The sequence below is a fragment of the Kosakonia sp. LAM2021 genome, assembly GCF_016620385.1.
GTDB lineage: Bacteria > Pseudomonadota > Gammaproteobacteria > Enterobacterales > Enterobacteriaceae > Kosakonia > Kosakonia sacchari.
This window is the reverse complement of the sequence record NZ_JAENHT010000003.1, coordinates 343798-401039: the sequence shown is the minus strand read 5'-3', so window position 1 is coordinate 401039 and position 57242 is coordinate 343798. Positions and strand designations below refer to the sequence as shown.

The window sequence follows — 57242 nt, the reverse complement described above, 5'->3', positions numbered from 1 at the left end:
GCGTTGATGGGTGCGCTGGGCATCGGGCTGATTATCTTTGTTGATAGTGCCTGGGTGGCAGGCTTCTCGGTGATTTTGTGGGGGCTTGGTGCCTCGCTCGGTTTCCCGCTGACCATTTCCGCCGCCAGCGATACCGGCCCGGACGCGGCAACCCGCGTCAGCGTGGTCGCCACTACCGGCTACCTGGCGTTTCTCGTCGGCCCGCCGCTGCTCGGTTTTCTCGGCGAGCACTACGGCCTGCGTAGCGCCATGCTGGTGGTGATGGGGCTGGTGTTGATTGCCGCCGTGGTTGCCCACGCGGTCGCCAAACCGGCCCCGGAAACCCAGGCTGAAACCTGCTGATTGCGCGGCGGCGCTGTTGATGAGCGCCGCCCTAACCTTCCAGCGAATTCCCCACCCGTTTATCACGCAGAAACACCACCATTAAACCCAGCCACAGCACACCGTTAGCCAGGTTGAAGAGGCTGAACAAGCCATTGCCGCCGCTCAGCCAGGCGTGTTTACTGATTTCGATACCGACGGTAAAAATAAACATCTGTAACATGCCCATTGCCGCCGAAACGGTGCCTTTACTCATGTCGCTGGCAAACAGGGTCAGACGCACCAGCCCGGCGTTTGCCAGCCCAATACCAAAGGCGTAAAGGCTCAGCCCGGCGGTCATCCATAGATAAGCATGCGAAGAGGTAACAGTCGCGACGGCTGCCAGCAGCAACCCGGCCGCGATTGGCCAGCCGCCCATAATGATCAGCGCGCGCACGGTGCGCCGGGAAGTCAGTCGCGCCAGTACCAGGTTACCGATAATCAACGCGCCAAAAATCGGCACCTGCAACAGGCCATACTCATAGCTGCTCAACTGCTCACCGCTGATGATGATAATCGGCGACTGGGCAATCCACGCCAGCAGTGGCAGGCTGACAAAGCCTGTCGCCAGCGCCCCGGCGACAAAACGCAGGTTCTTCATCACTTCGACATAGTCGCGCCACAAGGCTTTAAAGGAGAGCTTTTCACCAAGCCGCGTGGCGGTCTCCGGCATCGCCCGTTGCAGGCCAAAAAAGGCGAATGCCGCCAGCAACGCGAACAGCACAAACATCCCCTGCCACGGCGCGGCATGTACCCACGCAGCACCCACCAGCGGGCCGAGCAGCGGCGCTATCAGCGCCACGTTCGCCATCAGCGCAGTGATTTTTATGCACACCGCTTCTTCGAAAGATTCCTGGATTGCCGCGTAACCGACCGCGCCAATAAAGCACAAGCTAATGCCCTGCAAAAAACGCAGTAGCGTGAACTGCTCAATGTCCTGTGCCAGCAGTGTTGCCAGGCAAGTAACGATAAACCACACCACGCCGGTTAGCATCACCGGGCGACGGCCAATGCGATCCGACAGCGGCCCCAGCAGCCACTGCAAAAACATGCCGCCCGCCAGGTAAGCGGTCATTGACGTTGGCACCCACTCAATGCCGGCGTTGTACTGCTCCACCACGGCCAGCATGCCGGGCTGGATCATATCGTTGGCGATATAGGTGGAGAATTCGTAAAGCACCAGGCAGAGGGGAAACAGTAGCGCCCGTCGTCCCAGACGTTGGCTCGTTAAGGTATGGTTTTGCATGCAATCTCTTCATCTATGAAAAATCGCGCAGAGTGTAATCAAAGCCGCTATGCAGCGATAGGAAATTCTCTGTCACAGATTAAATAAAGCACATTTCAGTTCGTTTAAGGTTCACTTAAGTGCGCAGCCGTAAGATACGCCCTCAGTGGTTCGCTCCAGGAATCGTCTAACTCTCAGATGAGTAAGACAAAACCCCTTTACCGTTGACCATGCCGCTTTTATGGTGGTCGCTTTCGCGTCAATTTTGCTTATTTCATCAAAGAGTAACAAGCGTATGTTAGAGAGCCTGAATTACACCCTCTTTTACTGGATTAACGCCACGCCAGACTCTCCGCGCTGGCTGATTGCGTTTGCCGATTTTGCCGCCAGCGATTTAATCAGCATTGTGCCGCTGCTGGCGGTTGGCCTCTGGTTATGGGGTCCACGCGAGCAAGTGAATGCGCAACGCCAACTGGTGATTAAAGTCACGCTGGCCATGCTGGTCAGTCTCTGTTGTTCAGCGTTACTGGGGCATTTTTTCCCGCACGATCGCCCCTTTGCCGATCGCGTGGGCTACAACTTCCTGCACCACGCGCCGGACAGTTCTTTCCCGAGCGATCACGGCACGGTGATCTTCACCTTTGCAGTCGCTTTCCTTGCCTGGCACCGTTTGTGGTCGGGCGCGCTGTTGATGGTCATCGGTCTGACCATCGCGTGGTCACGCGTTTATCTTGGAGTGCACTGGCCGCTGGATATGCTGGGCGCGCTGCTGGTTGGCATCGGCGGCTGTTTGTCCGCGCAAATCCTCTGGCAAGGCTTTGGCCCGTCGCTTTACCACAGTGTGCAACAGCTCTATCGCGCCTGTTTCGCCCTGCTGATTCGCCGCGGCTGGGTACGTGACTAAGCCCTGAGGCAAAGGTAATATGAACGCCCTGCTCAATGCAGGGCTTTCTTTTATTCAGGGGAATTATGGAAACAAGACGCGACGAACGGATAGGCCAGCTGCTGGCGGCGCTCAAGCGCAGCGATAAACTGCACCTGAAAGAGGCGGCGACGCTGCTTGGCGTATCTGAAATGACCATTCGCCGCGATCTCAGCGCCAACAGCGCGCCGGTAGTACTGCTGGGCGGTTACATCGTGCTGGAGCCGCGCTCCGCTAGCCATTATCTGTTAAGCGATCAAAAAAATCGTCTGGTTGAAGAAAAGCGCCACGCGGCAAAACTCGCCGCCGGGCTTCTGAAAGCGCATCAGATGGCCTTTTTCGATTGCGGCACCACCACGCCATGGATCATTGAAGCTATTGCGGACGATCTGCCCTTCACCGGCGTCTGTTACTCGCTGAATACCTTTCTGGCATTACAGGAAAAACCGCAGTGTCGCGCCATTCTCAGCGGTGGTGAGTTTCACGCCAGCAACGCCATTTTCAAACCGTTGAACTTCAATGAAACGCTGAATAATCTGCGCCCGGATATTGCCTTTTATTCGGCGGCGGGCGTGCATGCTCAGCAGGGCGCGACCTGTTTTAATCTGGAAGAGTTGCCGGTAAAGCACTGGGCGATGACCAGCGCGCAATACCATGTTCTGGTGGTGGATCACAGCAAATTCGGTAAAGTGCGTTCGGCCTGCATGGGGCCATTAAGTCGCTTTGATGTGCTGGTCAGTGACTGTCGCCCCGACGAGGCGCTGGAGAGCGAAGCAAAAAAACACCAGTTAACATTGCTCTATTGACCGTGCCCGGTCGGGCACGGTCAAGGTTGTATCAGGAGAACCAGCCGCCAAACCACTGGTGGAATTTCAGCAGCACAAAGTCCCACATCCGGCCGATAAACCCGGCCTCTTCCACCGCTTCCATCACGACCAGCGGGCGTTGCTCAATCGTTTTACCGTTCAACTGAAAATCGATGGTGCCCACCACCTGACCTTTGGTCAGCGGCGCCTGCAGTTCCGGCTGCGTTAAGGTGTAACTGGCTTTCAGGTTATTCAGTTGCCCCTTTGGAATGGTGATAGATCCTGCTTCACCCGCGCCAAGTTTCGCTTCGCTCTCATCGCCAAACCACACGCGCTGGCTGACAAATGTCGCGTCCGGTTTGATAGGCGTAACCGTGTCGAAGAAACGGAAACCCCAGGTGAGCAATTTTTCTGACTCATTAAAGCGGATACGGTCCGTTTTCGCCCCCAGCACCACAGAAATCAGACGCATATCACCTTGCGTCGCCGAAGCTACCAGGTTGTAACCCGCGCCATCGGTGGTGCCGGTTTTCATGCCATCCACGTTCATGCCGGTGTTCCACAGCAACCGATTACGGTTCGGCTGGCGGATTTTATTAAAAGTGAACTCTTTTTCTTTATGGATGGCGTACTCATCCGGCACATCATGAATCAGTGCCTTGCCGAGCAGTGCCATATCGCGCGCAGTGCTGAACTGCCCCGGCGCATCCAGGCCGTGCACCGTTTTAAAGGTGGTATTGGTCAGACCGAGTTTTTGCGCATAGCTGTTCATCAGGCTGACGAATGAGTCCTGGCTGCCCGCCACGAAATCTGCGATAGCGATACTGGCATCGTTGCCGGACTGGATAATCACGCCTTTGTTGAGATCGGCCACGGAAACCTGATCGCCGGGTTTCAGGAACATCAGCGAAGAGCCACGCAGCGCCGGGTTGCCGGTCGCCCAGGCGTCTTTGCCGACGGTCACTGTATCAGTGAGATGAATTTTTCCGGCTTTCAACGCCTGGCCAACCACATAGCTGGTCATCAATTTCGTGAGGCTGGCAGGATCGAGCTTCTCGTCAGCGTTGCCTTCTGCCAGCACCTTACCGCTGGCGTAATCCATCAGGATCCACGCCCTCGCATCGACCGGGGGCGCACCCGGCGTTTGTTCCACCGCGTACAACGAAGGGGAGAAAAGCATCAACAGCGCAGAGCCCGCAACCAGGCTGCGAAGGGATAAAGAGAAATGCGTCATAGGGGCCACCCGAGTATCCATTCAAAAACGTCACAACACCGTGCCGCAACAAACGGTGAGTAATAGCGCACAAACGAAACGAAAAAAACCGTCACTGGGTAAAGTTTTTAAAGTTTACGCAATAACCGCGTGTTGCGTGCCGTTTGTGCTGAATATTTATCCCCTGAATAATTCGAGTTGCACCTTGCGCGTTGAGCCGTGCTTGCGCTGGCGCCGAAGGAGCGACGCTTACGAAGGAACCGGTAACAAAACCCGCGCATCTGCAACTTGAAGAATGACGGAGATTGGCACACGATGAATGTCACACCGACACTCATTCACACCACTGAGGTAAAAATGATAACGCTATGGGGCAGAAATAACTCGACTAATGTCAAAAAAGTTCGCTGGCTACTGGAAGAGCTGGAATTACCGTACCAGCATATTCTGGCGGGCAGAGAATTCGGCGTGAACCATGAGCCTGAGTATCTGGCGATGAACCCGAATGGTCTGGTGCCGCTGCTGCGTGATGATGAAACTGATGTGGTTTTGTGGGAATCCAACACCATCGTGCGTTATCTGGCAGCGCAGTATGGCCAGGGCCGTTTGTGGGTGGAATCCCCTGCTGAGCGTGCGCAAGGGGAAAAGTGGATGGACTGGGCGCTGAGCACCCTTTCGCCAAAACATGGCCCACTGTTGCAGGGACTGGTGCGCACCGCGCCGGCACAGCGTGACAACGCCGCGATTGAATCCAATAAAAACGCGCTGGATGGGCTGTTCGCGATGCTCGACGATGTACTGGCAAAACAGCCGTGGCTGTCCGGGGAAGCGTTTGGCTGCGGGGATATCGCCGTCGGCCCGTTTATCTATAACCTTTATAATATCCCCGGATTACGCTGGGCACCGCACGCCAACCTGCAACGCTGGTATGCGCAATTGTGCGAACGTCCCGGCTTCAAAAATGCGGTAATGATCCCGGTGACCTGAACCTTTTTTTGACCGGTGGCGCTGGCATTATCACCTGCGGTTGATGGTGAAATGCGCCCGGCGCCATCCGGTCCTCCCACGCGGCAACCCGCCGGTTTCGCGGCCAGGCGCAGAGACGTTATTCCTCGCCATCCGCAAACAGTGGATCGTCTTCTAAAGGAACCAGGCTACTTTCATCCCACTCGATCTCATCCATTGCGTAGTCAATAACATCGACTTCGCAGCACTCCTCCAGCAGCGCTTCTGCCTCATCAAGAAGTTCGATTGCATCCTGATAAAACGCCATCACGTCAGGTTCGGCCACTTCGTCATTATTTATCGCGTCGAGTTTATGGATAGCAAAATCGATATTCTGCAAACTCTCCTGCAAAAGCGTCACCTCTTCGCCACACTCTATACCGGAAATTACCGCAGCATGATCGTCACTCAACGCGTCATCCCGCTGAGTAAAAGCGTGACCGGCTAAGCCAGATTGTCTGGCGACCGACAGAAATGATTGTGATCTTTTCTTTAAAAAATTAGCCCGTTCTAATGACAGACCCAACTGCTCAGTGGCGACATTATCCATCATACCCATCTCGTAAAGTGATATAAGTTTTTGATTACTGCTAAATAATTATTTTTCACATGGCTTGCATGCGGTACTGAACCGAAACACGCCGAAGCAAAACCGGGACGGTTTCTATATATTGAAAACAAGTGAGAATGGCGTTACTCATTTCTTTAGGAGAGCTGGAGTTTAAATAATCATCCAATGTTATCAACGCACACTCATAGGTAAATAAAAAATCGGTCAACTCTGGCGGATATGGCTGCAGCGTCAGTTCAACGCGAAGCTCATTATACAGAGCCACCAATTTTTTCAGCGCAACGCAGGCATCTGTCTTTTTATTTTCAAATGCATGCTCATTCAATGCAGGTTTGATAATGGCAAGTAGCGATCGATGAACGTTGGTATATTTTGAGTTAAGAAACATGAGTCACCTCTGACATCATAAATTTGCCAGCGTCTACACCCGGCGTTTTCATTGACGATTAAGAGCGATAAAAAAGACACATTTTAAAAAAAGGCGCAGCACTACTGCTGAGAGACAAACACTTATCAAAAACGTAATGTTTGTATCTCAACATATTTTTATAACCAGCGATCATGTCGCCGTGATTACCGTTTAATTAAGACAATAAATTCATTACAACGTATTCAACCTTGCGTTAATTCGGCCGCCGACATCGCTGCCAAAACTATAATATTTTTCCTTCATAATATCGCCTTCACGCACCATCATAAAAACCCGTCGTGATAAATTATTATCTTTGATATTAATATATTTAATACTATTGTGATCGTTACCAAGCGTTGACAGTTTCGGGAAAAAGGAGACATTATCCGAATGCTTTACCATATATCTGATGGTTTCCAGATCGTTTGAAATACTCCGCGCATGGTTGAGTATCTCCTCGCTACCAGGTTCAAGAGTGAGATGTTCTGGCATCGATTTGGTCATAATTAGCTTATGCTTTTTCAACTCATTGAGATCAATCACTTCTTGTTTAGATAGCGGATGGCTGTTGTTTACGCCCAACACAAATTGCTCTTCATAGAGCTGCGCTTCAAGGAAGTTATCATTATCAATAGGCCCAATCAGCAGCCCCAACTGTAATTGCCCTTTTCCTAACATACTCAGCAAATTATCTTCACTGACTTCATGGAGCTTGATCTCATTATCCGGGAATTTTTCTTTGAAGGCGCTGAACAGATCTTCATATATATACGATCCAAGCGTTGGTGTGACACCAATATTGATAACGCCAACCGGTTGAAAACGCAGCCGCTGCGCTAATTCATGCAGGTTATGCACCTCCCGAAGAATATTTTCAATCAGCGGCAACAAATGCAAACCGATCGGCGACAGGCTAAATCCTTTGCCTTTACGGTGCAGTAGTGGAATGCCTAATTCCTCTTCCAGTTTTTTGATTTGGATGCTCAGGGTGGGTTGAGAAACATCGCACTCCTCAGCCGCCTTCTGAAAATTCATATGTTTTATCAACGCGACGAAGTATTCCAAATCTTGCGTTCTCATAAAGCCAACTCTCCCGTGTGCAGACAAAAAACACAAAAACATCACACAACATAAGCCTTTTATATTTCAGCCAGGGTAACAAACACGACCGCGACTGATGCGTGATTTTTCATGCTAAATTTAATTTAAGTGCCATTATCGGCACAACTATTCAGTTATTTGTTATATAAACAACGCTGTATTCTTTCTTATCAGTAATCGAAAATCTGGCGCAAAACTTTAATTGTTAATTCATATCGTCAACCGTTTAATAGGATGCAACGATGCAATAATGTTAGAATTTGCTTTTAGTACCCACATTATGGGCAACATTTAACCTTTTCAGACAAATAACGTTGAAGACAACCACCTATTTAAATATCAGCCTAACAGCATCCTTGCGTCAGGAAAAGCGAATTTACCTGCTTTAAAGTTACAAAAAATAATCTTCCCGCCAAGATTATTCAATAATACTTAATTATAGTTTAGCAATACTAAAATAACTTGGTACGGTTATTCTTATTTATCGACAACCTATCCGGAATTATGATCGGATGTGCCTATAAGTATTATTAGGATAGAATACGCCAGCGGCAATTAAAATATATTTACAACCACTATTAGCTATAAAATCATCGCATTAAATCGTTTCATTTATAAAAATAAACTATTAGTCATTTAAATTTAAAGTTTTATTCCCTGTGGACGATATCCATTTCGCCCAGCGATATTGGGCAATACCGATAGATTAATTCTATATTTCTGGAGAAATGAAATGGCCGTTATTAATACCAACACCTTGTCTTTAATGACCCAAAATAACCTGAGCAAATCTCAGTCTTCTTTAGGTACGTCTATTGAGCGTCTGTCATCCGGCCTGCGTATTAATAGCGCAAAAGATGATGCGGCTGGCCAGGCAATTGCTAACCGTTTCACGTCAAATATTAATGGCCTTTCCGTTGCGGTGCGTAACGCGAATGACGGCATTTCACTGGCACAGACCACCGAAGGGGCACTGAGCGAAGTGAATAATAACCTGCAGCGTATTCGCGACCTGACTGTGCAGGCGCAGAATGGCTCCAACTCCGCATCCGATGTCGACTCCATCCAGGCGGAAGTTAACCAGCGTATGGAAGAGATCAACCGTATTACCACCCAGACCGACTTTAACGGCCTGAAAGTGCTGAATACCGGCTCGGGCGACAGCCAGTATAATTTCCAGGTTGGCGCGAAAGATGGTGAAACCATCAGCATTACCGTGAGTAGCAGCGACGCGTTCAACCTCTACAACACCACCGGTGCAACGGCCGCAACAACAGGCCAGATCGTCAACGGCAGCGCACGTTCTACTGACGCACATGGTTTCGACGTGCTGCAGGGCGTTGTCAGTTCCGGCGGCACCACCGACGGTAATCCGCTGGCCGATCTGGATAAAGCCATCAAAGCCGTGGATACCGAACGCAGCCTGCTCGGTGCTTCCCAGAACCGTTTTGAATCAACGATTTCCAACCTGAACAATACGACGAACAACCTGTCGGCAGCGCGCAGCCGTATTCAGGATTCTGACTACGCGACAGAAGTGTCTAACATGTCCCGTTCGCAGATCCTGCAACAAGCTGGTAGCTCCGTACTGGCGCAGGCTAACCAGGTTCCTCAGACCATGCTGTCCCTGCTGCGTTAAGTAGTGAGAAATCCGCTTACCTCCTTCAGAGCGGATTTCTAAGATGTAATTCCTTGACTAACACCCGCTTTGTCATGAGGGCGGGCTTCATTGAGCATAACGAATTTATTTTTCTTTTTTATCCCGCATATGTTGATGGCATTGCGGGATTTTTTTATTGAAAGGAATGCGTCTTTTATGCGAGATAAACAGCCCAAAAAAGAGTGAATGCAATAATATTGCATTCACCAAAAGAACAATTAGTGGATATCAATAAGCACAACAACGAGGGTGAAGCACTAACAAAATAAATTACAGGCCAAGGCTATTGAGCAACTCGTCAATATCCTCTTGCCCGGCTGGTTGCGAAGCTGAATCAGCGCTGGCTTTGTTGATTGCCGCGCGCCCTTCTCGCGGTACGTTTTCTAACAACACATTCAGGAACTCTTTCTCAATATTTTCCAGCAACGCCATCATGCGCAAAATAATCCGTGCCGTGGTATCCGGGAAATCCTGCGCCATCATAATTTCCCGCAGGTAGGATTTTGTGACTTCGGTGCAATGGGGAACCGAGTCCAGCCAGCCGCGCGTGGCGCGGGCAAGCGCCATCGTTTCATCGAGACTTGCGGCTTCATTATGCTGCTGCCATTGCGCAAGCAACTGGTTAGCTTGCTGGCTCAGTTGCTCCTGAAGAGGTTGTGTCAGTTCGATATAGTTCAGCGTTTTGCCGGAGGCCTGCGCCGTAAGGTCGACAACATATTGCAGCCGGCTGCGTGCATCGGGAATGGAATTAGCCAGTTCAACAATGGTGATATCGTGGCCTAACTCACGCAGGCTACTTCTTAACATGCGGGTGACGTTGCCAATGCGGGAAATCAATTCATAAATATCTGTCGACGCACCCGAAATACCTTGATGATGCATTATTACTTCTCCTTTAACGCATACTCTAAGATATTCAGTTATCGGCAATCGCTGCTGGCACTTAAATAAAAGACGCCACATAGCCAGCCGCTATATAAATAAAAATGGCGGCATTATTTTATTTAAAAACAATTAACAGAAAACACTTATATAAAAACAAAATATAGCTTTTGCCTGTTAACGGCAGAAAGAAAAAAGTCACGACTAATACGCAGAATAAAGAAAGGGGAATAACCCCTTTCTGCTTCAGGAGGCCGGGCTGACTTTCCACAACGCGCCGTCGGATTCATCGGTCAGCACATAGAGATAACCATCCGGTCCAACGCGTACATCGCGAATGCGCTGCCCGCGATCGCCAAGAATACGGCCATCTTCCGTCACCTTGTCGCCCTGCACGCTCATGACGATGAGATCTTTATCTTTCAGCGCGCCGATAAACAGTTTGTTTTTCCACTGCGGGAACACATCGGCATTATAGAAAGCCATGCCGCTGATCGCCGGGGATTTTTTCCAGTAAAAGATCGGTTGCTCGGTGCCGGCGACAATCTCCCCTTTCGCTTCCGGGATTTTCAGCCCGCTATAGTTGATGCCCCAGGTGGCAATTGGCCAGCCGTAATTTTTCCCCTTTTGCGGAATGTTGATCTCATCGCCGCCGCGCGGGCCATGCTCGTTGAGCCACAACGCGTTACTCCACGGGTTCATCGCCATTCCCTGCGGATTGCGAATACCGTAAGACCAGATCTCCGCTCGTGCCCCCGCGTTACCGGCAAACGGGTTATCCTCCGGCACCTTGCCCTGGTCCGTCAGCCGCACCAGTTTGCCCTGCAATTTATCCAGATCCTGCGCCGTCGAACGCTGGTTATTCTCGCCCAGCGCAATCCATAAATAGCCTTTGCCATCAAACACCAGCCGACCGCCAAAATGGTTACCGGTGGAGAGTTTCGGCTGCTGGCGGAACACCGTCTGAAAATCGTCGAGGCGCTTAAAATCCTCGCTAAGACGGCCATACCCCACCGCCGTTCCGGCTTTATCATCCTGCCCCGCTTCGGCGTAGCTCAGCCACACGCGGCGCGACTGGGCAAAATCCGGTGCCAGCGCCACATCCAGCAAGCCCCCCTGACCATGCGCCCAGACGCCGGGAACCCCGGTAATCGGGTCGGAAATCCCCTTATCTTGTTGCCATAAACGCAGTTGCCCGCCGCGCAGGGTAATTAACATGCCCTGATTATCGGGCAGAAAAGCCAGCGCCCAGGGGTGATCGAGTTTGGTTTGTAATACATCGACTTTCACCGCAGCAGGCGCGGCGAACACAGAAACTGAGAGAAACAGGAAAAGCAGCGGGATCTGGCGCATACGGCGCTCCTTTATGCAGTTTTTTATTCTGATAAAGGGTAGACCGCGCAGCGCGGGCAAAAAAGATTTTTACACTCCCTATACACAACCGCATGCACATCGCGATTGTTGCAGTTAAACTAGGGAGCAACGCGGAGGAGGTAGACGCAGAAAGGGGGAGTTTCCTCCCCCTGGTATCAGGCTTCTTCGAGCGGTGAATGCTCGTTCAGATACTGAATGCAGTAATTAAGCACATTCAGGGAACGTTCCAGCTTATCGACATTCACCGAAATGTAGGTGGGACAATCCTGTCGCCCGCTCATCAGACAAACAGCTGCTGAAGAGAGCGCTTCCTCGGCGCGGTATATCGCACTGCGTGAGTCGCGATCCGGCATTTCGTTTAACCGTTCGCCTTTATCGCGGATCTCCAGCGCCAGGGCAAAGAAGCGTTCACGCAGACGATCATTTTCGCTGACCGACATATACCCTTTCGCTTTTCGCATCTGGATATAGGCCGCAAGGTCACTTCGGGCAGCAATCAACTTCGTCAGCAGACGACGCGCAAGTTCATCAACGGTCATATATCTTCCCCCCTTGTCAGCCAGTGTAGGATCATAGTATGGTCGCTTTTTGAACAAAAGCATGCGTCTGGTCAATATTTAATTTTGTCTGCCGGACCTTTACATTTCACTTAAAGTGAGCAGTGACCGCCATTCACGGTAAGTTATCATGCTGTGCGCCCCCCGCAATTCATAAATTTACCAAATGAATCAACTCACTCGCTCAATCTTACCCGTCGCCAGCAGAGCCTGAATACCAGCATCACTTTACTGGATGGCGATTCCCATACTGGCGTATCTTTCGCCGTACTTTGCGCACTGTCTCTTGCTTTATTCATGGCGTTTACTGTGAGTTAACGTGGCGAGTTGCCACTCATCTGCCAGTGGTCAGAAAGCATTTGTCTGGTGTATTGTTTTTAAACGATTAATTACACGAATGGACACCTGCAACATGCTTAAAATTCTTGGTAAAACGACGTCGATAAATGTGCGCAAAGTGCTCTGGACCTGCGAAGAAGCCGGGCTGGATTATGTGCAGGAAGATTACGGCAGCGGTTTTGCCTCCACGGAAACGGAAGAATTCCGCGCCATGAACCCCAACGCGATGGTACCGGTGCTGATAGACGACGGTTTCGTACTGCGGGAGTCCAACTCGATTTGCCGTTATCTGGTGCGTAAAGCCGGGCGTGAGGATTTGCTCCCCGGTGAGCCGCAAGCCTGCGCCAACGTCGAACACTGGATGGACTGGCAGGCCACCGAGTTCAACAACGCCTGGCGTTACGTTTTCCCGGCGCTGGCGCGCAAAAACCCGGCATTTAACGACCCGAAAGCCATCGAAGCAGGCATCAAAGAGTGGAATCACTGCATCGGTATTCTGGAACAGCAGTTGCAGCACACCGGAGCATTCGCCGCAGGCGACACCTTTACGCTGGCGGATGTGGTACTGGGGCTGTCGGTCAACCGCTGGAAAATGACGCCGTTTGACCACCCGCCCGTTCCCGCTATCGACGCGTGGTTTGAACGATTAAACCAGCGCCCGGCATTTTTGCGTCACGGCAATAATGGCATGGTGTAAAGCGGTGCCACCCCAGGCGAAAGTTACCCGTGATTACACTTCGGCGTATCCCGATCCGATTGCGGTCGGCAAAGGCGAGCGCGTGCTGATAAGCCACTGTGATTTGCAGTGGCGTGGCTGGGTGTGGGTGACGTTAGCGTCGGGGAAAAGCGGTTGGGCGCCGCAGCAGCTTTTCGCACCACTCAGCGCGTGTGAAGGAAGTGCGCTTGACGACTACTGTGCTCATGAACTGACCGTGCATGCGGGAGACTCACTTACGCTGATTCACGCCCTTAACGGCTGGTATTACGCGCAGAAAGCGGACGGGGAAAAGGGTTGGCTGCCGCAGGAGTGCGTCACGGAATGGGAAAAATAGTGGAAATCAAATGAAGCGAGAACGCTATAACTTATCGATTGCGGTATTTGTTTTGCTGAGAAAAGAGAACCAGATTTGCATGCTTAAGCGCACCGGAACAGGCTGGATGGACGGGTGCTATAGCTTACCCGCCGGCGGGCTGGAGCAGTACGAAACGCTGGGGGCAGCAGCGGCGCGGGAAGCCAACGAAGAGACAGGCGTTATTATCTCGCCGGATGATCTTCACCTGGCGCATACGCTACACGTCTGGACTGAGAATCGCTCGTGGATGGGGCACTTTTTCAGTTGCACACGCTGGCAGGGCGAACCGTTTATCGCCGAGCCGGAGAAGCATGGCGATTTATGCTGGCACGCCATTGACGATTTACCTGAAAACACGATTGGCTATGTCAAACAGGCGATTGCGCAGATCGCCGCCGGGCAACCCTATTCAGAATACGGATGGTAAAATGCGGCACTCAGCGCCCGATTTTAGCCCGCAGTACGTTGACGCTGAGGGCTAGAAGCCAGGCGATCACCAGCACAATTATCACCAGCATAATGGTGCTCGGCGGATCCATTCCCCATTCGTAGGTATCGGTAATCAGCTGATGCCGCCAGAGCAGATCAAATAACCAGCCCGATGACCATTCCCAGAACTGGTTAACCGGCTTGATGACAGCGCTAATAAAAAAGGCGAGCACCACATACAGCAGCCCCGCCAGAATTTTAATGATTGCCGTGCGCATCGTTTTTCCCTTTCCGGTGTTGCTAAACCAGACGGTTTTACCAGCGCGGGAACGGCATAGCAATGGCAACGCGGCGCTAAATGCATCGCCCAATTTTACCGCGATGGTGTAAGCCCGTTACTTTTCAGTCGGGTTGCTCCTGCTCTTGTAGATATCCGGGCGGGCAATCGTCCATGTGTAATCGGGCCGGTTGATTGGCACATAACCCGCCTGCGCGTACAGCCAGGGCGCAGTGGAAGTAAAGAGAACAATCCGCCGCAGTTTTTCAAAAACCGGGTGCGCATGGCAGCAGGTGATTAACCATTTCCCCAGTTTTTGCCCCTGATACGCTTCCAGCACATACACATCACACAGATACGCGAAGGTGGCGTAATCGGTGACTAAACGGGCAAAACCTATCTGCTCATCACCATGAAAAAGGCCGAAATTAAGGCTATTTTGCACAGAGATCGCCACTGTTTCCCGATCAATCCCCACCGCCCATGTCGATCGCGTCAGATAACGGTGGATAGCAGAAATATCCTGCTTTTCGGCGTCGGTTGTTACCAGGTAATCCTCTTTACGCCATTCCTGAACGTCGAAACTTGCCATAGATCTGCCCTTATCACGTACGGAAAACGTTCAAATTAGCATGAATTTTGTGCGCCGGTGAGCACGAGAAAAGACGAAAACCAGGGGCTTTTTTACCGCGCAAGCGAAGCGCATAGTAATAATTTACACCGTGCAGGGGTAAACCAACGTAGCCTGATGCCGATAACGCAATTGCCCTAACCGTTTCATTTACAAGGAAGATGTCATGAAAACCTATGTGTTCTACTCCAGTGACATTGCCGTGAATGTCTATGAGAAAAAAGCCTTGTCCGCTGAAGAAGTACGCCAGCTTCAAGCTGAAGGCTTTCGCAAAATGCCGTTTGAAACCCAGGCAGAAGACGAAGCGCAGGCCATTGATATCATGCTGGCGCATTTCAAAGAGAATCTGGAAGCGCTTGAAGAGTTCACCAAAGACTGGTGCATTCCCGCCACCATTTTCGCCGCGATTTATGCGTTGAGCTAAGCCGCTGAAGGCCGCATTCGCGGCCTCTTTTACTGTGCTTCGGCAAGTGTCTCGCCGGAAATATCTAACAGTGCCGAGTGCATCGAGGCGTCAAACATCGCGCCGTGCGTCAGGCCGGGATAAAGCCGGTAAGTCGCCGGTATTCCTCTGCTACGCAGGCGTGAAACCGTCTGGCTTAGTGCGTTTAACACGTCTGACGTGGCGTTTTCGTCCCGCGCATTGCTGTCGCCATCGCCTTCCATAAACCACAGTGATTTCTGGCTGCCCTGCGCTTCATTGACCTGCTCAAGTGCGTTGAGCATCACAGCGTTATGACGATCCAACGAAGGCACGGCCGAGTAAAATGTGTGAAAAAAGTCGGACGATAAAAAGCTCTCCAGCACGAACAATCCCCCGTAAGAGTGACCCCACAGCGCCCGCTTTTGCGGGTCGATAGCGAGATCTTTTTCAGCCTGTGGCGCAATGGTGCGCTCCAGTAATGTGCGGAAAAGCGCGCTACCGCCACCGGCTCTGCCGCGCAAATTCTGCGGGCTACTTTGCGTTGCGGGCGTGTAATCATACGCTCTGGCGGTTAAATCAAACGGCAGATCGGTCTGATAGCCAATCGCCACCAGCACGGGCGGATCGCGCAGCGACAGTTTTTGCAACAGCTCATCAGATAACCGGTCCATTACCGCGTTGCCGTCCAGCAGATAGAGCACCGGGTAACCGCTGGCGGGCGGTTTTTTATTCGGGATGGCAGTCCACACTTTGTAGTGACGCTTGCCGTCGGCGGAATCAAAGGTGTTGACGGTGAAATGGTAAAACGCAGAGCCTTTGTCGGCGATATTCGGCCCCAACGGCGTCATGTCCGGGCGGGCATAACCGTTAGCCGCGCAGAGCAACAGCAAAACCGCCGCCAACTGGCGAATCACTGCGCTAAAGGTTGAAAAACCGCCTGCGTTAAACGCGCTTAATCGCAGGAATGTAGAGCTTTTTTTAAATGAACGCATGAACATTATCCTTCCCTGGAGCAAGAAACCAACGGCAGCAAAGTTAATGCGAATCATTATTGATTGCAACCAAAATGGCCTTTCCTGTGGCCTCGTTTGATAAAGGCAACAGGCTGCTTACCTGGCAACAAAAATCATACTTTCGTATGAGAAAAGTTTGCGCCGCTGCGTCTGATAATTCAGCAATCCCCCCGCAATCTGGATCGTTACCATGCGAGCGATACCCTCTCTTCTGCTGCTTATTTTATGTAGCGTAATCAATCAGGTGGATGCTCGCGAAACCAGCACCCTCGGCAATAACAGGCTAGATATTGAGCAATACCAGACGGATGATTTACTCAAAAAACACCCGTTTGATAAGGGAATAAAATCTGCTGAGCATGAATCAATTCTGTTCAATCTGGCCATCCGCGACATGCAGCAGGAGGGTATTAATCAATACCCGACGCGTAACGAAGATAATAAAAATGTCATGGCGAAACTGAAGTTACCGGCAAGCAGCATTGCGGAAAATACGCCAGACTGTGATTCAGCGACGGCTGACTTTTATCGTACCCGCGGCAATAAAGAATCGGCGCAATTAGTCATTACCCGCTGTCAAAAAAAGCTGGAAAAGAATAACTTCGGCACATTTGCGTATGCCGCTAAATTTATTCCTTCGGTTGTTTATCTGCGATCTTCATTAGAAGCGTGTACCGGCTTTTTAATCAACACCACCACCGTTGTTACCGCTGCGCATTGTAATGTTGATACGGCATATTTTAGTAATGGCGAGTCGAGGAAAGTCAGTAAAAAAAATGGCAAAGTGTGTTTTAAAACCGAGGGAAGTTATTGCGATTATGCTGCGTTAACCATTGATAAAATCAACATTGCCTCGCCCCCTCTTCAGTGGCAACAAGCCGATGTTAATGATGAATTATGGATACCAGGCGTGGCTATTTCATCCCTTGAAACCATCCCGGATCGTTATCCGGCCTCTAATATGGCGGCAACTGATAATCAACAAAATAAAAGCTGCAAAGTGGTTTATATCAACGATAACTGTCTTATTCATCTGTGTACGGTGCTTGAGGGTTTTTCCGGGGCACCAATTGTTAATATCACGAAAAGCAAAAAAGAAAATAGCGTGGTAATAAGTGGCATACATATTTCATCAAAACAGACCCTCAGTAAAGAGATGTGCAAATTAGACACCGAAAAATTACTGGCTAATTACGCTGTACCGAAATCAAAACTCCCCTTTTAAGAGGTAATCCCCTATGCCTGTAAAAAGAACACTTCTCTTTATCAGCGCACTCCTGGCAGGGTGTGCAAGTGAGCATGTAAACACTGTGAGTTATAACCCACAGGCAATAAAAGAGGGCGGAATTGAAGAGATGCGCGCGTTTATATCGGGAGATCCCTGCCCAGCTTCGTTAGATGAGGACAGAGGTTCTAATGAAGCCGCCGCGCTATTATTAGCGGTGGCTACGCCGATCCTCAGTGAAACCCTTAAATATGGGTTTTCGCTAATATCTAAAGTTGGCAGCAATATGGCAAAGCCCTATCCGGTAAATGCTTATATTTATCCGAATGAAACTACGCTAATTTCCAACGCGCAATGTTTAACGCTGGTTTATGGTGAGTTTGGCGGTACGGGAAAAAATAATCTAGCGACCCCCGGATTACCCTATCGATATTACAATAACAAACTTCTGGCCGGGCAATTAACCAGCGATCTCGGTTTTGCCATGCAAATTAAAATACAGCGTAGCGAAGAGCGATTATCGTTTGTTCCGTATTCTCTTTTTTACCCCAAACAACTGCGGCCATACGGCATGAATAATCATCACGGGTTAACCGTGGCAATAGATTTTGGCGGTAACGATATCACAATGGAATTCGATAAAGTAAAGGTTGGTCACTATTACAATCAAAAAGCGGTAATTACGCACGGCAAAACCATTGAGCTGGCAAAAGTGACGCCGTATACCCTGAAAATTACGGTAACGGAGGGACCAGACAATGAAACACTCGCCGGGCTGCTGCAAGCGGTGTCATCAAGTGATGTCGTCGCGGCGCAGCAGCAGATCCTCAAAACCTATATCGATAAAAAGATCGCCGAAAAAACGGCAAAATAAAGTCCAGGCATAGCGGTTAAAAGCCTGCCTTCCCGGGACATATAAGGCGCTATTAGCGACTAACCGCTAATAGCGCAACGGGCTTAACGCTGCACAATTTCCCCGCTGCGGGTAAATTGCTGTTCCAGCATAGCGCGTCCCCACTGTTCGCCCTGCCACTCCTTGCTCAGGGTGAAGCCGAAAGATTCGTAAAGTGCGCGCGCGGCGTTCAGCCCGCTGAATGTCCACAGCTGCACGGCGGAAAACTGTTGTTCATCGCAAAACTGCATCGCTTTGGCAAGCAACTGCCGCCCAATACCGGTGCCACGGCATTCATCGTCAAGAATGAACCAGCGCAGATGCGCCTCGTTATTGCCTAAATCTTCCCCATCAATGGCAAGCGAGCCGACGATTTTGCCCTGATGTACCGCGAGCCAAATATTATTGCGCACGCTCTCAAGACGCCCGGCGAATTCGGCCAGGCCCGCAGCCACTTTGCTTTCAAAAAAATAGCCGAAACCATAATGTTGCGAATAGTAGCTGGCGTGCATTTCGCTGATGCGGCCAATCATTCCCGGCAGGTAACCAGTGACGATTTCCGGTTTCTCACGGGCAGGACGTGGCGCGCCCTGGCGGCAGGCTTCAAGCGCTGTGGCATAGGCCGACAAGCCGCGAGCTACCGCCTCCTGTTCGGCAGAAGTCAGGTGCTGCAGCGCCTCGCGCACCCGCATGGCGGCGTAGCTGTTAATGCGCGCGACGCTCGCTTTACCCTGCGCAGTCAGCTGCAACGTTTTATAACGGGCATCCTCAGCCGAGGGAACGTCCTGCAATTCACCGGCGGCGATAAGCCGGCTCAGCATACGGCTGACGCTTGATTTCTCCAGCCCCAGGATCTGCACCAGTTGCGCTGCTGTCATCGCGCCCTGCTTTTCCACTTCCAGCAGTGTATGTACGGCGGAAGGCGAATAATCCGTCGCCGCAAGCGTACTGTTCATAAAGCCCAGCTCACGCACCATCCGCCTTGATGCGCTACGAATATTGTTGATCAATTGGTCAGCAGCCACGTTGTTACCTCAAAGGGGAGTAGATAGTTGTACAATACAACCATCAACGCAGCAGGCTGTCAACATGGCTTTTCATAGGGTCAAAAGCGCTATGAGCGGACGCGTGACACTACGTGTTACCACACGGTTGCGAGGAGGCTAATCCCGACGCCTGATTTTGCAGGTGCAGGGCACACATAAAGCGTAACACTACAAGCAACAAGGGATTACAGCTAACTTAATGAATAGATTGATATTACTGGAAGCGTGCTCGCAAATCCCGACGCTGTAACAAGAGAGCCGTTGATGGGGTTTCACTCCACATTACCGCGTCAGCTACACCTTTCCCGCCCATAAGCCGAATGTTGCTGTTCAGAATTCCCCGCGCTCCCGCTTAATTACCCTATAAATCCAGGCGAGAGCCCTGTACAATCCCTGCCCTAAGATCCTATAACTGATTACTTTTTGAACTATGAGCAATGTGAACCTGCAGCCGAAAATCGGCTTTGTCTCGCTGGGCTGCCCGAAAAACCTGGTGGATTCCGAACGTATCCTCACCGAGCTGCGCACCGAAGGCTATGACGTGGTGCCAAGCTATGACAACGCCGACATGGTTATCGTCAACACCTGCGGTTTTATCGACAGCGCGGTGCAAGAGTCGCTGGAAGCCATCGGCGAAGCGCTGAATGAAAACGGCAAGGTGATTGTGACCGGCTGCCTGGGCGCAAAAGAGGATCAGATCCGCGAAGTGCACCCGAAAGTGCTGGAGATAACCGGGCCGCACAGCTATGAGCAGGTGCTGGAACATGTTCACCACTATGTGCCGAAACCGAAGCATAACCCGTTCCTGAGCCTGGTGCCGGAACAGGGCGTCAAACTGACGCCGCGCCACTACGCTTACCTGAAAATTTCCGAAGGCTGTAACCACCGCTGCACGTTCTGCATTATCCCGTCGATGCGCGGCGATCTGGTGAGCCGCCCGATTGGCGACGTGTTATCCGAAGCCAAACGTCTGGTCGATGCGGGCGTGAAAGAGCTGCTGGTGATCTCGCAGGACACCTCCGCTTACGGCGTGGATGTAAAACACCGCATGGGCTTTCATAACGGCGAGCCGGTGAAAACCAGCATGGTTGGCCTGTGCGAGCAACTGGCGAAACTCGGTGTCTGGACGCGTCTGCACTACGTTTACCCGTACCCGCACGTTGATGATGTCATTCCGCTGATGGCGGAAGGCAAAATCCTGCCGTATCTGGATATCCCGCTGCAACACGCCAGCCCGCGCATTCTCAAGCTGATGAAGCGCCCCGGCGCGGTCGACAGGCAACTGGCGCGCATTAAGCAGTGGCGTGAAATCTGCCCGGAACTGACCCTGCGTTCCACCTTTATCGTCGGTTTCCCTGGCGAAACCGAAGAAGATTTCCAGATGCTGCTCGATTTCCTTAAAGAAGCGCGTCTGGATCGCGTCGGCTGCTTTAAATACAGCCCGGTAGAAGGCGCAACCGCCAACGAACTGGCGGATCAGGTGCCGGAAGAGGTGAAAGAGGAGCGCTGGAACCGCTTTATGCAACTGCAACAGCAGATCTCCGCTGAGCGCTTGCAGGAAAAAATCGGTCGCGAAATTTTGGTGATCATCGATGAAGTCGACGAAGAAGGCGCGATTGGCCGCAGCATGGCAGACGCCCCGGAAATCGACGGCGCGGTGTACCTGAATGGCGAAACCGGTGTTAAACCGGGCGACATTATCCGCGTGAAGGTGGAAAACGCCGACGAATACGATCTGTGGGGCTCCCGCGTTTAAAACCTTTCTTCCCTCTCCTCATGCAGGAGAGGGAATTTCCTACCCCTTAATTTTCGGATCCAGCGCGTCGCGCAGGCCATCACCCAGCAGGTTAAACGCCAGCACCGTCAGAAAAATCGCCAGCGAAGGGAACAGCGCCACATGCGGCGCAATCACCATATCCGCACGCGCTTCACTGAGCATCGCGCCCCACTCCGGCGTTGGCGGCTGTGCGCCCATACCTAAAAATGAGAGGCTGGCGGCTGAGATAATCGAGGTGCCGATACGCATGGTGAAATAGACCACAATCGATGACACCGTGCCCGGCAGAATATGGTGAAACAGGATCACCGCATCGCTGGCTCCGATGCTGCGCGCGGATTCGATAAAGGTTTGTTGCTTGAGCACCAGCGTGTTGCCGCGCACCAGACGGGCAAACGCCGGCACGGAGAACACCGCCACGGCGATGATCACGTTTGCCATGCCGCTGCCCATTACCGCCACCACCGCAATCGCCAGCAGAATGCCGGGGAACGCAAACAGCACATCACAAATGCGCATAATCAGACGATCCCACCAACCTTCGTAGTAACCCGCCAGCAACCCCAGAACCGTGCCGATGAGCGCGCCACTCAGCACCGCAAAAAGACCGGCGGCAAGCGAAATCTGTGCCCCGACCAGCACACGGCTTAAGATGTCGCGCCCCAGCGAATCAACGCCAAACCAGTGCACCAGAGACGGCCCTTCATTGAGCCGGTCGTAGTCAAAATAGTTCTCCGCATCGAACGGGGCTATCCACGGGGCGACAATCGCCAGCAGGATCAGCAGCAGCACAAAAATCCCGGCGGTCATCGCCAGCGGCTGGCGGCAAAAACGCCGCCAGAATTCATGCCACGGCGTGCGCACATGCCCCGGTTTGACTACGGGCATGGCGTTTAAAACCGCCTGTCGACGCCAGTTTAATAATCGCATCCTTACTTGTACCTGATCGCGGGATTAAGGGCGGCGTAGAGCACATCCACCACCAAGTTGATAAGAATAAACTCCAGTGAGAAGAGCAGCACCTCGGCCTGAATCACCGGGTAGTCGCGCATCTCCACCGAGTCCACCAGCAAACGCCCCAACCCCGGCCAGTTGAAGACTTTCTCCACCACAATGGAGCCGCCGAGCAAAAAGCCAAATTGCAGCCCCATCATGGTGACCACCGGGATCAGCGCGTTGCGCAGACCATGTTTGAGAATAACCCAGCGCTCGCTCACGCCTTTGGCACGCGCGGTGCGCATGTAGTCCTCATTGAGCACTTCCACGAACGAGGCGCGGGTAAAACGCGCCATCACTGCCGCCACTGCCGCACCGAGCGTTAACGACGGCAAAATATAGTGTAGCCAGCTGTCAGCACCGACGGTCGGCAGCCAGCCGAGTTCAACCGAGAAGATCTGCATCAGCAACATGCCGAGCGCAAACGCCGGGAATGACATGCCCGTTACCGCCAGCGCCATCCCCAGATGATCCGGCCAGCGGTTGCGCCACACGGCGGCGGCAATCCCCGCGCCAAGCCCAAACAGCATCGCCCAGCACATGCTGGTAATGGTCAGCAGTAGCGTCGGCATAAAGCGGCTGGCGATTTCATCCACCACCGGGCGGCGCGAGGCCATCGAGATACCAAAATCGCCCTGCAGCACATTGCCGATGTAGTGCCAGAACTGCCGCCACAGCGGCTGATCCAGCCCAAGCTGTTGGCGCACCAGCTCAATGACCTGCGCATCGGCTTCCGGTCCGGCAATCAACCGCGCCGGATCGCCCGGCAGCAAGTGGACAAACAGAAACACCAGCACCGCCACAATCAGTAGCGTCGGGATCAGGCCCAGCAAGCGTTTAATAATATAATTTTGCATTGTGCGTTCCCTCACGCCTCCTTTTGCTCTGCGAGGTGGAGTGAGTTATTTCACCAAATCCGCGTTATCAAAACTGAACCCGGTGTCGGGCATAATGTAGAAACCGGTGAGCTTCTTGTTATGCGCTGAAACCAGCTTTTCCACCACCAGCGGCACCCACGGCGACTCCTGCCAGATGAGATCCTGCGCCTGCTTGTACAACTGCTCTTTCTCCGCAGCATCCGTGGTTTTTAGCGCCTCGGCGAGGTCTTTATCCACTTGCGGGTTGCTGTAAAACGCGGTGTTGAACTGCGTTGGCGGCCAGTTCCACGAGGCGAACAGCGGCGATAGCGCCCAGTCTGCTTCGCCGGTCGAGGCCGACCAGCCGGTGTAGAACATACGCACGCCGCTCTGTTCCTGCCCTTTGGCTTCCACTTCCGCTGCGCGTTGCCCGGCGTCCATCGCCGTCACCTGCACTTTAATGCCCACCTGCGCCAGTTGCTGCTGGGTAAACTGCAACACTTTCTGCGCGGTGCTGTGGTTATGCGACGACCACAAAGTCGTGCTGAATCCCTGCGGATAACCGGCTTCTTTTAGCAGCTCGCGGGCTTTTGCTGGATCGTACGGCCATGGCTGATAGGCCTGTGAATAGGCAATGGTTGGCGGTACAACGCCGGTGGCGGGCGTCGCGAAACCGGCGAACGCCACTTTCACCAGTGCAGGGCGGTTAATGGCGTAGTTGATCGCCTCACGCACTTTCGGGTTATCGAACGGTTTTTGCGTGACATTCATGCTTATGTAACGCTGCATAATCGACGGGCTGGCAACCAGCTCCAGCTTGCTGTTTCTTTTCAGCACTTCCGCCTGCTCGTAGGGAATGGGGAACGCAAACTGCGCTTCGCCGGTTTGCAGCATCGCCGCGCGGGTGTTGTTGTCCACCACTGGCCGCCAGGTAATCGAGTCCAGCTTGGGTAAACCTTGCTGCCAGTACCCGGCGAATCTCTTCACTTTCACGTAATCGGTCTGGTTCCACGCTTCCAGTTCATACGGGCCGGTGCCTACGGGGTGAAAACCAATGTCGTTGCCATATTTTTGTAGCGCCGCCGGAGAAATCATGGCGGTTGCCGGATGCGCGAGAATATTAATAAACGCGGAAAAAGGCTGCTTCAGGGTAATTTTTACCGTGTAGGCATCCGCCACATCGGTTCTCGCGATATTTTTATACAGGTTATAGCGCTTCAGGCTGTTGCGCGGATTACTGGCACGGTCGAGGTTGGCTTTTACCGCAGCGGCGTCAAAGTCAGTGCCATCCTGGAACTTTACCCCGTGGCGCAAGTTGACGGTATAGACCATGCCGTCAGCAGAAACGCTGTAGCTCTCTGCCAGCACGTTCTCCAGCTGCATATCTTTATCAAGGCCAAACAGCCCTTGATAGAACGATTTCGCCACCGCCTGCGATAGCGTGTCGTTGGCATCATACGGGTCGAGGGTCGTGAAATTGGATCCCACTGCGACAACCACATCTTTCGCCGCAAAGGCCGGGATGGCGGTCAGCGCGAACATCACGCTGGCGAGTCCCCGCCAGTGCCGTGAAATGAATTGTGTCATGTTGCTCTCCTGAAGAACCCTGCCAGTGCTCAGTTAAAAACGGGATTGCGTACTGCCGGGCGTCGAACGGGCGACAAAATGCCCCGGCCCCACGTTCTGCAACTGCACGCGTTGCATTGACTCGCCGCGCTTGCGGATATTGCTGGGCATGTCATCAGACAACAACACACGCTGCGCGTGATGGTGCGCAGGGTCGGCAACCGGCACCGCCGACATTAACTTACGTGTATACGGATGCTGTGGGTTTTCAAACACCGCCTGCCGTGGACCGATCTCAACAATTTGCCCAAGGTACATCACCGCGACGCGGTGGCTGATGCGTTCTACCACCGCCATATCATGCGAGATAAACAGAAATGCAATGCCCATCTCACGCTGCAAATCGAGCAGCAAATTGATGATTTGTGCGCGGATCGAGACATCCAGCGCCGAAACGGATTCGTCCGCCACCACCACGCGCGGGTTGAGCGCCAGCGCCCGGGCGATGCAAATGCGCTGACGCTGCCCGCCGGAAAACTCATGCGGGTAGCGCCAGGCGTGTTCCGGCTTCAGACCGACGCGCTCCAGCAGCCACTCCACGCGCTGCCGCCCCTCTTCTGCCCCTAATAAATTGTGTACCCGCAGCGGTTCAATAATCGAATCGCCAACCGTCTGGCGCGGGTCCAGCGAGGCGTAAGGATCCTGAAAAATAAACTGAATATCGCGACGGATGCGTTTCATCTTGCTATCCGGCAGCGTATCAATGCGCTCACCGTTAAAGGTGATGGAACCGCTCTGGTGCTCCACCAGCCGCAGCAGCGCGCGCCCGGTGGTGGATTTACCGCTGCCGGATTCGCCCACCAGCGACAGCGTTTCGCCCGGCCAGAGATCAAAGCTCACCCCTTCCACAGCGTGCACCTCTTTGGTGACGCGATTAAGAATGCCGCTGCGCAGCGGGAAGCGCGCCACCAGATCGCGCACCTGCAAAATCGGCTCGCCCGGCACCACCGTATCCTGCTCGATTTCCGCTTCCTGATGCGCCGGGTTTTTCGGCGAAATCAGCGGAAAGCGGCGCGGCAACGTGCTGCCGTTCATCGCTCCCAGTTTGGGCACCGCCGCCAGCAGCGCTTTGGTATACGGATGCTGTGGATGATTGAAAATTTGCTCAACGCTGCCGGTTTCCACCGCTTCACCCTGGTTCATCACCAGTACGCGGTCGGCAACATCGGCGACTACGCCCATATCGTGAGTGATGAAAATCACCCCCATCGACATCTCTTTTTGCAGCACGGCGATGAGTTGCAGGATTTGCGCCTGGATCGTGACATCCAGCGCGGTGGTCGGTTCGTCGGCAATCAGCACCGCCGGGCGACAGGAGAGCGCCATCGCAATCATCACGCGCTGGCGCATACCACCAGAAAGCTGATGTGGAAAGCTGGACAACATCTCCTGCGATTCGGGAATGCGCACCAGATCGAGCATGCGCCGTGCCTCAATCATCGCGTCTTCACGGCCCAGTTTCTGGTGCAGGCGTATCGACTCGGCGATCTGCTCGCCCACCGGAAAAACCGGGTTGAGCGAGGTCATCGGCTCCTGAAAAATCATCGCGATATCCGCGCCGCGCACGCTGCGCATTTGCGATGCGCTCAGCCGGGTGAGTTCCACATTCTGCCGGTTACGCCGGGTCAGGCGCATGTGATCGCAGCTCACTTCGCCGCCCGCCTGCTCAATCAGGCGCAGCAACGCGAGCGCGGTAACCGATTTACCAGAGCCGGATTCGCCGACAATCGCCAGCGTTTCGCCGCGTTTGAGGGAAAAGGAGAGATGGCGAACCGCCGGGACGAGTTGCTTGTCATGGCTGAAAGCGACGTTCAGATTACTGACATCCAGCACCACGTTCGCATCGGTTTCCATCCGCTCAACTCCACTCGCATTATTCACGATAAATGCCCACGCTTGGTGCATCGCCCGCGTAACCCCACGCGCGATACATCCCTTCACTGTTGAACGGCAACGCCACATTGCCTTCGCGATCAACCGCAATCAGCCCACCGCTGCCGCCCAGCGCCGGGAGTTTTTCCATCACCACCGCGTCGCTGGCTTCCTGCAAACTCAAACCGCCGTACTCCATGAGCGCGGCGATGTCGTAAGCGGCCAGCGCGCGAATAAATACTTCACCGGTGCCGGTACAAGAAACCGCCACGTTGGCGTTATTGGCATAACAGCCTGCGCCGGGTAATGGGCTGTCGCCCACACGACCCGGTAATTTATTGGTCATACCGCCGGTCGATGTCGCAGCCGCCAGGTTGCCCTGCTTATCCAGCGCCACCGCCCCCACGGTGCCAAATTTTTTACTCTCATCAAGCGGCGCGGAGCCGTGATCCAGCACGGTGTGCCCGGCGTCCCGCGCTTCCATCAGTTGTGCAAAACGTTCCGGGGTGGAAAACAGGCTCGGCGATACCGCTTCCATGCCGTGGGAAAAAGCAAACTTTTCCGCCCCCTCGCCAATCATGAAGACATGCGGGCTGTGCTCCATCACCAGACGCGCCGCCAGCACCGGATTGCGCAAGCGGCTGACACCCGCCACCGCACCCGCTTGTAATGTGTTGCCGTCCATCACGCAGGCATCCAGCTCATGGGTTTCATCGCGAGTAAACACTGCGCCGATACCGGCGTTAAATAATGGGCACTCCTCCAGCAGCCGCACCGCTTCCGTTACCACATCCAGTGCGCTAACGCCCGATTCCAGCATGCGCTGCCCGGTTTCGATAATGGACGAAAGTACGTGTACGTAACGTTGCTCTTTTTCCGGGCTCATCTGCGCACGACCGATAGCACCCGCACCGCCGTGTATTGCGATTACCGCTTTAACCATTTGTGCCGCCTGGATTTCTCTGCGCCTGGAGGGATTTCTGAATATAGAAAGTCGTTACAACGATGTAAAGCGATGTCATTACAACGGGGTAGGCGTAAGGCATGTTGAGGCCTTCTCTTTTCTGCCATAATGGCCGCTTCATCGCGTTGACTGGATATTAACTATGGAATCATCAAACGGCCTGATCTCGCTCGATACGGCCCTGTCACAGATGCTGTCACGCATTTCACCGCTGACTGAAAGCGAAACCCTGCCGCTGGTGGCCTGCTTTGGTCGCGTGGTGGCGCAAGATATTATCTCTCCGCTGAACGTACCGGGTTTTGATAACTCGGCGATGGACGGCTACGCCGTGCGGCTGGCGGAGGTACAAAGTGGTAACGCCCTGCCGGTGGCGGGTAAAGCGTTTGCCGGACAGCCCTTCGACGGCGAATGGCCTGCAGGCACGTGCATACGCATTATGACCGGCGCGCCGATCCCCGCCGGATGCGACGCGGTAGTAATGCAGGAACAAACAGAACAGACCGATAGTGGTATTCGTTTTACCGCCGAAGTGCGGGCTAATCAGAATATCCGCCGCGCGGGTGAAGATATTCGACAAGGCGCCAGCGTTTTTACGGCGGGCACAAAACTGACCGCCGCCGAGCTGCCGGTTATTGTCTCACTGGGCATTGCCGATGTCAGTGTGCTGCGCAAAGTGCGCGTGGCGCTGTTTTCCACCGGCGACGAACTGCAGCTGCCGGGCCAGCCGCTGGCTGACGGGCAAATCTACGATACCAACCGCTTGTCCGTTCACCTGATGCTGAGCCAGCTCGGTTATGAGGTGATTAACCTTGGCATCGTGCCGGATGACCCGCAGAAACTGCGCGACACCTTTATTGCTGCCGACAGTCAGGCCGATGTGGTGCTGAGCTCCGGCGGTGTGTCGGTGGGTGAAGCCGATTACACCAAAACCATTCTTGATGAACTGGGCGAAATCGCGTTCTGGAAACTGGCGATCAAGCCGGGTAAACCATTCGCCTTTGGCAAACTGAAGAACAGCTGGTTCTGCGGCCTGCCGGGTAACCCGGTTTCCGCGACGCTCACCTTTTATCAGCTGGTTCAGCCGCTGCTGGCGAAGCTTGCCGGTAACACCGCCGATACGCAGCCGCTGCGTTTTCGCGCCCGTGCGACGGAGCGCCTGAAAAAGTCGCCGGGACGTCTCGATTTTCAGCGTGGCGTGTTAAGCCGTGGCGACGATGGCACGCTGGAAGTGCGCAGCACCGGTCACCAGGGTTCACATATTTTCAGTTCCTTTAGCCAGGGTAACTGCTTTGTGGTGCTGGAGCGCGAACGTGGCAATGTCGAAGCCGGTGAATGGGTGGATGTCGAGATGTTTAACCATCTCTTCGGAGGCTAAAGATGGCTGAAGAACTCAGCGACGCGGAGATGATGCGCTATAACCGGCAGATTATTCTGCGCGGTTTTGATTTCGACGGCCAGGAGCGGTTAAAAGCCGCTCGCGTACTGGTGGTCGGGCTCGGCGGCCTCGGCTGCGCCGCCGCGCAATATCTGGCGGCGGCAGGCGTCGGGCATATGACGCTGCTCGATTTTGATACGGTGGCGCTCTCTAACCTGCAACGCCAGACGCTGCACAGCGACGCGGATATCGGCGTGGCGAAAGTGGACTCGGCGCGCGAATCGTTACTGCGCGTCAACCCGAATGTGCATTACACCGCCATCAACGCCCTGCTTGATGACACGGCGCTGCTCACACAGATTGCCGCCCATGACATGGTGCTGGATTGCACCGATAACGTCACGATTCGTAACCAGCTCAACGCGGGCTGTTTCCAGCATCGCGTGCCGCTGGTTTCCGGCGCGGCCATTCGCATGGAAGGCCAGATCAGCGTCTTTACCTGGGGCGAAAACGATCCTTGCTATCGCTGCCTGAGCCGCCTGTTTGGCGATAATGCGCTGACCTGTGTCGAAGCGGGTGTCATGGCGCCGCTGGTCGGGGTGATTGGTTCGCTGCAGGCGATGGAAGCCATCAAAGTGCTGGCGCATTACGGTACGCCGGCGGCGGGGAAAATCGTCATGTATGATGCGATGACCTGCCAGTTCCGCGAAATGAAACTGCTGCGCAATCCTGACTGCGACGTCTGCGGACATTAATCTCCCGCCTCTTTTTCCGGATGGCGCAACGTCATCCGGCATCGCGATAAAAGGTCGACTTTCATCACAGTAACCTTCATTCGAAAGTAATTTAATCTCCATATGAAACACATGGAGATAAGTTATGATCTTCAACATCCAGCGTTATTCCACTCATGACGGCCCAGGTATTCGTACCGTTGTGTTCCTGAAAGGCTGCTCGCTAAGTTGCCGCTGGTGCCAGAACCCGGAGAGCCGCAGCCGCACGCGGGATCTACTGTTTGACAACCGTCTATGCCTTGCCGGGTGTGAGTTATGCCAGCATGCCGCGCCAAAGGTGATTGAACGTGCGGTGAACGGTTTGCTTATCCACCGCGAAAAACTTGATGATACGCAGCTTGATGCGCTCACCGGGTGTTGCCCGACGCAGGCGCTGAGTGTCTGCGGTGAAACGCCCGATGTGCGCGATATTATGGCTACCGTTTTGCGCGATAAGCCCTTTTATGACCGCAGCGGCGGTGGCATCACCCTTTCCGGCGGTGAGCCGTTTATGAACCCGCAACTGGCGCAGCAACTGCTCCAGGCCAGCCATCAGCACGGCATTCATACGGCAGTGGAAACCTGCCTGCATGTGCCGTGGCGCTATATCGAACCGTCCCTGCCCTTTGTGGATCTGTTTCTCGCGGATTTAAAACATGTCGATAACGCCGCCTTTCGCCAGTGGACCGGCGGCTCGGCAAAACGCGTGCTGGATAACCTGAAACGGCTGGCGCAGGTGGGGAAAAAACTCACCATCCGCGTGCCGCTGATCCCCGGATTTAATGCCGATAAAGACGCCATACGCGCCATTACTGCCTTCGCTGCCGATGAGCTGAACGTCAGCGACATTCATTTTTTGCCTTACCACACGCTGGGCATGAACAAGTATCACCTGCTCGGCGAACCCTACACCGCCCCAGAGAAGCCGCTGGACGCCCCGCAACTGCTGGCATATGCGCAGGATTGTGCCCAGCGCAAAGGGCTGACGGCGACATTACGAGGATAGAACCATGACCACGCTGCAACTCAACACCCTGACCGATCGTATAAAAAACCATAAAACCGCGCTGGTGCACATTGTGAAGCCACCGGTTTGCACCGAGCGCGCCCGGCATTACACGCAGATTTATCAGCAAAATTTGGACAAACCGCTGCCGGTACGCCGCGCGCTGGCGCTGGCGCATCACCTGGCCGAGCGCACTATCTGGATCAAACATGACGAGCTGATTATCGGTAATCAGGCCAGCGAAGTGCGCGCCGCGCCGATTTTTCCGGAATACACCGTTTCATGGATCGAAAAAGAGATCGATGAGCTCGCCGACCGCCCCGGCGCTGGCTTTGCGGTTAGCGAAGAGAACAAACGCGTGCTGCATGAGATTTGCCCGTGGTGGCGTGGCCAGACGGTGCAGGATCGCTGCTACGGCATGTTTACTGACGAACAAAAAGCGCTGCTGGAAACCGGCATTATCAAAGCCGAAGGCAATATGACGTCTGGCGACGCGCACCTGGCGGTGAACTTCCCGCTGCTGCTGGAGCTTGGCCTCGACGGGCTGCGCCACAAAGTAGATGAGCGCCGGACGCGCATCAACCTGACGGTGCTCGACGATCTGCACGGTGAGCAGTTCTTAAAAGCGATTGATATTGTGCTGGAAGCCGTCAGCCTGCATATCGAACGCTTTGCCGATCTGGCGCGTCAAATGGCCGGGGAAGAGACGCGGCAAAACCGCCGCGATGAGTTGCTGGCGATGGCGGAAAACTGCCTGATTATCGCCCATGAACCGCCGCGCACCTTCTGGCAGGCGTTGCAACTCTGCTACTTTATCCAGTTGATTTTGCAGATTGAATCCAACGGGCATTCGGTCTCTTTCGGACGCATGGATCAGTATCTTTATCCGCACTATCGTCGCGATGTTGAATTACAACAATCTCTGCCCCGCGAACAGGCCATTGAGTTACTGCACAGTTGCTGGCTAAAGCTGCTGGAAGTGAACAAAATTCGCTCCGGTTCCCATTCAAAAGCCTCGGCGGGCAGCCCGCTATATCAGAACGTCACCATTGGCGGCCAGCAGTGGCATAACGGTGAAGCGCGCGACGCGGTTAACCCGCTCTCCTACGCAATTCTGGAATCCTGCGGACGCCTGCGTTCTACCCAGCCGAACCTGAGCGTGCGTTACCACGCCGGCATGAGCAACGACTTCCTTGATGCCTGCGTGCAGGTGATCCGCTGCGGCTTCGGTATGCCCGCGTTCAATAACGATGAAATTGTTATTGCGGAATTCATCAAGCTCGGTGTCGAACCCGCGGACGCCTACGATTACGCGGCCATTGGCTGCATTGAAACTGCCGTTGGCGGCAAATGGGGCTACCGCTGCACCGGCATGAGTTTTATCAATTTTGCCCGCGTGATGCTGGCAGCGCTGGAAGGTGGTCGCGATGCCACCAGCGGCAAAATCTTTCTGCCTCAAACCCAGGCGCTGTCGGCGGGGAATTTCAACGCATTCGATGAGGTCATGCACGCCTGGGACCGACAGATTCGTTATTACACCCGTAAATCGATTGAGATTGAGTACGTGGTCGACACCATGCTGGAAGAGAACGTGCCGGATATTCTCTGTTCCGCGCTGGTCGATGACTGCATTGAACGGGCGAAAAGCATTAAACAAGGCGGCGCGAAGTATGACTGGGTGTCCGGTTTGCAGGTGGGGATTGCCAACCTGGGTAACAGCCTCGCGGCGGTGAAAAAGCTGGTCTTTGACCAGGGTGTTATCGGGCAACAACAACTGGCACAGGCGCTGGCAGAGGATTTCGATGGCCTGACGCACGAACAGTTGCGCCAGCGGCTGGTTAACAGCGCGCCGAAATACGGCAACGATGATGACAGCGTAGATACGCTGCTGGTACGCGCCTATCAAACCTATATTGATGAGCTGAAGCAGTATCACAACCCGCGTTACGGTCGCGGCCCGATCGGCGGTAATTATTACGCCGGAACCTCGTCTATTTCCGCGAACGTGCCGTTTGGCGCGGCAACCATGGCGACACCGGATGGTCGCAAAGCGCATACGCCGCTGGCGGAGGGCGCAAGCCCGGCGTCCGGCACCGATCATCTGGGGCCGACGGCGGTGATAAGTTCCGTGGGTAAATTACCGGTGGAAGCGATTCTCGGCGGCGTGTTGCTGAACCAGAAACTGAATCCGTCGACGCTGGAAAATGAGAGCGATAAGCAAAAGCTGATGGTGCTGCTGCGCACGTTCTTCGAGGTACATAAAGGCTGGCATATTCAGTACAACATTGTGTCGCGCGAAACGCTGCTGGAGGCGAAGAAACACCCGGATCAGTATCGCGATTTGGTGGTGCGCGTCGCCGGCTATTCCGCGTTCTTCACCGCCCTGTCGCCAGATGCGCAGGACGACATTATCGCCCGAACTGAACATACCTTATAAAGCGATGGCCGGGCTTTCCCACAAAGCCCGGTCTACTTTTCGTCTGCCGAAAATAGAAACTCCGTCAGTTACTTTCCAGCCCCACACCTGCGAAACCCAAAGGACTTTTTCGCTTTTCCCGGCTGTTTAACCTATGGATTTCGGATTGCAGGAAGGCGGCAAGGCGGTAAGTCCCCGGGAACTTACATCAGTAAGTGACCGGGGCGCACCGCCGCAGCCAACACACCTGCAGTTCGAAAGACGACGGTTAAACGCGCTTACATCAGTAAGTGACCGGGCCGCACCGCCGCAGCCAACACACCTGCAGTTCGAAAGACGACGGTTAAACGAGCTTACATCAGTAAGTGACTGGGCCGCGCCGCCGCAGCCAACAAACCTGCAGTTCGAAAGACGACGGTTAAACTTTCGAATGAAATAAAATTTGTGCTTCCCCTCACATTATCTCTAGAATGTTTCTCGTCGCAGTTACATTCAGGAGTTCTATGTATGACCGTCAAAGTTATCGTTACCGATATGGACGGAACCTTCCTTGATGACGCCAAGCAGTACGATCGCACACGATTTATGGCGCAATTCGAGCAGCTTCGTCAGCGGAATATTGAATTCGTTGTCGCCAGCGGCAACCAGTATTACCAGCTGATCTCCTTCTTCCCGGAGCTGAAAGAGACCATTTCGTTCGTCGCGGAAAACGGCGCGCTGGTGTATGAGCACGGTCAACAGTTATTCCACGGTGAGCTGACCCGCCACGAAGCGCAAGTGGTGATTGGCGAGCTGTTAAAAGACAGCAGCCTCAACTTTGTTGCCTGCGGCCTGGAAAGCGCGTACGTCAGCGAAAACGCCCCGGCTGAGTTTGTCGACCTGATGTCGAAACACTATTACCGTTTAAAGCCAGTGCGCGATTTTCAGCACATTGACGATACCTTGTTCAAGTTTTCGTTGAACTTGCCGGACAGCGACATCCCGCAACTGATCGACGCTCTGCATGTCTCGCTTGACGGCATCATGAAGCCAGTCACCAGCGGCTTTGGTTTTGTCGATTTGATAATCCCTGGTCTGCATAAAGCTAACGGCATTACGCGCCTGCTTAAACGCTGGGGCATCTCACCGCAACAGTGCGTTACCATTGGCGACAGCGGTAACGACGCGGAAATGCTGCGCATGACCGATTTTTCGTTCGCCATGGGCAACGCCAGCGACGCCATTAAAGCTATTGCCCGTCATCAGACCGATGACAATAACCACCAGGGCGCGCTGAATGTGATTCAGGCCGTGCTTGATAACACCGCACCATTCAATCGCTGATCCCCCGCCGGAGCACCCGCTTCGGCCCTTTCTGCTGCTAATTTTCCGCTTTGTGCCACGCATCAAGTTTTTAAACTTGCATTAACTTATTTTTAACTTATTTTATCATTTGTAAGTTAAATAACTTTCGAATGAAAGAATGTGAGGTACAACATGGCTTTTACCAGTGAAACGCTGCCCACCGATCACAAAGCATCGATCCGTCAGATGAAACAGCAACTGCGCGCGCAAATCGGCGATGTACAGCAGGTATTTAACCGCCTGAGTGAGCAGATTGCCGCCCGCGTAGCCGATATCAATGCCCTTAAAGCTCAAGGCAAATCCGTGTGGCCACAACTCGCCTACAGCGACATTGCGCAAGGCAAGGTCAGCGAGGCGCAGCGGGCGCTGATCAAGCGGCGCGGTTGTGCGGTCATTAAGGGGCATTTTCCGCGTGAGCAGGCGCTGGGCTGGGATCGCTCAATGCTGGATTACCTCGACCAAAACCATTTTGATGAGGTGTACAAAGGACCTGGTGACAGCTTCTTCGGCACGCTGGAGGCCTCGCGTCCGGAAATCTATCCCATTTACTGGTCGCAGGCGCAAATGCAGGCGCGCCAAAGTAACGAAATGGCCGCCGTGCAATCCTTCCTTAACCGACTGTGGCGCTTCGAGAGTGAAGGCCAGCAGTGGTTCGACCCGGATGTGAGCGTTATCTACCCGGATCGCATTCGCCGCCGTCCGCCGGGAACCACCTCGAAAGGCCTCGGCGCGCATACGGATTCCGGCGCGCTGGAGCGCTGGCTTCTCCCCGCTTACCAGCGTGTGTTTGCCAGCGTGTTTAACGGCAAATTTGAGGAATATGACCCGTGGAATGCGGCGCACCGTACCGAGGTGGAAGAGTACACGGTGGATAACACCACCAAATGTTCGGTGTTCCGCACCTTTCAGGGCTGGACGGCGTTGTCGGATATGATCCCCGGCCAGGGGTTGCTGCACGTGGTGCCGATCCCGGAAGCGATGCCGTATATTCTGCTGCGCCCGCTGCTCGATGATGTACCGGAAGATGAACTGTGCGGCGTAGCGCCAGGGCGGGTATTACCGGTTTCGGAGAAGTGGCATCCGCTGCTGATGGAAGCCCTGAGCAGCATTCCGGCGCTGGAAGCCGGGGATTCCGTGTGGTGGCACTGCGATGTGATCCACTCGGTTGCGCCGGTGGAAAACCAGCAAGGCTGGGGCAATGTGATGTACATTCCCGCCGCGCCGCTGTGCGCGAAAAACCTCGCGTATGCGCGCAAAGTGAAAGTGGCGCTTGAGCAAGGTGCTTCGCCGGGCGATTTCCCGCGTGAGAACTACGAAAGCGACTGGTCAGGCCGCTTTACGCTGGACGACCTGAATATTCACGGTAAGCGCGCGCTGGGTATGGACGTTTAGGCATCGTACAACCCTTCTCGCTCCACGGCGGTACGTTGTTGCCCGGGACGTATCCGCCGTACCGATTCGCGCACCGCAAGCGTACCGTTGAGTAACAGCGAACCGGTGGTGGCCTGCGGTCGGATCAAACGCTGTTGCAGCAGGTGTACCGCCTCTACACCCAATTCATCACGCGGGACATGCACTGCGGTGAGCGGCACATCCTGAATCGCCGCCAGATTAAAGGCGTCAATGCTCATCACCGAGACATCCTGCGGCACGCGCAGCCCACGCTGCTGGAGCGCATGAACCGTGCCTTCCGCCATAAAATCGCCCCCGACGAGAAAGGCGGTAGGCGGTGATTTATGCGCCGGATCATCAAGCCACTCCCCTACCCGCATCCCCGCTTCTTTGGCACTAAAACTGGGGACGGTGATCAGATCCCGCTTACTTTGGAAACGCAGATTGCGCCGCTGCCAGGCTTCTTTGATGCCCGCCAGGCGCAGATCCATGGTATAGCGACGCAGGCACATCACATTCACCACCTCGCGGTGACCCATCTCAAACAGATAATTGGCAGCAAACTCGCCGATCGTGCGGTGATCCGGCGCGATGGAAGGCAAACGCATACGCCCGTCACGGCAGTTGATTAGCACGCAGGGTTTACCCATATCGGCCGCCAGGTCATGAATATGCGGATCATCAATGCCCAGCAGGATCGCCGCCTGGGTTTCCGGTGCGTTCATGCGCGCGAGAAATTCATTGGCGTCGCTGTCCAGCTCTTCCAGCGCGCAGTAGCGCAGCCGCACTTCATGGGGTGCCAACGCTTTGTTAATGCTCTGGATCACACGGTAATAGAAGATATCGGAACGCTCATCAAAGGCCCGCTGCGGTGCGAAAACAATCAGGTTATTCAGCAGCAGCCGCCCGGCGGCAATCCCCTCCATCACCCCCAGCTCACGCGCGCAGGCCAGCACTGCTGCACGTGCTTTTTCACTGGTATTGGCTTTGCCTGCCAGCACACGGGAAACCGTGCTGGTCGACAGGTTGGTGCGCAGGGCAATTTCGTTGATTTTGAGCTTTTTATCCATTCTGTGATCTTGCTCCGTTTCCGAAATGGGAAAATTTTCATGAATCGAAAAGCCTGATATTCATGACACCAATGCAAGTCTGCCGCATATCATCACTGATTGATGAGAATTCTTGCACAAAATCCGCTTTAGCTGCCGATTTTTCTCGCCTAACGTAAACGTGTCATACAACTTCCATACTAGTTGTAGGAACAATAACCAAAAAAACGCAGATAAATCATCACGCAAACCTGTGCGGTATAACAACTCCGCAAGAGTTTGCCCCGACTTCCCTACAAGAAGATATGCGGAGAAAAGAATGAGCCAGGGGATCAACAATGAAATGGCGGCCAGCAAAAGCCGCCGGATAGTGAAAAACTTACGCTGGTGGGTATTAGTGCTGTTCTTATTCGGCGTGACGGTGAACTACATCACCCGTAACTCGCTGGGGATTCTGGCACCGGAATTAAAAACCAGCCTCGGCATCACCACTGAACAATATTCGTGGATTGTCGGCGCGTTTCAGCTGGCTTACACCATTTTCCAGCCGCTGTGTGGCTGGCTGATTGACGTGATTGGCCTGAAAGTCGGCTTTATGGTGTGCGCCATCATCTGGGCGCTGGCCTGTATTTTCCACGCCGGCGCAGGCAGTTGGGTCCATCTGGCGATTTTGCGTTTCACCATGGGCGCATCGGAAGCAGCGGCAACCCCCGCCAACGCCAAAACCATCGGCGAGTGGTTCCCGAAATCAGAACGCCCGGTGGCTGCCGGTTGGGCAGGCGTGGGTTTCTCGATTGGCGCCATGCTGGCTCCGCCTATTATCTACTTCGCTCACGCCTCATTTGGCTGGCAGGGCGCGTTTATGTTTACCGGTGTGCTGGCGCTGCTGTGGGTGATCTTGTGGTGGGTGTTTTACCACAACCCGGATAAACACCCGAACCTCAGTAAAGACGAGCTGGCCTTTATTCAGCAGGATAATGAACCACCAGCGGTCAAACTGCCCTTCTTTACCGCCCTGAAAACCGTCTCGAAAAACAAACGCTTTTACGGTATTGCCATCCCGGCATTTATGGCAGAACCGGCCTGGGCAGTGCTGAGCTTCTGGGTGCCGCTCTATCTGGCAAAAGAACACGGTATGGATCTGAAACAGATCGCCATGTTCGCTTGGCTGCCGTTCCTCGCCGCCGATCTCGGTAGCGTCGCCAGCGGTTACCTGACCAAACTCTATACCCGCTGGTTTGGCTGCACCCGCGTGAATTCGGTGGTTGCCAGCTCGGTGACCGGCGCGTTTTTGATGATTTCACTCGCCGCTGTCGCCATCACCCGCGATCCGTACCTCACCATTGTGCTGATTTCGATTGGCGGTTTTGGCCACCAGATCATCTCCTGCATGTTGAGCGCGCTGGTGGTGGAGTCCTTCGATAAAGGCCAGATGGCGACGGTGAACGGCATGCGCGGCTCGGCGGCGTGGATCGCCAGCTTCCTCTTCTCACTGCTGATTGGCGTTACCGCCGACAAAATTGGTTTCAACCCGCTGTTTATTGCCATGGGTTTCTTTGACCTGATTGGCGCTTGTTTCCTGGTAGCATTTATTGCTGAACGACGCGCAAAACGCGCCTGATTGTGGATGTCTGATATGAAAACCCTGAAGAACTGGACGTTACAAAAACAAGCAGCTCATCATGTTGAGCTGCTGGTGGACGGGCAACACACCTTGTGTCTGTATGTGCTGGAAGAGAACTTATTCCGTGTGCTGCTCAAGCGTAAAGGTGAGCTGGCGCTGGACAGAACGTGGAGCATTGCGCCGAAAGATGACGTGCCGTGGGAAGGCCGCTCGCGTGACGATCTGTCGGGTTTTAGCCTGCCGCAATGGTCGCTGGCGCAACAGCAAGAGACATTAACTATTGAGAGCGCAAAACTGCGCGTCACCGTGCATCAACCGCTGTGGCTGGAGTGGCACTACCGCAACGACGCGGGTGAGTGGCAATGGCTGGCGAGCGATCGCCCGACCAGCGCGTATCTGGTTAACGCCCATGGCGACGGCGTGGCGCATTATCTCAGCCGTAAAAAAGAGGAGCGTTTCTACGGCCTCGGCGAGAAAGCGGGTAATTTGCAACGTACCGGCCAGCGCTACGAAATGCGCAACCTCGATGCGATGGGCTATAACGCCGTCAGCACCGATCCGCTGTACAAACATATTCCGTTTACCCTCACCCGCCGCGACGATATCAGCTACGGTCTGTTTTATGACAACCTGAGCAGTTGCTGGCTGGATCTGGGTAACGAGATCGATAACTACCACACCGCTTATCGCCGCTGGCAAGCGGAAGCGGGCGATATTGATTACTACATTTTTACCGGCGCGCGTGCGCTGGATGTCACCAAAGCGTTTGTGCGCCTCACCGGGAAAACGCTGTTCGGCCCGAAATGGAGCCTCGGTTATAGCGGCTCAACCATGCATTACACCGATGCGCCGGATGCGCAAAACCAGTTGATGAACTTTATTCGTCTGTGCGAAGAACACGCCATTCCGTGCGATTCGTTCCAGCTCTCATCCGGCTACACCTCGATTAACGGCAAGCGCTACGTCTTTAACTGGAACTACGACAAAGTGCCGCAGCCGAAAGTGATGAGCCAGGCGTTTCACGATGCGGGCCTGAAACTGGCGGCAAATATCAAACCCTGTTTGTTGCAGGATCATCCGCGTTATAGCGAAGTGGCGGAGCGCGGTCTGTTTATTCGTGATTCCGAAACCGATGCGCCGGAACGTTCCAGTTTCTGGGATGACGAAGGCTCACACCTCGACTTTACCAACCCGCAGACTGTCGCCTGGTGGCAGGAAGGCGTGTCCACGCAGTTGCTGGAGATGGGGATCGATTCGACCTGGAACGATAACAACGAATTTGAAGTCTGGGACGGCGAAGCCCGCTGCCACGGTTTTGGCCAGGAAATTGCCATCAAGCATATTCGCCCGGTGATGCCATTGCTAATGATGCGCGCCTCAATGGAAGCGCAGCAACGGTTTGCTCCGCAAAAGCGCCCGTACCTGATTTCCCGTTCCGGCTGCGCCGGGATGCAGCGTTATGTGCAGACCTGGAGCGGCGATAACCGCACCAACTGGGACACATTGCGCTACAACATCCGCATGGGCGTGGGCATGAGTTTGTCCGGTTTGTATAACGTCGGTCACGATGTCGGCGGTTTTTCCGGCGATAAACCGGATGCGGAGCTGTTTGTGCGCTGGGTGCAAAACGGTGTAATGCATCCGCGTTTCACCATCCATTCGTGGAATGATGATCACACGGTAAACGAACCGTGGATGTACCCGGCGATCACGCCGTCGATTCGCAGCGCGATTGAGTTACGCTACCGCCTGCTGCCCTATCTCTACACGCTGCTGTGGCAGGCACATGCCGACGACGAACCGATGCTGCGCCCGACGTTCCTCGATCACGAACATGACGAGCAAACATTTGAAGAGTGCGACGACTTCCTGCTTGGCCGCGATCTTCTGGTGGCAAGCGTCGTCGAACCCGGCCAGCGCGAGCGCCGCGTCTGGCTGCCTGCCAACGACACCGGCTGGTACGATTTTTACACCGGTTGCTGGTATGCGCCTGGCCAGTGGGTGACGCTGGATGCGCCGCTGGAAACGCTGCCGCTGCTGGTGCGTGCCGGTGCCGGTCTGCCACTCAGCGATCGCATCAGGCATGTCGATGCCAACGCGGATACCACGCGTGAGCTGCACCTGTTCCCGGTGAAAGGCACCGGGCGTTCAAACGGCTTGCTGTTTGAGGACGATGGTGAGTCATGGGGTTATAAAGAGGGCAATGCGCTCTGGCTGGAGTGGGAAATGGTTTGCTCGGGCAGCACCATTAATTTACAGATCCACGCACGCGGCGACTATCGCCCGGCGTGGCAAGCACTGAAAGTGGCGCTGCCTGCAGGTGAAAAACGCCAGTTGTTAATTAATGGCGTTGCGGCCAGCGAGTGGGCCTTTGCTTAATGTGAAAAGCCCGGTAGCCGTGTGCTTACCGGGCTTGCTTCTCTTATGTACCGGGCCATTTCACGCAACAGGAACGCAGCAAATCTGAGTAGCCCCGGGAGTTTATTCAGATAAATAGCCGGAGTAAGAAAGCGCAGCCAACGCATCTGTGACGTGGGGAGGACGGTAAATGATTTACCTAAGTATTTCACGCGACAGGAAGGCGGCAAACCTGAGTATCCCCGGGAGATTACACAAGTAAGTGACCGGGGGACGAAAGTGCAACCAACGCACCTGTCGCGTGCAAGAAGACGGTAAAGCATTTACCTAAGTATTTCACGCGACAGGAAGGCGGCAAACCTGAGTATCCCCGGGAGCTTACACAAGTAAGTGACCGGGGGACGAAAGTGCAGCCAACGCACCTGTCGCGTGCAAGAGGACGGTAAAGCATTTACCTAAGTATTTCACGCGACAGGAAGGCGGCAAACCTGAGTATCCCCGGGAGCTTACACAAGTAAGTGACCGGGGGACGAAAGTGCAGCCAACGCACCTGTCGCGTGCAAGAGGACGGTAAAGCATTTACCTAAGTATTTCACGCGACAGGAAGGCGGCAAACCTGAGTATCCCCGGGAGCTTACACAAGTAAGTGACCGGGGGACGAAAGTGCAGCCAACGCACCTGTCGCGTGAAAGACGACGGTAAATTTATTCGATACCTTTACTACGCAGATAATCCTCATAATTCCCTGAGAAATCCACCACGCGCTGCGGCGTAATCTCAATCACGCGGGTTGCCAGCGAGCTGACAAATTCACGGTCGTGGGAAACGAAGATCAGCGTACCCTGATACATCTCCAGCGCCATGTTCAGCGATTCGATGGATTCCATATCCAGGTGGTTGGTCGGTTCGTCCATAACGAGGATGTTCGGTTTTTGCATCATCAGCTTGCCGAACAACATGCGGCCTTTTTCACCACCAGAGAGCACTTTCGCCGGTTTCTTGATATCGTCCTGGCTGAACAGCAGGCGACCGAGGATGCTGCGCACTGCTTGTTCGTCATCGCCTTCCTGTTTCCACTGGCTCATCCAGTCGAAGACAGTCAGATCGTTATCGAAATCTTCGGCGTGATCCTGCGCGTAGTAACCGATCTGCGCGTTTTCAGACCATTTCACCGTGCCGTTATCAGGCTCAAGCTCGCCCACCAGCGTTTTCAGCATGGTGGATTTACCCACGCCGTTCGCACCCAGGATGGCGATCTTCTCGCCCACTTCCAGCAGCATGTTGAAGTTTTTAAACAACGGGCCTTCATCAAACCCTTTAGTAAGGGCTTCCACTTCCAGCGCGTTACGGAACAATTTCTTGTCCTGTTCGAAGCGGATAAACGGGTTCTGACGACTGGAAGCCTTAACCTCTTCCAGCTTAATTTTGTCGATCTGACGTGCACGGGAGGTCGCCTGGCGAGATTTAGAGGCGTTTGCGCTAAAGCGGCTGACGAACGATTGCAAGTCAGCGATCTGCGCTTTTTTCTTGGCGTTATCCGCCAGCAGACGTTCGCGCGCCTGCGTCGCCGCCGTCATGTATTCGTCGTAATTGCCCGGATAAACACGCAGCTCGCCGTAGTCGAGATCCGCCATGTGCGTACAGACCATATTGAGAAAGTGGCGGTCGTGCGAAATGATAATCATGGTGCTGTCACGTTCGTTCAGCACCTGCTCCAGCCAACGAATGGTGTCGATGTCCAGGTTGTTGGTCGGTTCATCGAGCAGCAGAATGTCCGGGTTGGCAAACAGCGCCTGCGCCAGTAACACACGCAGTTTCCAGCCGGGGGCGATTTCGCTCATCGGGCCGTAGTGCTGCTCAACCGGAATGCCGACGCCGAGCAGCAGTTCGCCCGCACGCGCTTCCGCCGAGTAACCGTCCATTTCGCCATACTGCACTTCGAGGTCGGCCACTTTGTAGCCGTCCTCTTCGCTCATTTCCGCGAGGCCATAAATACGGTCGCGTTCCTGTTTCACTTCCCACAGTTCCGCATGGCCCATGATCACCGTGTCGAGCACGCTGAACTCTTCAAAGGCGAACTGATCCTGGCGCAGCTTACCGATGCGCTCATTCGGATCGAGGGAAACGTTACCCAGCGTCGGCTCTAAATCGCCGCCGAGGATTTTCATAAAGGTGGATTTACCACTCCCGTTAGCCCCGATCAGGCCGTAACGGTTGCCGCCGCCAAATTTGACGGAGATATTTTCGAACAGCGGCTTGCTGCCGAATTGCATGGTGACGTTGCTGGTGACTAACACAGAGGTATCCTGAAATATGTGACAAACACCCTATTATGCCACAATTCCGAATTAGATTCCTGCCTGGTGTCAGGGCACTAAACTGCAAGCAAAGGGAAAAAAGTGTGATTTCGTACACATCTGAATTCCCTGGACGGTGGAATGCACATATAATGCGCTTCCTGCATTCTCAACCCAACGGCCTGTGTGGCAATAAGTCTTGCATAAGATGAACATGAAATTAACCACCCTTTTAGCGGCGGCGTTTGCTGTCGTGGGATTTTGCAAAAGCGCGTCTGCTGTAACATATCCGCTGCCGACTGATGGCAGTCGTCTGATCGGTCAGAACCAGGTCGTCACTATTCCGGAAGGCAATAACCAGCCGCTGGAATATTTTGCGGCTGAATATCAAATGGGTCTGTCCAACATGCTGGAAGCAAACCCGGGCATTGATGCCTACCTGCCGAAAGGCGGCACTGTGATGAACGTTCCACAGCAGCTGATCCTGCCGGATACGGTTCACGAAGGGATCGTGATCAACAGTGCGGAAATGCGCCTCTACTACTATCCGAAAGGCACCAACACGGTGATCGTGCTGCCAATCGGTATCGGTCAGTTGGGTAAAGACACCCCGATTGCCTGGACCACCAAAGTAGAACGTAAGAAAAACGGCCCAACCTGGACACCGACGGCGAAAATGCACGCGGAATACGCAGCGATGGGACAACCGCTGCCGCCAGTTGTGCCAGCAGGCCCGGATAACCCGATGGGTCTGTACGCGCTCTATATCGGCCGCCTGTACGCCATTCACGGCACCAACGCTAACTTCGGTATCGGCCTGCGCGTGAGCCACGGCTGTGTGCGTCTGCGTAACGATGACATCAAATTCCTGTTCGAAAACGTGCCGGTCGGTACGCGCGTACAGTTTATTGATGAGCCGGTAAAAGCGACCACCGAACCGGATGGTAGCCGCTACATCGAAGTTCACAACCCGCTGTCGACCACGGAAGCGCAGTTCACCGGTGGTGAGATTGTACCGATTGCGCTGACCAAAGCGGTGCAGACCGTGACCAACCAGTCTGATGTTGATTCAAACGTGGTTGATCAGGCAATTCAGAACCGTTCCGGTATGCCGGTTCGTCTGAACTGATTACGGTTGATAGCATAAAAAAGCGGAGCAATGGCTCCGCTTTTTTTTACCCGTGATTCACCACAATAATGCCACCGTGATCGTAACGGTAATGACAATGGGCATATTCCAGCGGCGTGCCATCCTCCAGATAAATCACCTGCTCCACTTCCAGCACCGGATCGGTCTCTTCGCAATTCAGATACTGCTTATCCTCCGCCCAGGGTTTTAAGGCGCGCACAATGCGGTATGAACCCATAATCTTCAGCGCCAGATCGTCCTGCACATAGCGAAATACAGAGCTTTCCAGATGCCCGCGGTTTAACCCCGGCACCAGATTCACCGGCATCAACGTAAACTCCAGCGACATCGGTTCACCTTCCAGCAATCGCAGGCGAATAAAGTCATACACCGGGTCATCCGGCCCCACCAGCAGCGAGGCCTGCTCCTTTTCCGTGGGGAAACGCAACTCGAAGCGGATGATTTTACTGGTCACTTCGCCGACGTTTTCCCAGGTTTTGGTCGCACCGAAATAGTCGCTACCGGGCAGATCCCAGCGCGACAATTGCAGGAAATTCTTGCGGATAAACGTGCCCTGTCCCTGACGGGTATAAACCAGCCCTTCAACAATCAGCTGGCGCATTGCCTGCTGAATGGTCATCCGGCTGGTGGCAAATTCCGATGCCAGCGCGAACTGATCCGGCAACGGCGCGCTGGCGGCGTACTGCTGGCTGAGAATGCGCCGCTTAATTTCACGCGCAATAGTGATGTATTTTGCCGCCATAGCCTTCCTTCATTTTTTAATCTATCCCGTTGTTTCTTAAGGCCACTCTCTCGGCTATTTTGAGGAAAGGCAGGTAGAAGAATACACCAAAGATGATGATTATCAACTGAACCACCACCGCCCGCCAGTCGCCTGCGGTGGCCAGCCAGGCGCTTAAAATCGGCGGCGTAGTCCACGGGATCATCACCACACAGCGCGAGATCCAACCGAGCGTAGTACAAAGCCAGGCAAACCAAATCCCCAGCGCCGGAAGCAGCACAAAGGGGATCATCAGCGGCAGGTTAAAGACGATGGGCAGACCGAAAATCACCGGTTCATTAATATTGAATAAGCCTGGCGAGATGGCGAGCCGTGCCACCTGCTTCGCCGATTGCTGCTTCGCGAAGATAAAAATGGCGATCAGTAGCGAAAGGGTACTGCCGGTGCCGCCAATCATGCCGAACGTGGGCACAAAAATGCTGTTGATGATATGCGGAATGGGCTGCCCGTTGGCAAACGCCAGCATGTTCTCGTTGGTGTTAATCAACAATAGTGGTTCAAGGATCACGCCGTTGACCACCGTCTGGTGAATACCGAGCGTAAACAGAAAATTACCAAAACTGTAGATAAACAGCGTGCCCGGTAAACTGGTATTAATCTGCCGCAGCGGCTGCTGGATAAGCGTGGTGATGAGGTGGATCAAATCCGTATGCAACAGGTTCGCCAACAGCGCCGCGACAATGGCGAACAGCGAGAGGGTAATGATTGCCGGAATCAGCGAGGAGAAGGATTGCCCCACCGCCGAGGGCACATTTTCCCCGAGCGAAATAGAAAATTTCTTCACGCTGGCAACGCGGATAAACAGCTCCGTGGAGAGCAAGCCAATGATCACCCCGGCGAAAATCCCCGTCGTGCCAATGTTGGTGAATGCCAGCATCTGCGTCACGCTCACCGTCGCTTTGCCACCAACGGGCACTACATCCAGCTGCATCGGCATCATGATGATAAAGCTGGAGATCGCAATGACCACCGCTGATACCGGGTTGTCAAAGTTCTTATTGCGCGCCAGCGACCAGGCGGTCATCGGCGCAATTAATAACGCGGCGATATTCAGCGTGCCGTTGATCACCGCCTCGCCCCAGACTTTAAAACGCGCCAGCGTCTCCCCTTCCAGCACCCAGGGGAAAACCACGTTATTAACCAATACCGCCAGCCCGGCGAGGATAAAAATCGGCATCACCGCCGCAAATGCGTCACGCAGCGATCGCAGATGCACCTGGTTTGCCAGCCTGGCGGAGAACTCGACAAATTTATCGACGAATGACTGCATTTTTGGCGTGATGTTGCTGTCAGACATTGCGGCTACCCTCTCAATCGTTACTTACATGTCGCGGCCGTTGCTGCGAATCAGCTGTTGCAGCCAGCGATAGCTCTTCTTCGGTACGCGTTTTAAATCTTTCAGGTCGTGGTTTTCGCGGTTGACGTACACCACGCCGTAGCGCTTACGCATATCGCCCTGGGAACTGAGAATGTCGATCAAACCCCAGCCGAGGTAGCCCAACACCTGTGCGCCGTCCTCAAAGATGGCGTCCTGCATCGCCTGGATATGGTCGCGGTGATAAGCGATGCGGTAATCATCCTCGATCGGATTAACGCCGTCCCACTCTTCAATCACGCCAATGCCGTTTTCAATCGGGAACACTGGCAAGCGCCAGTCGTTGTAATAGCGTGTGATAATGGCGCGGAAACCAAGCGGGTCGATTTGCCAGCCCCATTCGGTCGCCTCAAGATATGGGTTCGCTTTATCGCCCTGTTGCAGGAAATAATTGACCGGGGTTCCCGGCGCAATGGCATCGCTGTCGAGGGTTTTGCTGGCGTAGTAGCTAAACGCCATAAAGTCGTTTTTGACCCGCGCGATTTCCGCCAGATCCTCATCGCGGTAGATATCGCGGAAGCCTTCCCTGTCCACCACCGCCAGCACTTCCGGGCTGTAACCCTGTCCGGCATAGACTCGCAGCAGGTTCTGATTGAGGAATTCGTCATATTGCGTGGCGCAAAACACATCGCGCGGTTTGCAGGTCGCCGGATAAACCAACTGGTGCGCCAGCATGCCGCCCATTAATTTTCCGGGCTGGGTAGCGTGCAGGTAATGGGTCAGCAGCACATGCGCCATCATCACATGGTGCTGAATCTGATAAAGCTCGCGCAGGGTTTTCTCGCCTTGCAGATAGCCACCAACCTGAAACGCGCCTGGCATGTGGTAAATGTTCTGCTCGTTAAACGTCAGCCAGTACTTCACCCGGCTGCCAAAGCAGTCGATCATCTTTTTCCCGTAGCGCACAAAAGCGTCCTGCACGCGCCGGTCGGCAAAACCGTTGTACTGCTCGGCCAACGCCAGCGGCATATCAAAGTGGTACAGGCAGATCATCGGCTCAATGCCGCGCGCCAGCAGATCGTCGATAAAGCGGTCATAAAAGGCGATGCCCTCGTCGTTGAACTCACCATCACCCTGCGGACAAACGCGGCTCCAGGAAATCTGGAAGCGGTAGCAGTTCATGCCCAGATCCTGCATCAGGTCGAAATCCTCCTGATAGCGGTGATACGAATCGGTGGCGACTTTCCAGTCGGAGGCAAATTCGCTGGCTTCGCGAATATCGTAGACCGACATCCCTTTCCCGCCCTCGTTCCATGCGCCTTCGGTCTGCATGCTGGATACGGAGTTACCCCATAAAAAGCCGTTCGGTAACGTTTTGCTCATCTCGCTTCTCCATGACTAGTCATTTTTAAGATATGACTAGTCATATAGATAACGGCGAAAAAATGGGCAAAAGGGACGATGCGATTTTGTGACGCTATTCGAAAGAAAAGAAAAACGCGACGGGGTGAGCGTCGCGTGTGAGAGGAAGGATAATTACTGTTGTTTTAACTGGTTACGGCGATATTCACCCTGGCGCTCAAACATCCAGCCGGGATATTCACGCGGCAGTGCGCTCACCGCATCCAGCTGTTGCAGTTCGTCATCGCTGAGGCGGATCGCCGTCGCCGCAATGTTATCGTCCAGTTGTTCCGGGCGTTTCGCGCCAATAATCACGCTGCTGACCACCGGTTGATGCAGCAGCCAGGCCAGCGCGATTTGCGCCACGGAAACCCCTTTGCTGTCGGCGATGGTGCGCATAACGTCCACGCAATCAAAGGCGCGGTCTTTATTCACCGGCGGGAAATCAAACGCCAGACGGCGCCCACCGGCTTGTGCCTGACCGTCGCGGCTATATTTGCCGCTCAGCAAACCGCCCGCCAGCGGGCTCCAGACCATCAACCCCACGCCTTCGCTCTGCATCATCGGCACCAGTTCACGTTCCAGATCGCGACCAGCAATGGTGTAGTAAGCCTGTAGCGAGGCAAAGCGCGCCAGCCCAAGACGCTCCGAAATCCCCAGCGCTTTGGCGATTTGCCACGCCGCCCAGTTAGAGACGCCGATATAGCGCACATGCCCGTGCTGAACGAGGTTATCCAGCGCGTAAAGCGTCTCCTCAATAGGTGTGGCCGGATCAAAGCCGTGCAACTGGTAGAGATCAATATGATCCAGTTGCATGCGCTTGAGGCTCTCTTTCACGCTATTCATGATGTGATAGCGCGAACTGCCGCGTGAGTTCACCCCGGCGGTGCCGGTTTCGCCAAACACTTTGGTGGCGACAATGACATTTTCTCGCGGCACTTTCAGGTTTTTCAGCGCCTGGCCGGTGATCTCTTCCGAACGCCCGTCGGAATAGACGTTCGCGGTATCGATAAAGTTAATGCCGGCATCGAGCGCGCTGCCGACCAGTTGCTCGGCTTGCGCCTGTTGCAACTGGCCGATTTTGCTCCACATGCTCTCGCTGTCGTCACCGCCAAATGTCATGGTGCCGAGGCACAGTTCAGAAACAAACAGTCCGGTATTGCCCAGTTTTTTGTAGCGCATGATGGCGTCTCCTCATCTGTTTAGTTGACGCAGACAGTTATACGCAATCCTCTGCGGCGGCGAATGTGAGGATCCTGCCTGTTTCTTGCCCAATTCTCTGATTATCCGCGCGGCGCATCGCCAAACACTTTGTAATCAGGGAGTTGCACATTCTGATACGGTTCCCAGCCGCCGCCGAGCGCTTTATACAACGCCACCAGATCGAGGCTGCTTTGTACCCGCGCCTGCTCGCGCTGCTGGCTGGCCTGCGCCAGCTGACGCTGAGCATCCAGCACATCGATAAAACTGGCGATCCCCTGACGGTAGCTGTCGGTGGCAAGCGAGAAGGCGTTTTGCAGCGCACTGAGCGTTTTATCCAGTCCTGCTTCACGCTGCTGATCGGCGCGGTAACTGACCAGCGCATTTTCCACATCACCCAGCGCACTGAGCACCGTCTGGCGATAGTTCAGCACCGCCGCGCCCTGCTCAGCACGCGCCAGCTTGACGCTCGATACCAGCCGCCCCCCCTGGAAAATGGGAATCGAAATCTGCGGTCCGAAGCTATAAAAATGGCTGCTCCAGTCGGTAAGCCAGTTGGTTTCGCTGTTGCGCAGACCAAACTGGCCGCTCAATGACAAGCTGGGGAACAACTGCGCAACCGAAACGCCAATCTGTGCCGTCGCCGCATGCAGGCTGGCTTCCGCTTCCCGAACGTCCGGTCGACGACGCGCCAGCGTCGAGGGAATTCCGGTGGGCACAATGTCCGGCAGTGCGGGTAACGGCTGCGCATTGCGCAATTCGCTGTCCAGCGCACCGGGCGGTTTACCGAGCAGAATAGCTAACGCGTTCATCGCCTGGCGCTCCTGCGCTTCATATTGCGGGAGTTGCGCTTCCAGGTTGCCGACCTGGGCGCGGGCATTTTCCACATCCAACTGGGGAGAAAGCCCACCTTTTTGTCGGTTTTCGGTCAGCGTAAATGTCTGCTGCGCGCTGTCGATTTGTGTTTTCAGTGTGCTGATGATGTTCTGCGCACCGCGCAGTTGCAACCACGCGCGCGCCACTTCGGCTTCCAGCGACACCAGCGCATCGTTACGTTGTTCAATTGCCTGCTGCTGCTGCGCGGACGCCGCTTCTACCTGGCGTCGCACTTTGCCCCACAGATCCAGCTCCCACTGGGCGTCAAAACTGCCCTGATAGAGATTCACCGGTTGGGTAAGTGCCCCGAGGGCCCCGCTGATCGCCGGGTCGGCGTCCTGCAACTGGCCTTCGACGTTATGAGATTTCAGCTCGCCTTCAATACCCAGTTGCTGGCGAGTCGCTTTCAGCGAACCGTTAACCGCTGGCAGAAACGCGCCGCCCGCCTGATTAATCTGCTCGCGCGCACCGGCAATGCGCAGCACGGTTTGCTGGAGCGAGAGATTATCTTTAATCGCCCGATCAATCAGGCTGTTCAACTGCGGTGACTGGAAGGTTGTCCACCAGCGCGGATTCACCGCCTGCGAAGAGGTCTGCGATTTTACCGCTTTGTCACCCGGATCGTTCCAGCGCGCAGGCATTTGCGGTTTGGGCGCCTGGTAATCCGGCCCGACGGCACAGCCTGCAAGCCACAGCGATAACAGGGTTACGGGAAAACGACACCACGTCATATTAATGTGCTCCTGCGCTACCTTCGCTTTTGATCGGCGAAAGCAATAAACAAAAGGGGATCAGCAACATCGCCACCAGGCTGAGCACGGTGAAAACGTCGATATAGGCCAGAAAACGCGACTGGGCGATCATCGTTTTGTACATCTGCCCCGTGGCGCTACTCAGCGGATCGCCGACCAGGCTGGTGAAGTTACGAATCGCCTCGGCGGATTCACGCAACGCCAGCTGAAATTGCTCATTAAAGGGAGAGGTATGCTCTGATAAGTGCGACATATGTGCCTGCGAGCGCTCGGTGATCGCCGCCGTTGACAGCGAAATACCAACCGATCCCGCCACGTTACGGAACATGGTAAACAGCGCCGCCGCATCGGCATTTAGCTGGCGCGGGATCGAGATAAAGGCGATGGTCGTCAACGGTACAAACAGGAAACCCAGCCCAATCGACTGCGCACTGCGAAACAGCATCAGCGTTTCAAAGTCGATATCCGGAGCCAGTGTGCGCGACCACCAGAATGAGGCCGCCAGGCAGAAAAAGCCGAAGGCGATGATCCAGCGCGTCTGCACCACCGGCATCAGTTTCAGCACCAGCGGAATGGTCAGCACAATCAACACCGCGCCGGGCGACAGCACCAACCCGGACCAGGTGGCGGTGTAGCCCAGATCCTGCTGCGCCAGTTGTGGGATCACCACCGAGCTGCCATAGAGGATCATCGCCATGCCAGCCATCAGCAAGCTGGAAACCGTAAAGTTTTTATCCGCCATACAGCGCAAGTCGACCACCGGCTTTTTGGCATACAGCAGCCAGTAAATGGCCCCGACAATACCAATCGCAGTGAGGACAGCGAAAATGCGGGTGAAATCGGAGTTGAACCAGTCTTCATCTTCACCGCGATCGAGCATCACTTGCAGACAGCCCAGCCCCAGCGCAATCAGGCCAATGCCCGGCCAGTCGATAGACAATTTCTGCTTCGATTTGCGCTCCCAGGGCGGATCTTCCAGCAACTGGTAAATCGCCAGTACCGTGACAATGCCCACCGGAATGTTGATAAAAAAGACCCAGCGCCAGGAGTAGTTATCGGTTATCCAGCCGCCCAGCGTTGGCCCCAACACCGGGGCGACAATAATGGCGATAGAGGACAAACCAAAGGCTTTGCCGCGATCTTCCGGTTTGAAGTAATCCAGCAACACCGATTGCTGCGTGGGCTGCAAACCACCGCCAAAAAAGCCCTGCAAAATACGAAACAGGATGATTTGCCAAAGCTCAGTGGCGATGCCGCACAGAAACGAACAGACGGTAAACATCACAATGCAGATCAGGAAAAACTGCTTGCGCCCGAAGGTGCGGCTGAGAAAAGCGGAGATCGGCAGAACGATACCGTTCGCCACCAGGTAGCTGGTCAGCACCCATGTTGATTCGTCATAACTGGCGGAGAGCGATCCGGCGACGTGCGGCAGCGCCACGTTAACAATCGTGGTATCGAGGATCTCCATAAACACCGCAAGGGTGACGACCCACGCCACCGCCCACGGGTTACTGGCGGGTTTCCAGTTCTCGTGGCTGTGATCCGTCATTCCAGCGTCACCTTCGGTTCAACGGAAAGGCCTAACGGCAACGGTTTGTTGGGATCCAGACCTTTATCGATAACGATTTTCACCGGTACGCGCTGGACGATTTTGACAAAGTTGCCGGTCGCATTTTCTGAAGGAAAAGCGGCGAACTTCGACCCGCTGCCCTGTTGGATGCTATCGATATGCCCTTCCAGCTCCAGATCAGGCCACGCATCCACTTTGACGCTAACTTTATTCCCCGGACGCATACGCTCAAGCTGCGACTCTTTAAAGTTGGCCACCACCCACACATCTGGTGAGACCAGGGAAAACAACGCGGTGCCTGCCTGCACTAACGTACCGTTTTGCACGTTGCGTTTGGTGATAAAGCCATCGAAAGGCGCACGCACTTCCGTCCAGGATAAATTCAGATTCGCGGTTTCCAGCTGCGCTTTTGCCTGCGCCACTTGCTGCTGGCGCGCTTCGACATTGGTTTCCTGCTGACGGATTTGCAACTGCACCTGGTCGGCGACTTCCAGCTGTGCCTGCGCACTGGCAAGCTGTGCCTGAGCACTACGCAACTGGGCATTAGCGCTATCGATATTTTGCTGTGTGGTGGCACGTGGATCGACACCGCGCTGGCGACGGTAAGCGGCTTCGGCGTTTGCCAGATCGGCTTTTGCTTTCAGCACCTGCGCGCGCGCTTCATCACGCTGAGCGGGATACTGCACTTTTGATAAGTCCAGTTGTGCCTGCGCCTGGTGTAGCTGGGCGGTCGCAAGCCCCAGTTGCGCTTTCGCCTGATCGCGCTGCGCGGTGGCATCGCGCGGGTCAATAGTGACCAGCAAATCCCCTTTCTTGACGCGCTGATTATCTTTCACCCGCAACTCAGTGACATAACCTGCCACCTTCGGCGCAATCGTCACCGCGTCGCCATCGGTAAAAGCGTCGTCAGTAGTTTCTTCATTACGGGTTAAAAACCACCACACCAGCGCAACAATCACCATCACGCCGACAACAAGGGCGAGGATAATCAGTGGCTTCTTTCCGGGGCGTTTACGTGGATTTTGATTGTTATCGTCCTGAACATCGTCAGGATGCGTTGTGTTTTCTGCCATAGTTTCGCAACAGTCCTGTCAGGTAACGGCGCCAAGGATGCGCCGTTAACTAAAGTTAGGCGGTTGCTATACATTTGCCAGGATAAACTGACAAATCAGCACTATCTGAATAAGAGTAATCCGTATCCCACCAGCGCCGCCCACAGCAGCATCGGCATGGAATAAAGATGAAAGCGCCACCAGATGCGGCGATCGTTTGCCATACGCAGCGCGATAAGATTGGCCAGCGAACCGGGCAGCAAACCAAAGCCGCCAACGTTCACCGCCCATGCCAGCAGCGTATCCGGCGGCACATAATTGAGCAGCAAAATGGTCGCAGGCACGTTACTGATAAATTGCGACAGGCCAATGGCCGTCAACCACAACCCTGAAGGTGACAACTGGCTGGCGCTGTTCAGCACCGAATGCAGCGCAGGCAACTGAATCAGCAGGTGGACATCAATAAACATGGCGATAAAAACCAGCAACAGCGTCCAGTCCACGCTCAGCACTACCCGGCGCGCCAGTAGCAAGAAGCCGACGGCGACAATTGCCAGCCCCCACAGCTCCTGTTTCAGCTCCAGCGCGGTAATAAAGATTATGTAGAAACCGAGGCAGCTCCACACCAGACGGGGTTGCCAGTCCGGCGTTTGTACGCCGCTGTGGTAGTTAAGCGCTTTTTTCGGAAAACAGAACCAGCACACCACCAACAGCGTGACCATCATTGCCAGCGCCAGCGGCGCCATCTGCCAGATAAACGCGGGGAAAGAGAGGCCAGAGCGCCCCCAGATAAGAATATTTTGTGGGTTTCCGATAGGCGTTAATAACGACCCGGCATTCACCGCCAGCGCTTCAAAAATGATCAGCCGGTTAACCGGAATTTCGCACAGTTTCTTCAGCGTGATGGTCAGCGGCACCACAATAAACAGCGCCACATCATTGGTGAGAAATGTAGAGAGAAGCGCCGCCGCCAGCACCATAAACATCGCCAGCCTGCGTTGATGATGAAAACGGCGCACCATACGCCGCCCAATCACATCAAAATAACCGCTCAGCTCAACGCCTTTAGTCAGCAGCATCAACCCGCTAAGGGTAATAATGGTGTGCCAGTCAATCGCACCCGGCCAGGTTTTCGGCGCAAACGGGACAAAAAAGCACAGTGCAATACCAATAAGCAGTAACAGATGCAGGAAGCGATCGCGCGCCAGGGCGCGAATGAAGGGCATAGTCATTCAGGCGGTTGCTCGTGTTGCAGAGTGAAGCGACGGAAACACTCCAGCGTTTCCTCGCTAACGTGATGTTCCATACCTTCGGCATCGCGACGCGCAATCTCCGGGCTCACGCCCAGCACCAGCAGGAAGCTCTCAACGATTTGGTGCCGCTCGCGGCTCTCCTGCGCCAGCCTCTCACCTTCCGCAGTCAAAAAAACGCCGCGCCAGGGGATCTGTTCAATTAAGCCGACTGTCGCCAGTCTTTTTAACATTTTCGCAACCGTCGGTTGTGAAACGCCAAGACGGGCAGCCATATCCACCTGGCGGGCTTCGCCCACTTCGCGGATCAAATCCGAAATCAGTTCAACATAGTCATCAATCAGCTCGCGACGATGCGCTTCACGCACCTGACGAAAGCCTTCAACATGCTCTTCTACATTTACCAGCGTCACTTTTTTTATTGTTGGCTTACCTGCGCGACGGTTCATTGTGCTTCCTCTGAAGGTGTGACACCTGTGCAGCATCATATAAGAGAAACGCCATTGTAAACCATCCGTGAATCAGCACAAAAAATTAACGTCTTAGCCATAGCTATAGAACATAGCCTGTGCTATATCTGTATGTAATGCGTTCACTCTTCATGGAACGAAGGGCATGAAAATGGCAGGAGGTAACGATGAATGAGTTCAAGAGGTGTATGCGCGTGTTTAGTCACTCTCCTTTTAAAGTCCGTTTAATGCTGCTGAATATGTTGTCCGATATCATTACCGGCAAACCTCAGCAGGACTCCGACAAATCTTCTCACTAATGCGGCGTCGCGGTACGCCGCTTCATTTTTCTGTCACAATCCCCCGTCATACTGGCTAATTCGTCTAAAAATCAGCGTATTTTTGCTGGATTTGCAATCATTCTCTCAAAACAACCGCTTAGCCCCTGTTGACCTTCGACGCGCCTCGCTCTATCTTTGCGCTGCCCTGCACAAATTGCGGCTCGCAGATGCGGACCCCCTCCCCTCTTCACACGCACTGTCCGGCAGGTTTTGACCCTTAACGCCAGGGTGAGCACATGGCGTTTTCATGACAGTAATCTATGAGCCTAATCCTTAAAGAATCCGTTGCCTTTCGCAGCCAGACGCTCAACCCGTGGACGGGTTTCTACTTTTTACAATCGATGTTGATTAACTTCGCTCTGGGTTATGAATTTAGCGTGATGTATGCGGTGCTTTTAACCTGCGCGCTGCTGATCCTCTGGCGTCATGCGCCTCGTGCGCAGAAAACCGTTCTCGGGATTATCTCGTTGGTTGCCGCCTGTTATTTCCCCTTTGGCCGGGCATACGGCGCGCCGAACTTCAATACGCTGCTGGCGCTGCTGTCGACCAATATGGAAGAGTCGACGGAAATTCTGACTATCTTCCCGTGGTATCACTATGCTATTGGCGTATTCATTTTTGCGCTGGGCGTTATTTCGCTGCGCCGTCGGATTATCGTGCGTTCGACACCATGGCTAAAATGGGACACGTTGGGCACGATTGTGTGCATCGCTTCTTATTTTATTGGCCCGGTGCAAAACCACTTCAAAGGTTACGAATTCAGGATCATTGATACCGGTGTTCCGGTGCTTCGTTTCGTGCGCGACGTGGCGTTTAACTACTATGTAGTCAAAGAAGAACAGAAAAATATGGCCGCGCTCGCCAGTGTGAAAGACACCTGGACTGTGCTGGCGGTGAAACCGAAATACCATACTTACGTGGTGGTAATTGGCGAAAGTGCACGTCGTGACGCGCTGGGCGCCTTTGGCGGCCACTGGAACAATACCCCGTTTGCCAGCCAGGTAAACGGCACGCTGTTTACGGATTATATTTCCGCGAGCGGTTCAACACAAAAATCCCTTGGCCTGACGTTAAACCGCGTGGAGGGAGACAAACCGCAGTATCAGGATAATTTTGTTACGCTGGCTAACCGTGCCGGTTTCCAGACGTGGTGGTTTTCTAATCAGGGACAGATTGGCGAATACGACACGGCCATCGCCAGTATCGCAAAGCGTGCCGATGAAGTGCAGTTTTTGAAACGCGGCGACTTCGAAGCAGATAAAAATACGCGCGACGAGGATCTGTTAAAACTCACCAACCAGGTGCTGAGCACAAAACGCACCCAGCCGCAGCTGATTGTGTTGCATTTGATGGGCTCGCACCCGCAGGCCTGCGATCGCACCGGCGGCAAATACAACGAGTTTGTGCAGTCAAAAGAGACTTCATGCTACCTCTATTCCATCACGCAGACCGATGATTTCCTCGGAAAAATGTATTCGCAACTGGTCAATACCGGCGAAAGTTTCTCGATGGTTTACTTCTCGGATCACGGGCTGGCGATTAAAGAACGCGGAAAAGAAGTGCAGTACCTGGCGCATGCCGATACCTTTCAACAGGACTTCCAGGTGCCGTTTATGGTGCTTTCCAGCGACGATACTAAACATCGGGTGATTAAAGCGCGCCGTTCAGCGAACGACTTTTTGAGCTTCTTTTCGCAGTGGACCGGGATTAGCGCAGAGCAGATTAAAAATCCTTACCGTTTTATGTCCGAGCAAAAAGCCGGGCCAGCGTACATTACCAACTTTAAGTTACAGAAAGTTGACTACAACCATCTCGGCACGGATCTCTTCGATACGCGCAGTAAGTGGTAATTTCTGAAGCAGATTGCAGGCAAAAAAAATCCGCCCAGTGGGCGGATTTTTTATTATCGCCGAAGCGATTAGAAGCGGTAACCAACGCC

The 57242-nt window shown here is 54.1% G+C and carries 53 protein-coding genes (2 of these 53 only partly in view); 23 read left to right on the top strand and 30 right to left on the bottom strand.

Annotation, left to right across the window (positions count from 1 at the left end; all coding sequences use genetic code 11):
• On the top strand, positions 1–342 hold the end of the coding sequence (locus JKP81_RS10700) for an MFS transporter (protein WP_200551708.1). 861 nt of this gene lie to the left of the window's left edge; only the last 342 of its 1203 coding nucleotides appear in the window; its start codon lies off the left edge, out of view; the stop codon is at positions 340–342.
• Positions 343–373: 31 nt separating this feature from the next.
• Here JKP81_RS10700 and JKP81_RS10695 read toward each other — a convergent pair whose 3' ends face one another.
• Entirely contained in the window at positions 374–1606 is a 1233-nt protein-coding gene (locus JKP81_RS10695; RefSeq protein ID WP_200551707.1) for an MFS transporter, read from the bottom strand.
• Between the two features lie 274 nt (positions 1607–1880).
• Here JKP81_RS10695 and ybjG point away from each other — a divergent pair, with 274 nt between their 5' ends.
• Together ybjG and deoR are read left to right on the top strand one after the other, a co-directional pair.
• Complete coding sequence (ybjG, locus tag JKP81_RS10690) at positions 1881–2489, top strand: undecaprenyl-diphosphate phosphatase (RefSeq protein WP_200551706.1); 609 nt, start codon at positions 1881–1883, stop codon at positions 2487–2489.
• Positions 2490–2554: 65 nt separating this feature from the next.
• Positions 2555–3313, top strand: a complete 759-nt coding sequence (gene deoR / locus JKP81_RS10685; protein WP_200551705.1) for a DNA-binding transcriptional repressor DeoR — start codon at positions 2555–2557, stop codon at positions 3311–3313.
• 31 nt (positions 3314–3344) lie between these two features.
• Here the strand turns inward: deoR and dacC are convergent, their stop codons facing one another.
• The gene (gene dacC / locus JKP81_RS10680) at positions 3345–4547 is read right to left on the bottom strand and encodes a serine-type D-Ala-D-Ala carboxypeptidase (RefSeq protein ID WP_065368918.1); all 1203 of its coding nucleotides are present in this window, start codon (positions 4545–4547) and stop codon (positions 3345–3347) included.
• Between the two features lie 336 nt (positions 4548–4883).
• On the opposite strand from dacC, the gene JKP81_RS10675 reads away from it, so the two are divergent.
• Complete coding sequence (locus JKP81_RS10675) at positions 4884–5513, top strand: glutathione S-transferase family protein (protein ID WP_200551704.1); 630 nt, start codon at positions 4884–4886, stop codon at positions 5511–5513.
• Between the two features lie 118 nt (positions 5514–5631).
• On the opposite strand, the gene JKP81_RS10670 is transcribed toward JKP81_RS10675, so the two are convergent.
• The 3 genes from JKP81_RS10670 to JKP81_RS10660 all read right to left on the bottom strand — a co-directional run bounded on the left by JKP81_RS10670 (position 5632) and on the right by JKP81_RS10660 (position 7594).
• Positions 5632–6084: a hypothetical protein gene (locus JKP81_RS10670; protein ID WP_234455578.1), complete on the bottom strand. Its 453-nt coding sequence runs from the start codon at positions 6082–6084 to the stop codon at positions 5632–5634.
• Positions 6085–6136: 52 nt separating this feature from the next.
• The gene (locus JKP81_RS10665) at positions 6137–6490 is read right to left on the bottom strand and encodes a hypothetical protein (RefSeq protein ID WP_200551702.1); all 354 of its coding nucleotides are present in this window, start codon (positions 6488–6490) and stop codon (positions 6137–6139) included.
• 213 nt (positions 6491–6703) lie between these two features.
• Complete coding sequence (locus tag JKP81_RS10660; protein ID WP_200551701.1) at positions 6704–7594, bottom strand: LysR substrate-binding domain-containing protein; 891 nt, start codon at positions 7592–7594, stop codon at positions 6704–6706.
• A 754-nt stretch (positions 7595–8348) separates the two neighbouring features.
• Between JKP81_RS10660 and JKP81_RS10655 the strand changes: the two genes are divergently transcribed.
• A complete protein-coding gene (locus tag JKP81_RS10655; protein ID WP_017456069.1) occupies positions 8349–9254 on the top strand; it encodes a flagellin in 906 nt (301 codons plus the stop codon).
• A gap of 291 nt (positions 9255–9545) precedes the next feature.
• Here JKP81_RS10655 and JKP81_RS10650 read toward each other — a convergent pair whose 3' ends face one another.
• The 4 genes from JKP81_RS10650 to JKP81_RS23710 all read right to left on the bottom strand — a co-directional run bounded on the left by JKP81_RS10650 (position 9546) and on the right by JKP81_RS23710 (position 12387).
• Positions 9546–10157, bottom strand: a complete 612-nt coding sequence (locus JKP81_RS10650; RefSeq protein WP_200551700.1) for a protein phosphatase CheZ — start codon at positions 10155–10157, stop codon at positions 9546–9548.
• A gap of 246 nt (positions 10158–10403) precedes the next feature.
• On the bottom strand, positions 10404–11510 hold the full coding sequence (locus JKP81_RS10645; protein ID WP_200551699.1) for a PQQ-dependent sugar dehydrogenase: 1107 nt from the start codon (positions 11508–11510) through the stop codon (positions 10404–10406).
• A 176-nt stretch (positions 11511–11686) separates the two neighbouring features.
• Positions 11687–12070 carry a biofilm formation regulator BssR gene (locus JKP81_RS10640; RefSeq protein WP_017456065.1) on the bottom strand — a complete coding sequence of 128 codons (384 nt, stop codon included), beginning with the start codon at positions 12068–12070 and terminating at the stop codon, positions 11687–11689.
• Positions 12071–12264: 194 nt separating this feature from the next.
• The gene (locus tag JKP81_RS23710; RefSeq protein ID WP_255563090.1) at positions 12265–12387 is read right to left on the bottom strand and encodes a hypothetical protein; all 123 of its coding nucleotides are present in this window, start codon (positions 12385–12387) and stop codon (positions 12265–12267) included.
• 113 nt (positions 12388–12500) lie between these two features.
• Here JKP81_RS23710 and JKP81_RS10635 point away from each other — a divergent pair, with 113 nt between their 5' ends.
• The 3 genes from JKP81_RS10635 to JKP81_RS10625 are packed head-to-tail and all read left to right on the top strand — an operon-like array spanning position 12501 to position 13927.
• Positions 12501–13124, top strand: coding sequence for a glutathione S-transferase family protein (locus JKP81_RS10635; RefSeq protein WP_200551698.1), 624 nt, complete (start codon positions 12501–12503; stop codon positions 13122–13124).
• A complete protein-coding gene (locus JKP81_RS10630; RefSeq protein ID WP_200551697.1) occupies positions 13111–13479 on the top strand; it encodes an SH3 domain-containing protein in 369 nt (122 codons plus the stop codon). Before JKP81_RS10635 ends, JKP81_RS10630 begins: the two co-directional genes overlap by 14 nt.
• A gap of 10 nt (positions 13480–13489) precedes the next feature.
• Entirely contained in the window at positions 13490–13927 is a 438-nt protein-coding gene (locus tag JKP81_RS10625) for an NUDIX domain-containing protein (RefSeq protein WP_200551696.1), read from the top strand.
• 10 nt (positions 13928–13937) lie between these two features.
• On the opposite strand, the gene JKP81_RS10620 is transcribed toward JKP81_RS10625, so the two are convergent.
• Positions 13938–14207, bottom strand: coding sequence for a hypothetical protein (locus JKP81_RS10620; protein ID WP_200551695.1), 270 nt, complete (start codon positions 14205–14207; stop codon positions 13938–13940).
• 117 nt (positions 14208–14324) lie between these two features.
• The gene (locus tag JKP81_RS10615; RefSeq protein ID WP_200551694.1) at positions 14325–14798 is read right to left on the bottom strand and encodes a GNAT family N-acetyltransferase; all 474 of its coding nucleotides are present in this window, start codon (positions 14796–14798) and stop codon (positions 14325–14327) included.
• 205 nt (positions 14799–15003) lie between these two features.
• Here JKP81_RS10615 and JKP81_RS10610 point away from each other — a divergent pair, with 205 nt between their 5' ends.
• Positions 15004–15261 carry a hypothetical protein gene (locus tag JKP81_RS10610; protein ID WP_200551693.1) on the top strand — a complete coding sequence of 86 codons (258 nt, stop codon included), beginning with the start codon at positions 15004–15006 and terminating at the stop codon, positions 15259–15261.
• Between the two features lie 29 nt (positions 15262–15290).
• On the opposite strand, the gene JKP81_RS10605 is transcribed toward JKP81_RS10610, so the two are convergent.
• Positions 15291–16259 carry an alpha/beta hydrolase gene (locus JKP81_RS10605; protein WP_305067924.1) on the bottom strand — a complete coding sequence of 323 codons (969 nt, stop codon included), beginning with the start codon at positions 16257–16259 and terminating at the stop codon, positions 15291–15293.
• Positions 16260–16464: 205 nt separating this feature from the next.
• On the opposite strand from JKP81_RS10605, the gene JKP81_RS10600 reads away from it, so the two are divergent.
• Together JKP81_RS10600 and JKP81_RS10595 are read left to right on the top strand one after the other, a co-directional pair.
• Positions 16465–17499, top strand: a complete 1035-nt coding sequence (locus JKP81_RS10600) for a serine protease (RefSeq protein WP_200551692.1) — start codon at positions 16465–16467, stop codon at positions 17497–17499.
• 13 nt (positions 17500–17512) lie between these two features.
• Entirely contained in the window at positions 17513–18373 is an 861-nt protein-coding gene (locus tag JKP81_RS10595) for a hypothetical protein (RefSeq protein WP_200551691.1), read from the top strand.
• Positions 18374–18456: 83 nt separating this feature from the next.
• Here the strand turns inward: JKP81_RS10595 and JKP81_RS10590 are convergent, their stop codons facing one another.
• The gene (locus JKP81_RS10590; RefSeq protein WP_234455600.1) at positions 18457–19368 is read right to left on the bottom strand and encodes a helix-turn-helix domain-containing GNAT family N-acetyltransferase; all 912 of its coding nucleotides are present in this window, start codon (positions 19366–19368) and stop codon (positions 18457–18459) included.
• A gap of 499 nt (positions 19369–19867) precedes the next feature.
• On the opposite strand from JKP81_RS10590, the gene rimO reads away from it, so the two are divergent.
• A complete protein-coding gene (gene rimO / locus JKP81_RS10585) occupies positions 19868–21193 on the top strand; it encodes a 30S ribosomal protein S12 methylthiotransferase RimO (RefSeq protein ID WP_017456054.1) in 1326 nt (441 codons plus the stop codon).
• Between the two features lie 39 nt (positions 21194–21232).
• On the opposite strand, the gene gsiD is transcribed toward rimO, so the two are convergent.
• Genes gsiD through iaaA form a run of 5 tightly spaced genes read right to left on the bottom strand, consistent with a single transcriptional unit; the run spans position 21233 to position 27508 of the window.
• Positions 21233–22144 carry a glutathione ABC transporter permease GsiD gene (gene gsiD / locus JKP81_RS10580; protein WP_200551689.1) on the bottom strand — a complete coding sequence of 304 codons (912 nt, stop codon included), beginning with the start codon at positions 22142–22144 and terminating at the stop codon, positions 21233–21235.
• Positions 22145–22146: 2 nt separating this feature from the next.
• Positions 22147–23067: a glutathione ABC transporter permease GsiC gene (gsiC, locus tag JKP81_RS10575; RefSeq protein WP_200551688.1), complete on the bottom strand. Its 921-nt coding sequence runs from the start codon at positions 23065–23067 to the stop codon at positions 22147–22149.
• A gap of 45 nt (positions 23068–23112) precedes the next feature.
• Positions 23113–24654, bottom strand: coding sequence for a glutathione ABC transporter substrate-binding protein GsiB (gsiB, locus tag JKP81_RS10570; protein ID WP_200551687.1), 1542 nt, complete (start codon positions 24652–24654; stop codon positions 23113–23115).
• A 33-nt stretch (positions 24655–24687) separates the two neighbouring features.
• Entirely contained in the window at positions 24688–26547 is a 1860-nt protein-coding gene (gene gsiA, locus JKP81_RS10565) for a glutathione ABC transporter ATP-binding protein GsiA (protein ID WP_200551686.1), read from the bottom strand.
• Between the two features lie 19 nt (positions 26548–26566).
• Positions 26567–27508: a beta-aspartyl-peptidase gene (iaaA, locus tag JKP81_RS10560; protein ID WP_200551685.1), complete on the bottom strand. Its 942-nt coding sequence runs from the start codon at positions 27506–27508 to the stop codon at positions 26567–26569.
• A 163-nt stretch (positions 27509–27671) separates the two neighbouring features.
• Here iaaA and moeA point away from each other — a divergent pair, with 163 nt between their 5' ends.
• The 6 genes from moeA to JKP81_RS10530 all read left to right on the top strand — a co-directional run bounded on the left by moeA (position 27672) and on the right by JKP81_RS10530 (position 35835).
• Positions 27672–28904 carry a molybdopterin molybdotransferase MoeA gene (moeA, locus tag JKP81_RS10555; RefSeq protein WP_200551684.1) on the top strand — a complete coding sequence of 411 codons (1233 nt, stop codon included), beginning with the start codon at positions 27672–27674 and terminating at the stop codon, positions 28902–28904.
• A gap of 2 nt (positions 28905–28906) precedes the next feature.
• Positions 28907–29659, top strand: coding sequence for a molybdopterin-synthase adenylyltransferase MoeB (moeB, locus tag JKP81_RS10550; RefSeq protein ID WP_200551683.1), 753 nt, complete (start codon positions 28907–28909; stop codon positions 29657–29659).
• A gap of 124 nt (positions 29660–29783) precedes the next feature.
• Complete coding sequence (locus JKP81_RS10545; protein WP_200551682.1) at positions 29784–30683, top strand: glycyl-radical enzyme activating protein; 900 nt, start codon at positions 29784–29786, stop codon at positions 30681–30683.
• Between the two features lie 4 nt (positions 30684–30687).
• Positions 30688–33120, top strand: a complete 2433-nt coding sequence (locus JKP81_RS10540) for a formate C-acetyltransferase/glycerol dehydratase family glycyl radical enzyme (protein WP_200551681.1) — start codon at positions 30688–30690, stop codon at positions 33118–33120.
• A 486-nt stretch (positions 33121–33606) separates the two neighbouring features.
• Positions 33607–34422: a Cof-type HAD-IIB family hydrolase gene (locus JKP81_RS10535; RefSeq protein WP_200551680.1), complete on the top strand. Its 816-nt coding sequence runs from the start codon at positions 33607–33609 to the stop codon at positions 34420–34422.
• A 153-nt stretch (positions 34423–34575) separates the two neighbouring features.
• Complete coding sequence (locus JKP81_RS10530; RefSeq protein ID WP_200551679.1) at positions 34576–35835, top strand: DUF1479 domain-containing protein; 1260 nt, start codon at positions 34576–34578, stop codon at positions 35833–35835.
• On the opposite strand, the gene JKP81_RS10525 is transcribed toward JKP81_RS10530, so the two are convergent.
• The gene (locus tag JKP81_RS10525; protein ID WP_200551678.1) at positions 35832–36905 is read right to left on the bottom strand and encodes a LacI family DNA-binding transcriptional regulator; all 1074 of its coding nucleotides are present in this window, start codon (positions 36903–36905) and stop codon (positions 35832–35834) included. The genes JKP81_RS10530 and JKP81_RS10525 overlap by 4 nt on opposite strands.
• A 298-nt stretch (positions 36906–37203) precedes the next feature.
• On the opposite strand from JKP81_RS10525, the gene JKP81_RS10520 reads away from it, so the two are divergent.
• Complete coding sequence (locus JKP81_RS10520) at positions 37204–38505, top strand: MFS transporter (protein ID WP_200551677.1); 1302 nt, start codon at positions 37204–37206, stop codon at positions 38503–38505.
• A gap of 15 nt (positions 38506–38520) precedes the next feature.
• Positions 38521–40887 (top strand): TIM-barrel domain-containing protein, encoded by a 2367-nt coding sequence (locus JKP81_RS10515; RefSeq protein ID WP_200551676.1) that lies wholly within the window; start codon positions 38521–38523, stop codon positions 40885–40887.
• Positions 40888–41570: 683 nt separating this feature from the next.
• Here JKP81_RS10515 and JKP81_RS10510 read toward each other — a convergent pair.
• Positions 41571–43163 carry an ABC-F family ATPase gene (locus tag JKP81_RS10510; protein ID WP_065368942.1) on the bottom strand — a complete coding sequence of 531 codons (1593 nt, stop codon included), beginning with the start codon at positions 43161–43163 and terminating at the stop codon, positions 41571–41573.
• Between the two features lie 208 nt (positions 43164–43371).
• Between JKP81_RS10510 and ldtB the strand changes: the two genes are divergently transcribed.
• Complete coding sequence (gene ldtB, locus JKP81_RS10505) at positions 43372–44292, top strand: L,D-transpeptidase (RefSeq protein WP_200551675.1); 921 nt, start codon at positions 43372–43374, stop codon at positions 44290–44292.
• 46 nt (positions 44293–44338) lie between these two features.
• On the opposite strand, the gene JKP81_RS10500 is transcribed toward ldtB, so the two are convergent.
• From JKP81_RS10500 to mntR, 9 genes are all read right to left on the bottom strand, one after another.
• Positions 44339–45055, bottom strand: coding sequence for a GntR family transcriptional regulator (locus JKP81_RS10500; protein ID WP_200551674.1), 717 nt, complete (start codon positions 45053–45055; stop codon positions 44339–44341).
• 16 nt (positions 45056–45071) lie between these two features.
• Positions 45072–46391, bottom strand: coding sequence for a PTS sugar transporter subunit IIC (locus tag JKP81_RS10495; RefSeq protein WP_200551673.1), 1320 nt, complete (start codon positions 46389–46391; stop codon positions 45072–45074).
• Positions 46392–46415: 24 nt separating this feature from the next.
• Positions 46416–47792, bottom strand: coding sequence for a glycoside hydrolase family 1 protein (locus JKP81_RS10490; RefSeq protein WP_200551672.1), 1377 nt, complete (start codon positions 47790–47792; stop codon positions 46416–46418).
• A 153-nt stretch (positions 47793–47945) separates the two neighbouring features.
• Positions 47946–48992: an aldo/keto reductase gene (locus JKP81_RS10485; RefSeq protein WP_017456034.1), complete on the bottom strand. Its 1047-nt coding sequence runs from the start codon at positions 48990–48992 to the stop codon at positions 47946–47948.
• 101 nt (positions 48993–49093) lie between these two features.
• A complete protein-coding gene (locus tag JKP81_RS10480) occupies positions 49094–50617 on the bottom strand; it encodes an efflux transporter outer membrane subunit (protein WP_200551671.1) in 1524 nt (507 codons plus the stop codon).
• A gap of 1 nt (position 50618) precedes the next feature.
• Complete coding sequence (locus JKP81_RS10475; protein WP_200551670.1) at positions 50619–52190, bottom strand: DHA2 family efflux MFS transporter permease subunit; 1572 nt, start codon at positions 52188–52190, stop codon at positions 50619–50621.
• Positions 52187–53284: an HlyD family secretion protein gene (locus JKP81_RS10470; RefSeq protein ID WP_200551669.1), complete on the bottom strand. Its 1098-nt coding sequence runs from the start codon at positions 53282–53284 to the stop codon at positions 52187–52189. Before JKP81_RS10470 ends, JKP81_RS10475 begins: the two co-directional genes overlap by 4 nt.
• A gap of 101 nt (positions 53285–53385) precedes the next feature.
• Positions 53386–54495: an anion transporter gene (locus JKP81_RS10465; protein ID WP_200551668.1), complete on the bottom strand. Its 1110-nt coding sequence runs from the start codon at positions 54493–54495 to the stop codon at positions 53386–53388.
• Positions 54492–54962: a manganese-binding transcriptional regulator MntR gene (gene mntR, locus JKP81_RS10460; RefSeq protein WP_200551667.1), complete on the bottom strand. Its 471-nt coding sequence runs from the start codon at positions 54960–54962 to the stop codon at positions 54492–54494. The genes JKP81_RS10465 and mntR overlap by 4 nt, the downstream gene beginning before the upstream one ends.
• Positions 54963–55150: 188 nt before the next feature.
• On the opposite strand from mntR, the gene mntS reads away from it, so the two are divergent.
• Together mntS and JKP81_RS10450 are read left to right on the top strand one after the other, a co-directional pair.
• A complete protein-coding gene (gene mntS, locus JKP81_RS10455) occupies positions 55151–55282 on the top strand; it encodes a manganase accumulation protein MntS (RefSeq protein WP_017456028.1) in 132 nt (43 codons plus the stop codon).
• 281 nt (positions 55283–55563) lie between these two features.
• On the top strand, positions 55564–57153 hold the full coding sequence (locus JKP81_RS10450; protein WP_200551666.1) for a phosphoethanolamine transferase: 1590 nt from the start codon (positions 55564–55566) through the stop codon (positions 57151–57153).
• A 68-nt stretch (positions 57154–57221) separates the two neighbouring features.
• Here the strand turns inward: JKP81_RS10450 and ompX are convergent, their stop codons facing one another.
• Positions 57222–57242: the 3' end of an outer membrane protein OmpX gene (ompX, locus tag JKP81_RS10445; protein WP_017456026.1), read on the bottom strand. It continues 492 nt past the right edge of the window; 21 of the gene's 513 nt are visible here — the last part of the coding sequence; the start codon falls outside the window, past its right edge — the gene reads right to left on this strand; the stop codon is at positions 57222–57224.

What these genes read in the sequence shown, in the direction of transcription:
- JKP81_RS10610 (WP_200551693.1), top strand. Translation starts at nt 15,004, where the DNA reads ATGAAAACCTATGTGTTCTACTCCAGTGACATTGCCGTGAATGTCTAT.
- JKP81_RS10525 (WP_200551678.1), bottom strand. Translation starts at nt 36,905, where the DNA reads ATGGATAAAAAGCTCAAAATCAACGAAATTGCCCTGCGCACCAACCTG.
- gsiD (WP_200551689.1), bottom strand. Translation starts at nt 22,144, where the DNA reads ATGCGATTATTAAACTGGCGTCGACAGGCGGTTTTAAACGCCATGCCC.
- JKP81_RS10625 (WP_200551696.1), top strand. Translation starts at nt 13,490, where the DNA reads ATGAAGCGAGAACGCTATAACTTATCGATTGCGGTATTTGTTTTGCTG.
- JKP81_RS10620 (WP_200551695.1), bottom strand. Translation starts at nt 14,207, where the DNA reads ATGCGCACGGCAATCATTAAAATTCTGGCGGGGCTGCTGTATGTGGTG.
- JKP81_RS10595 (WP_200551691.1), top strand. Translation starts at nt 17,513, where the DNA reads ATGCCTGTAAAAAGAACACTTCTCTTTATCAGCGCACTCCTGGCAGGG.
- JKP81_RS10665 (WP_200551702.1), bottom strand. Translation starts at nt 6,490, where the DNA reads ATGTTTCTTAACTCAAAATATACCAACGTTCATCGATCGCTACTTGCC.
- JKP81_RS10670 (WP_234455578.1), bottom strand. Translation starts at nt 6,084, where the DNA reads ATGATGGATAATGTCGCCACTGAGCAGTTGGGTCTGTCATTAGAACGG.
- JKP81_RS10465 (WP_200551668.1), bottom strand. Translation starts at nt 54,495, where the DNA reads ATGACTATGCCCTTCATTCGCGCCCTGGCGCGCGATCGCTTCCTGCAT.
- deoR (WP_200551705.1), top strand. Translation starts at nt 2,555, where the DNA reads ATGGAAACAAGACGCGACGAACGGATAGGCCAGCTGCTGGCGGCGCTC.
- JKP81_RS10615 (WP_200551694.1), bottom strand. Translation starts at nt 14,798, where the DNA reads ATGGCAAGTTTCGACGTTCAGGAATGGCGTAAAGAGGATTACCTGGTA.
- JKP81_RS10450 (WP_200551666.1), top strand. Translation starts at nt 55,564, where the DNA reads ATGAGCCTAATCCTTAAAGAATCCGTTGCCTTTCGCAGCCAGACGCTC.
- gsiB (WP_200551687.1), bottom strand. Translation starts at nt 24,654, where the DNA reads ATGACACAATTCATTTCACGGCACTGGCGGGGACTCGCCAGCGTGATG.
- gsiA (WP_200551686.1), bottom strand. Translation starts at nt 26,547, where the DNA reads ATGGAAACCGATGCGAACGTGGTGCTGGATGTCAGTAATCTGAACGTC.
- gsiC (WP_200551688.1), bottom strand. Translation starts at nt 23,067, where the DNA reads ATGCAAAATTATATTATTAAACGCTTGCTGGGCCTGATCCCGACGCTA.
- JKP81_RS10515 (WP_200551676.1), top strand. Translation starts at nt 38,521, where the DNA reads ATGAAAACCCTGAAGAACTGGACGTTACAAAAACAAGCAGCTCATCAT.
- JKP81_RS10650 (WP_200551700.1), bottom strand. Translation starts at nt 10,157, where the DNA reads ATGCATCATCAAGGTATTTCGGGTGCGTCGACAGATATTTATGAATTG.
- dacC (WP_065368918.1), bottom strand. Translation starts at nt 4,547, where the DNA reads ATGACGCATTTCTCTTTATCCCTTCGCAGCCTGGTTGCGGGCTCTGCG.
- JKP81_RS10655 (WP_017456069.1), top strand. Translation starts at nt 8,349, where the DNA reads ATGGCCGTTATTAATACCAACACCTTGTCTTTAATGACCCAAAATAAC.
- moeB (WP_200551683.1), top strand. Translation starts at nt 28,907, where the DNA reads ATGGCTGAAGAACTCAGCGACGCGGAGATGATGCGCTATAACCGGCAG.
- JKP81_RS10485 (WP_017456034.1), bottom strand. Translation starts at nt 48,992, where the DNA reads ATGCGCTACAAAAAACTGGGCAATACCGGACTGTTTGTTTCTGAACTG.
- JKP81_RS10480 (WP_200551671.1), bottom strand. Translation starts at nt 50,617, where the DNA reads ATGACGTGGTGTCGTTTTCCCGTAACCCTGTTATCGCTGTGGCTTGCA.
- JKP81_RS10490 (WP_200551672.1), bottom strand. Translation starts at nt 47,792, where the DNA reads ATGAGCAAAACGTTACCGAACGGCTTTTTATGGGGTAACTCCGTATCC.
- ybjG (WP_200551706.1), top strand. Translation starts at nt 1,881, where the DNA reads ATGTTAGAGAGCCTGAATTACACCCTCTTTTACTGGATTAACGCCACG.
- JKP81_RS10540 (WP_200551681.1), top strand. Translation starts at nt 30,688, where the DNA reads ATGACCACGCTGCAACTCAACACCCTGACCGATCGTATAAAAAACCAT.
- JKP81_RS10535 (WP_200551680.1), top strand. Translation starts at nt 33,607, where the DNA reads ATGACCGTCAAAGTTATCGTTACCGATATGGACGGAACCTTCCTTGAT.
- JKP81_RS10495 (WP_200551673.1), bottom strand. Translation starts at nt 46,391, where the DNA reads ATGTCTGACAGCAACATCACGCCAAAAATGCAGTCATTCGTCGATAAA.
- JKP81_RS10500 (WP_200551674.1), bottom strand. Translation starts at nt 45,055, where the DNA reads ATGGCGGCAAAATACATCACTATTGCGCGTGAAATTAAGCGGCGCATT.
- JKP81_RS10590 (WP_234455600.1), bottom strand. Translation starts at nt 19,368, where the DNA reads ATGGTGCGTGAGCTGGGCTTTATGAACAGTACGCTTGCGGCGACGGAT.
- iaaA (WP_200551685.1), bottom strand. Translation starts at nt 27,508, where the DNA reads ATGGTTAAAGCGGTAATCGCAATACACGGCGGTGCGGGTGCTATCGGT.
- JKP81_RS10475 (WP_200551670.1), bottom strand. Translation starts at nt 52,190, where the DNA reads ATGACGGATCACAGCCACGAGAACTGGAAACCCGCCAGTAACCCGTGG.
- JKP81_RS10645 (WP_200551699.1), bottom strand. Translation starts at nt 11,510, where the DNA reads ATGCGCCAGATCCCGCTGCTTTTCCTGTTTCTCTCAGTTTCTGTGTTC.
- JKP81_RS10695 (WP_200551707.1), bottom strand. Translation starts at nt 1,606, where the DNA reads ATGCAAAACCATACCTTAACGAGCCAACGTCTGGGACGACGGGCGCTA.
- JKP81_RS10675 (WP_200551704.1), top strand. Translation starts at nt 4,884, where the DNA reads ATGATAACGCTATGGGGCAGAAATAACTCGACTAATGTCAAAAAAGTT.
- JKP81_RS10630 (WP_200551697.1), top strand. Translation starts at nt 13,111, where the DNA reads ATGGCATGGTGTAAAGCGGTGCCACCCCAGGCGAAAGTTACCCGTGAT.
- JKP81_RS10660 (WP_200551701.1), bottom strand. Translation starts at nt 7,594, where the DNA reads ATGAGAACGCAAGATTTGGAATACTTCGTCGCGTTGATAAAACATATG.
- mntS (WP_017456028.1), top strand. Translation starts at nt 55,151, where the DNA reads ATGAATGAGTTCAAGAGGTGTATGCGCGTGTTTAGTCACTCTCCTTTT.
- JKP81_RS10605 (WP_305067924.1), bottom strand. Translation starts at nt 16,259, where the DNA reads ATGTTCATGCGTTCATTTAAAAAAAGCTCTACATTCCTGCGATTAAGC.
- JKP81_RS10530 (WP_200551679.1), top strand. Translation starts at nt 34,576, where the DNA reads ATGGCTTTTACCAGTGAAACGCTGCCCACCGATCACAAAGCATCGATC.
- JKP81_RS10545 (WP_200551682.1), top strand. Translation starts at nt 29,784, where the DNA reads ATGATCTTCAACATCCAGCGTTATTCCACTCATGACGGCCCAGGTATT.
- JKP81_RS10635 (WP_200551698.1), top strand. Translation starts at nt 12,501, where the DNA reads ATGCTTAAAATTCTTGGTAAAACGACGTCGATAAATGTGCGCAAAGTG.
- JKP81_RS10520 (WP_200551677.1), top strand. Translation starts at nt 37,204, where the DNA reads ATGAGCCAGGGGATCAACAATGAAATGGCGGCCAGCAAAAGCCGCCGG.
- JKP81_RS10640 (WP_017456065.1), bottom strand. Translation starts at nt 12,070, where the DNA reads ATGACCGTTGATGAACTTGCGCGTCGTCTGCTGACGAAGTTGATTGCT.
- rimO (WP_017456054.1), top strand. Translation starts at nt 19,868, where the DNA reads ATGAGCAATGTGAACCTGCAGCCGAAAATCGGCTTTGTCTCGCTGGGC.
- moeA (WP_200551684.1), top strand. Translation starts at nt 27,672, where the DNA reads ATGGAATCATCAAACGGCCTGATCTCGCTCGATACGGCCCTGTCACAG.
- mntR (WP_200551667.1), bottom strand. Translation starts at nt 54,962, where the DNA reads ATGAACCGTCGCGCAGGTAAGCCAACAATAAAAAAAGTGACGCTGGTA.
- ldtB (WP_200551675.1), top strand. Translation starts at nt 43,372, where the DNA reads ATGAACATGAAATTAACCACCCTTTTAGCGGCGGCGTTTGCTGTCGTG.
- JKP81_RS23710 (WP_255563090.1), bottom strand. Translation starts at nt 12,387, where the DNA reads ATGAATAAAGCAAGAGACAGTGCGCAAAGTACGGCGAAAGATACGCCA.
- JKP81_RS10470 (WP_200551669.1), bottom strand. Translation starts at nt 53,284, where the DNA reads ATGGCAGAAAACACAACGCATCCTGACGATGTTCAGGACGATAACAAT.
- JKP81_RS10600 (WP_200551692.1), top strand. Translation starts at nt 16,465, where the DNA reads ATGCGAGCGATACCCTCTCTTCTGCTGCTTATTTTATGTAGCGTAATC.